Origin of the sequence: Winogradskyella epiphytica, from assembly GCF_003217215.1 — a bacterium.
GTDB classification, from domain to species: domain Bacteria; phylum Bacteroidota; class Bacteroidia; order Flavobacteriales; family Flavobacteriaceae; genus Winogradskyella; species Winogradskyella epiphytica.
This window is the reverse complement of sequence record NZ_QJTD01000001.1, coordinates 1,153,428-1,211,098: the sequence shown is the minus strand read 5'-3', so window position 1 is coordinate 1,211,098 and position 57,671 is coordinate 1,153,428. Positions and strand designations below refer to the sequence as shown.

At 35.2% G+C, this 57,671-nt stretch carries 45 protein-coding genes and 1 tRNA gene (2 of these 46 cut by a window edge); 9 read left to right on the top strand and 37 right to left on the bottom strand.

Going from position 1 to position 57,671, the window contains the following annotated elements; all coding sequences use genetic code 11:
* The 30 genes from DFQ11_RS05270 to DFQ11_RS05125 form a co-directional block, all read right to left on the bottom strand.
* On the bottom strand, window positions 1–7 hold the 5' portion of the coding sequence (locus tag DFQ11_RS05270) for a TolC family protein (protein ID WP_110474773.1). 1,436 nt of this gene lie to the left of the window's left edge; only the first 7 of its 1,443 coding nucleotides appear in the window; its start codon is at window positions 5–7; the stop codon falls past the left edge of the window.
* 141 nt (window positions 8–148) lie between these two features.
* Window positions 149–391 carry a hypothetical protein gene (locus tag DFQ11_RS05265; protein WP_110474772.1) on the bottom strand — a complete coding sequence of 81 codons (243 nt, stop codon included), beginning with the start codon at window positions 389–391 and terminating at the stop codon, window positions 149–151.
* A gap of 2 nt (window positions 392–393) precedes the next feature.
* Complete coding sequence (locus tag DFQ11_RS05260; RefSeq protein ID WP_110474771.1) at window positions 394–939, bottom strand: DUF420 domain-containing protein; 546 nt, start codon at window positions 937–939, stop codon at window positions 394–396.
* 17 nt (window positions 940–956) lie between these two features.
* Complete coding sequence (locus DFQ11_RS05255; protein ID WP_110474770.1) at window positions 957–1,715, bottom strand: SCO family protein; 759 nt, start codon at window positions 1,713–1,715, stop codon at window positions 957–959.
* Complete coding sequence (locus DFQ11_RS05250; protein ID WP_110474769.1) at window positions 1,708–2,427, bottom strand: hypothetical protein; 720 nt, start codon at window positions 2,425–2,427, stop codon at window positions 1,708–1,710. The genes DFQ11_RS05255 and DFQ11_RS05250 overlap by 8 nt, the downstream gene beginning before the upstream one ends.
* A 134-nt stretch (window positions 2,428–2,561) precedes the next feature.
* Window positions 2,562–3,011 carry a cytochrome C oxidase subunit IV family protein gene (locus tag DFQ11_RS05245; RefSeq protein ID WP_110474768.1) on the bottom strand — a complete coding sequence of 150 codons (450 nt, stop codon included), beginning with the start codon at window positions 3,009–3,011 and terminating at the stop codon, window positions 2,562–2,564.
* 20 nt (window positions 3,012–3,031) lie between these two features.
* On the bottom strand, window positions 3,032–4,033 hold the full coding sequence (locus DFQ11_RS05240) for a cytochrome c oxidase subunit 3 (protein ID WP_110474767.1): 1,002 nt from the start codon (window positions 4,031–4,033) through the stop codon (window positions 3,032–3,034).
* A 36-nt stretch (window positions 4,034–4,069) separates the two neighbouring features.
* On the bottom strand, window positions 4,070–4,669 hold the full coding sequence (locus DFQ11_RS05235) for a cytochrome c oxidase subunit 3 (protein WP_110474766.1): 600 nt from the start codon (window positions 4,667–4,669) through the stop codon (window positions 4,070–4,072).
* A 1-nt stretch (window position 4,670) separates the two neighbouring features.
* On the bottom strand, window positions 4,671–5,558 hold the full coding sequence (gene cyoE / locus DFQ11_RS05230; RefSeq protein WP_110474837.1) for a heme o synthase: 888 nt from the start codon (window positions 5,556–5,558) through the stop codon (window positions 4,671–4,673).
* 236 nt (window positions 5,559–5,794) lie between these two features.
* Window positions 5,795–7,903, bottom strand: a complete 2,109-nt coding sequence (locus tag DFQ11_RS05225; RefSeq protein ID WP_110474765.1) for a gliding motility protein RemB — start codon at window positions 7,901–7,903, stop codon at window positions 5,795–5,797.
* A gap of 121 nt (window positions 7,904–8,024) precedes the next feature.
* The gene (locus DFQ11_RS05220; RefSeq protein WP_110474764.1) at window positions 8,025–8,819 is read right to left on the bottom strand and encodes an energy transducer TonB; all 795 of its coding nucleotides are present in this window, start codon (window positions 8,817–8,819) and stop codon (window positions 8,025–8,027) included.
* 135 nt (window positions 8,820–8,954) lie between these two features.
* Window positions 8,955–9,683, bottom strand: a complete 729-nt coding sequence (locus tag DFQ11_RS05215) for an energy transducer TonB (protein WP_110474763.1) — start codon at window positions 9,681–9,683, stop codon at window positions 8,955–8,957.
* Window positions 9,684–9,748: 65 nt separating this feature from the next.
* Window positions 9,749–10,069, bottom strand: a complete 321-nt coding sequence (locus DFQ11_RS05210; RefSeq protein ID WP_233487594.1) for a VanZ family protein — start codon at window positions 10,067–10,069, stop codon at window positions 9,749–9,751.
* A gap of 34 nt (window positions 10,070–10,103) precedes the next feature.
* Window positions 10,104–10,484 carry a glycine cleavage system protein GcvH gene (gene gcvH, locus DFQ11_RS05205; RefSeq protein ID WP_110474761.1) on the bottom strand — a complete coding sequence of 127 codons (381 nt, stop codon included), beginning with the start codon at window positions 10,482–10,484 and terminating at the stop codon, window positions 10,104–10,106.
* A 61-nt stretch (window positions 10,485–10,545) separates the two neighbouring features.
* Window positions 10,546–17,790: a T9SS outer membrane translocon Sov/SprA gene (sov, locus tag DFQ11_RS05200; RefSeq protein ID WP_110474836.1), complete on the bottom strand. Its 7,245-nt coding sequence runs from the start codon at window positions 17,788–17,790 to the stop codon at window positions 10,546–10,548.
* Window positions 17,790–18,371, bottom strand: coding sequence for a Holliday junction branch migration protein RuvA (ruvA, locus tag DFQ11_RS05195; RefSeq protein ID WP_110474760.1), 582 nt, complete (start codon window positions 18,369–18,371; stop codon window positions 17,790–17,792). The genes sov and ruvA overlap by 1 nt, the downstream gene beginning before the upstream one ends.
* Before the next feature lie 254 nt (window positions 18,372–18,625).
* Entirely contained in the window at window positions 18,626–20,932 is a 2,307-nt protein-coding gene (locus tag DFQ11_RS05190) for an NADP-dependent malic enzyme (RefSeq protein WP_110474759.1), read from the bottom strand.
* 153 nt (window positions 20,933–21,085) lie between these two features.
* Window positions 21,086–21,532 (bottom strand): hypothetical protein, encoded by a 447-nt coding sequence (locus DFQ11_RS05185; protein WP_110474758.1) that lies wholly within the window; start codon window positions 21,530–21,532, stop codon window positions 21,086–21,088.
* Complete coding sequence (locus DFQ11_RS05180; RefSeq protein ID WP_110474757.1) at window positions 21,495–21,788, bottom strand: hypothetical protein; 294 nt, start codon at window positions 21,786–21,788, stop codon at window positions 21,495–21,497. Before DFQ11_RS05180 ends, DFQ11_RS05185 begins: the two co-directional genes overlap by 38 nt.
* Window positions 21,789–21,792: 4 nt before the next feature.
* Window positions 21,793–22,713, bottom strand: a complete 921-nt coding sequence (queG, locus tag DFQ11_RS05175; protein WP_110474756.1) for a tRNA epoxyqueuosine(34) reductase QueG — start codon at window positions 22,711–22,713, stop codon at window positions 21,793–21,795.
* Window positions 22,714–22,811: 98 nt separating this feature from the next.
* The gene (locus tag DFQ11_RS05170; RefSeq protein ID WP_110474755.1) at window positions 22,812–24,146 is read right to left on the bottom strand and encodes a cytochrome P450; all 1,335 of its coding nucleotides are present in this window, start codon (window positions 24,144–24,146) and stop codon (window positions 22,812–22,814) included.
* Between the two features lie 99 nt (window positions 24,147–24,245).
* Complete coding sequence (gene ruvB / locus DFQ11_RS05165) at window positions 24,246–25,268, bottom strand: Holliday junction branch migration DNA helicase RuvB (RefSeq protein ID WP_110474835.1); 1,023 nt, start codon at window positions 25,266–25,268, stop codon at window positions 24,246–24,248.
* Window positions 25,269–25,406: 138 nt separating this feature from the next.
* Complete coding sequence (locus tag DFQ11_RS05160) at window positions 25,407–27,200, bottom strand: cytochrome c oxidase subunit I (protein ID WP_110474754.1); 1,794 nt, start codon at window positions 27,198–27,200, stop codon at window positions 25,407–25,409.
* A gap of 31 nt (window positions 27,201–27,231) precedes the next feature.
* Window positions 27,232–28,290 (bottom strand): cytochrome c oxidase subunit II, encoded by a 1,059-nt coding sequence (locus DFQ11_RS05155; protein ID WP_110474753.1) that lies wholly within the window; start codon window positions 28,288–28,290, stop codon window positions 27,232–27,234.
* Window positions 28,291–28,314: 24 nt separating this feature from the next.
* Window positions 28,315–29,652, bottom strand: coding sequence for a quinol:cytochrome C oxidoreductase (locus DFQ11_RS05150; RefSeq protein ID WP_110474752.1), 1,338 nt, complete (start codon window positions 29,650–29,652; stop codon window positions 28,315–28,317).
* A gap of 22 nt (window positions 29,653–29,674) precedes the next feature.
* Window positions 29,675–30,235: a c-type cytochrome gene (locus DFQ11_RS05145; protein WP_189342979.1), complete on the bottom strand. Its 561-nt coding sequence runs from the start codon at window positions 30,233–30,235 to the stop codon at window positions 29,675–29,677.
* Window position 30,236: 1 nt separating this feature from the next.
* Window positions 30,237–30,776, bottom strand: a complete 540-nt coding sequence (locus DFQ11_RS05140; RefSeq protein ID WP_110474751.1) for a DUF3341 domain-containing protein — start codon at window positions 30,774–30,776, stop codon at window positions 30,237–30,239.
* Window positions 30,777–30,780: 4 nt separating this feature from the next.
* Window positions 30,781–32,241 (bottom strand): NrfD/PsrC family molybdoenzyme membrane anchor subunit, encoded by a 1,461-nt coding sequence (gene nrfD / locus DFQ11_RS05135; RefSeq protein ID WP_110474750.1) that lies wholly within the window; start codon window positions 32,239–32,241, stop codon window positions 30,781–30,783.
* A 28-nt stretch (window positions 32,242–32,269) separates the two neighbouring features.
* On the bottom strand, window positions 32,270–35,383 hold the full coding sequence (locus DFQ11_RS05130) for a TAT-variant-translocated molybdopterin oxidoreductase (RefSeq protein WP_110474749.1): 3,114 nt from the start codon (window positions 35,381–35,383) through the stop codon (window positions 32,270–32,272).
* A gap of 138 nt (window positions 35,384–35,521) precedes the next feature.
* Window positions 35,522–36,814 carry a c-type cytochrome gene (locus DFQ11_RS05125; protein WP_110474833.1) on the bottom strand — a complete coding sequence of 431 codons (1,293 nt, stop codon included), beginning with the start codon at window positions 36,812–36,814 and terminating at the stop codon, window positions 35,522–35,524.
* Window positions 36,815–37,106: 292 nt separating this feature from the next.
* On the opposite strand from DFQ11_RS05125, the gene DFQ11_RS05120 reads away from it, so the two are divergent.
* Window positions 37,107–37,490, top strand: a complete 384-nt coding sequence (locus DFQ11_RS05120) for an SPOR domain-containing protein (protein WP_110474748.1) — start codon at window positions 37,107–37,109, stop codon at window positions 37,488–37,490.
* A gap of 204 nt (window positions 37,491–37,694) precedes the next feature.
* Here the strand turns inward: DFQ11_RS05120 and infB are convergent, their stop codons facing one another.
* The 3 genes from infB to rimP form a co-directional block, all read right to left on the bottom strand.
* On the bottom strand, window positions 37,695–40,511 hold the full coding sequence (infB, locus tag DFQ11_RS05115; protein ID WP_110474747.1) for a translation initiation factor IF-2: 2,817 nt from the start codon (window positions 40,509–40,511) through the stop codon (window positions 37,695–37,697).
* Between the two features lie 86 nt (window positions 40,512–40,597).
* Entirely contained in the window at window positions 40,598–41,830 is a 1,233-nt protein-coding gene (gene nusA / locus DFQ11_RS05110; protein WP_110474746.1) for a transcription termination factor NusA, read from the bottom strand.
* Window positions 41,831–41,842: 12 nt separating this feature from the next.
* Window positions 41,843–42,307, bottom strand: a complete 465-nt coding sequence (rimP, locus tag DFQ11_RS05105) for a ribosome assembly cofactor RimP (RefSeq protein ID WP_110474745.1) — start codon at window positions 42,305–42,307, stop codon at window positions 41,843–41,845.
* A 152-nt stretch (window positions 42,308–42,459) separates the two neighbouring features.
* On the opposite strand from rimP, the gene DFQ11_RS05100 reads away from it, so the two are divergent.
* Complete coding sequence (locus tag DFQ11_RS05100; RefSeq protein ID WP_110474744.1) at window positions 42,460–43,284, top strand: universal stress protein; 825 nt, start codon at window positions 42,460–42,462, stop codon at window positions 43,282–43,284.
* A 102-nt stretch (window positions 43,285–43,386) separates the two neighbouring features.
* Here the strand turns inward: DFQ11_RS05100 and DFQ11_RS05095 are convergent.
* Window positions 43,387–43,459: transfer RNA gene (locus DFQ11_RS05095), tRNA-Gln, on the bottom strand.
* A gap of 151 nt (window positions 43,460–43,610) precedes the next feature.
* Here DFQ11_RS05095 and DFQ11_RS05090 point away from each other — a divergent pair.
* Together DFQ11_RS05090 and DFQ11_RS05085 are read left to right on the top strand one after the other, a co-directional pair.
* On the top strand, window positions 43,611–47,003 hold the full coding sequence (locus tag DFQ11_RS05090; protein ID WP_110474743.1) for a glycosyltransferase family 117 protein: 3,393 nt from the start codon (window positions 43,611–43,613) through the stop codon (window positions 47,001–47,003).
* A 6-nt stretch (window positions 47,004–47,009) separates the two neighbouring features.
* A complete protein-coding gene (locus DFQ11_RS05085; protein WP_110474832.1) occupies window positions 47,010–47,648 on the top strand; it encodes a polysaccharide deacetylase family protein in 639 nt (212 codons plus the stop codon).
* A gap of 91 nt (window positions 47,649–47,739) precedes the next feature.
* On the opposite strand, the gene DFQ11_RS05080 is transcribed toward DFQ11_RS05085, so the two are convergent.
* The 3 genes from DFQ11_RS05080 to DFQ11_RS05070 form a co-directional block, all read right to left on the bottom strand.
* Window positions 47,740–48,036, bottom strand: a complete 297-nt coding sequence (locus DFQ11_RS05080) for a thioredoxin family protein (RefSeq protein ID WP_110474742.1) — start codon at window positions 48,034–48,036, stop codon at window positions 47,740–47,742.
* Between the two features lie 109 nt (window positions 48,037–48,145).
* Window positions 48,146–49,375, bottom strand: coding sequence for a metallophosphoesterase (locus tag DFQ11_RS05075; RefSeq protein ID WP_110474741.1), 1,230 nt, complete (start codon window positions 49,373–49,375; stop codon window positions 48,146–48,148).
* Window positions 49,376–49,469: 94 nt separating this feature from the next.
* The gene (locus tag DFQ11_RS05070; protein WP_110474740.1) at window positions 49,470–50,882 is read right to left on the bottom strand and encodes an aldehyde dehydrogenase family protein; all 1,413 of its coding nucleotides are present in this window, start codon (window positions 50,880–50,882) and stop codon (window positions 49,470–49,472) included.
* Window positions 50,883–51,157: 275 nt separating this feature from the next.
* On the opposite strand from DFQ11_RS05070, the gene DFQ11_RS05065 reads away from it, so the two are divergent.
* The 5 genes from DFQ11_RS05065 to DFQ11_RS05045 form a co-directional block, all read left to right on the top strand.
* A complete protein-coding gene (locus DFQ11_RS05065) occupies window positions 51,158–51,418 on the top strand; it encodes a hypothetical protein (protein WP_110474739.1) in 261 nt (86 codons plus the stop codon).
* 464 nt (window positions 51,419–51,882) lie between these two features.
* Window positions 51,883–54,747, top strand: a complete 2,865-nt coding sequence (polA, locus tag DFQ11_RS05060) for a DNA polymerase I (RefSeq protein ID WP_110474738.1) — start codon at window positions 51,883–51,885, stop codon at window positions 54,745–54,747.
* A 397-nt stretch (window positions 54,748–55,144) separates the two neighbouring features.
* Window positions 55,145–55,372, top strand: coding sequence for a helix-turn-helix domain-containing protein (locus tag DFQ11_RS05055; RefSeq protein ID WP_110474737.1), 228 nt, complete (start codon window positions 55,145–55,147; stop codon window positions 55,370–55,372).
* Window positions 55,362–56,465: a DNA cytosine methyltransferase gene (locus tag DFQ11_RS05050; RefSeq protein ID WP_110474736.1), complete on the top strand. Its 1,104-nt coding sequence runs from the start codon at window positions 55,362–55,364 to the stop codon at window positions 56,463–56,465. The genes DFQ11_RS05055 and DFQ11_RS05050 overlap by 11 nt, the downstream gene beginning before the upstream one ends.
* A protein-coding gene (locus DFQ11_RS05045) for an McrB family protein (RefSeq protein WP_110474735.1) crosses the window boundary here: on the top strand, window positions 56,455–57,671 show its 5' portion. Its footprint extends 907 nt past the window's final position; only the first 1,217 of its 2,124 coding nucleotides appear in the window; its start codon is at window positions 56,455–56,457; its stop codon lies beyond the right edge, outside the window. Before DFQ11_RS05050 ends, DFQ11_RS05045 begins: the two co-directional genes overlap by 11 nt.

The following is a 57,671-nucleotide window of genomic DNA, read 5'->3' as shown; positions in this document are numbered from 1 at the left end:
TTTTCATGATGCTTATTTGTCTATAAAAAACTGAAAGTGTTACACTAAATATAAGAAATCTTACAGGCTCAGTTATAATAGCGATGTAAAGATTAAAACTTAGTCAGAATTCATGTCCTTAAAATAAGACTATTATATGAAAGGAATGTTACAGCGTTTCTTCTGTATTTGTTGGCTTTTGTGATTTACTATACGTTTTGTAGATCACAAAGCCTATAATAGCTACTAATAAGTACGGTACAGCCATTAAAAAAACAATACCATCATTGATGCCTTCTGCTGCAGATTGATCTTCTCCACTTTCTAAAACGGCTCTACACATTGCGCATTGCGCATTAGTGCTAATAAAGAAGAACACGCTAAATAGAAAAAGTAAAATCTTACGAGTCATAATTAAGTATAATAAGGTGAAATCATAATATATACTATTACTCCAGTAATAGCCACATATAACCAAAGCGGAAAGGTGATTCTCGCAATCTTCTTATGACGCTCTATATTGTTAGTTATTGCTCTAACATAGGTAATTAGAACAAAAGGGATTATGATGATTGAAAGTACAATATGTGTGAATAAAATAAAGAAATAGATATATTTCACAATACCATCACCACCAAATTTAGTGGAGTCGCTTGTCATATGATAGGCAACGTACATTATTAGAAATACGGCTGAGCACCCAATGGCCGTCGTCATTAGATTTTCATGCAGAACTCTATTTTTCTTTTTAATGGCGACAAATGCTATAATTAAAAGTAAAGCCGTAAACGCATTTATCGTGGCGTAAATTGGTGGTAGAAATGTTAAGGGCTCTACATCGAAACCAAGGTCGCGTAGATTAACTCCAAATAATCCTCCAACAACTAATGGAATTATAATAGATAGGGCTATAATCCACTTATTGTATTTTTTTTCTTTTTCTAAATCAACAGAATTCATGTGAGAAGTATTTGAGCTTATTCTTTCAATAATTTGGCGATATCCTCTTTAAGAATGGTGATTTCTTGTGGCATACCTTCTTCATCTACACCGTCTGCTTCAGGGATTAATCCATTATAAAAAATTAATGGGTTTCCGAAACCATCTTTTCTAGATCTAATATAGCCTTCTTTGTCTATCAAAGCGAAATTTCCAGAATGTTCAAAACCACCTTCCACATTTTCATTTTTAGCGGTATACAAATTAAAACCTTCGTTGGCTAATTTATAAATTGCCGCTTCATCACCTGTTAATAGGTTCCAATTAGGATGAGATATACCATAGTTATCAGCATAAGCTTTTAGCACTTCAGGTGTATCGGTTTCAGGTGAAATTGTAAATGCTGCCACACCAAAATCTTCAAATTCACTAAATTTATTTTGGACTTCAACTAAATTCCTGTTCATTATAGGACAAATGGTAGGACATGTGGTGAAAAAGAATTCCACCACATAAACTTTACCCGCGTAATCTTCATTTGTGATGGTTTCTCCATGTTGATTCGTAAAGCTAAAGGCTGGCACCGTTTTGCGTTCATTATTAATTTCTAAATAAACAAGATCACTTTTCTTCTTATTATCATTAATTGTTGAAGTAGAAACTCCTTTACTTCTACTATCGTCTCTAACAATATCACCATCGCTTACACGATCTATGATTTTTGGAACGAAAATGATTCCAAAAACCAAAATGATAAATGCTATACCTACATACGAATAATTAGTTTTGTTACTCATTGCTTTGTTTTAATTCTTTACTTCTTCTAGTATTTGAGTCATCGAATTTGCCTTTTCGTTTTTGACGATATTCGGTAAAAAGAATCCTAATATCATCACTCATCATATTTTTAATTTCAGCAACTTCTATTGTATTATATGAAAACACACTAAAAGATGGTTTATTATCTTCCACCTCTTTTTCCGACCGACCATCTAGCCGCCCTCTTTGATTTAATTCTTTATCAATAATATAAATACTGTTAGTTGATAGATTATCAGAAAGCTCTTCATGAGATTTTAAGGTATTAAACAGCATCTTAATTTCACCCTCAGTTCCGTAAGCATAATGCCAATAACTTAAATCTTCATAGGTATTAACTTCTTGTTTTAAAAGATCTACCGAAGCTTCAGTTCCTTCAAGTACGACAATAACAATTTGAAAGTTTTTAAACCCTTTAAACTTATCGTACACCAATTCCTTAAGGTTGGAAGCAGCTATCATTTTATCTTCTGGTGTTTTCCCAAAAAAACCCAATACGGTAATATGATCTTTTAATTGAATGTTCTCCGAATTATCAGAGGTGAAGTTCGTTATATCCGAAACACCTTCATTAACAATATTAAGAGCATCGTAGTTGTGCTTGGCTGGATATAGCATTAATAAAAAGGCAACTGGTAAAAAGAATAATACCCCTAAAATAACATTACGTTTTATACTGTTTGCTTTCATCTTGAAGAACTATAAATCTTATTTTTTTAATGGGTTATTCAACCTTTCTTTACCAAAAATCATTAAAGTACAAAAATAGAAAAGGTGGTTTATATAAACCACCTTTTAACGTCCTTTAACTTAATTTATCACGTTTAAAAATCGTGAGTAATTATAGAATCATCACCATGATATGCTTCAAAAACGTAACCTCCTTCTTGAAGGATGATAAATACTAAGTAACAGATTAGAAAAACTCCTGTCCAAACAATCATTTTTCTTAAGCTTCCTACTTCATCTCTTACGTGCATGAAATCCCATGTGATATAATATGCTTTTACAATTGTCAATAAAATGAATATGAAGTTTAATGGCTTCATATATACAATTGGAGATAATATAATATTTGCTACCGTTGCGAAGAACCCACTTCCTTGAACAGGATCCATCCACGTATGCATTAATATATCTGGTTTGTAAATACCTAATATTACTTCTATTGCTGTAACAAAAGATAACAAGGCTAAAACACCCCAAATTTTATGTGTGTTAGATTTAAATTTCCAACGTCCTCTAAATATTGCTAATTTATGCTCTTGTGCCATAATAAAATCTTAATTTCCTTTTATACTAAATAGAAGAATGTAAATACGAATACCCATACTAAATCCACAAAGTGCCAGTATAGACCAACTTTTTCTACCATCTCATAACTACCTCTTCTTTCGTAAGTCCCTAGAACCACATTAAAGAATATAATAATGTTTAATAGTACACCTATAGATACGTGAAAACCGTGGAATCCTGTGATAAAGAAGAATAAGTCTGCAAATAATGTTGGACCATATTCATTCACTTTAAGGTTAGCACCCTTTACCACTAACTTACCATTATTCTTCAAGTGTTTAAGTGATTCTTCTCGAGATAAAACGGTTTTATGACCATCTTCATCTAAGAATTGTGTTCTTACTCTTAAATTTTCATTGGCTACTAAACCTGAATACATTTCATCTACAGTATAAGGAGGTAATGTTGCCTCTTCTGTAAACCACAATCCATTCTTACGTTCGTGCGCCACACGATCACTTTCTTGAACTGCAGCAAAATCGTCTATAGAGATTCGTTTAAACTTCTCAACACCATCTTCGGTTACATATTCACCAAACTGAATAATATTTCCAGCATTTGTTTGTACAGCACCATAATCACCTTGTATAAATGTTTTCCATTCCCAAGCTTGAGAACCAAGGAAGATAAGACCACCAATTACCGTTAAGAACATGTATAAGGTTACTTTGGCCTTATTCATATGATGACCAGCATCTACGGCTAACACCATAGTTACAGACGACATAATAAGGATAAAAGTCATAAATGCCACATAAATCATTGGCAACTCTTGACCATGTAAAAACGGAACGTGTGTAAACACTTCATCGGCGATTGGCCATTCGTTTACAAACTTAAATCTCGCAAAACCGTAAGCGGCTAAGAAACCTGAGAATGTTAATGAGTCAGATACAAGGAAGAACCACATCATCAACTTTCCGTAACTTGCTTTTAGCGGTCTATTGCCGCCTCCCCAAGTTTTTCCTTCTGTACCAGTACTAGCTACTGTAGAATCCATAGAATTTATTTAAATTTTAAGATTGGACAAAAATAATCAAATTATATATCTAAAAAAATATAAAAACAAAAAGAGCACAAGCCAAAGCATATCTATGAAATGCCAAAAATTTGCAGCTAGTTCAAAACCCAACATATTGTTGGAGTTATACTTTTGTTTAAAATGATTATAAATTACAACAATGAGACATATTAGACCAGCAATGACGTGCGCTATGTGCAATATTGCTATCACATATATGTAAGACATTGTAATATTACTTGTGGGACCTGTAAAATTATAACCCGTAGCTATAATTTCCCCAAATCCAGCAAACTGACTAATAACAAAGCCAATACCTAAAGCTAAGGTAGCCCATAAATAAATGGTTACCATCTTCATATTATTTTGTTTAAGCGCACGTTTACCTAATATAAAGGTTAGACTACTCAACAAAATCAGTATTAAACTTACAAAAAACGCATCCGGTAATTGAAAATCGACCAACCAATCTTCATTACGTCGTTGCTTACTGCTCACTATAAACGCACTAATTAGGCCAGCGAAAGACATAATTAAAGAGCCAATCCCAAACCAAAGCATCATTTTTCTTGATCTTGATCTTTTTTCTTGATGTGATCCTTGTGTTAAATCCATTTTATCTTAAAAATTTATCTGCAACATATATAATTTGCAGTAAGGTGATATAGAATACGCTTGACAGCATGAGTTGTTTAGCCGCTTTTATGGAACGTTCTTTAAATAACCTCCCTGCATAAAACACCATAACTAAACCAATTAGAAATACGAAAACAGCACCTACAATTGATAATTTCAAATCTCCGGTAAACCCAAAAACTGGGATTATAGATACTAAAACTGTCCAAATACTATACATTACAATTTGCACCGCAGTGCCTTTATCTGGTTTTCCAGTTGGAAGCATATGAAAGCCTCCTTTTTTATAATCTTCATGTAAAAACCATCCTATGGCCCAAAAATGAGGAAATTGCCAAAAGAACTGTACGGCGAACAGGGTTCCTGGCTCAATACCAAAACTATTACGAGCTGCAACCCATCCGAGCATAAAAGGTATGGCACCCGGAAACGCACCTACAAAAACGGCTAATGATGTCTTTGTTTTTAAAGGCGTATAAACACAAGTGTATAGAAATATAGAAATAGCGCCATACATGGCGGTTTTTGGATTAATAATATATAAGGTAACTAAACCTAGAATTGTAAATAAAGTCGCAATGACAAAGGCTGTATTAACAGACATTCGACCAGCAGGAATTGGTCGGTTTTTAGTTCTATCCATTAAGGCATCTAAATCGCGCTCAATAATTTGATTATAAGCATTAGAAGCGCCTACCATAAAGTAGCCTCCAAATGCTAATAAAACTAAAGTAGTGATGCTAATCGTTTCTGCTCCAAGAAAGTAACCAGCAACCGAAGAAAAAACCACACTTAGGGATAATCCCATCTTGGTGATTTCTTTAAAATCTGTTACCACAGAGGCTGATGATATTGAAGATTTTGAAATACTCAAACTAAACGATTTATGTTCTTTTAAAAGCGCGTGCAAAGATAGATTGAAAATTGATTCTGACCAACGTTATATGTTAGTTTTATCTTGAACTTACTTTACAAGTCACGCTTACCAAAACACAAAATCAAAGCTAGAATCAAAGTACTGTCAGAATTTTCTTTATTTTTAATGAAGTTAAACATATCATATTATATCCAATTATCAATAATTTAAGCGAAACCCCCTTCAAATTATAGATCGTTGTACCAATTAAATAAATCAGATCTGACGCCCACACTAAACCAAAGTGTATTCGAATCCATTGTTGAAGCCGTTATAGCTTCGGGGTTAAAATCCCTGTAAACAATATTGGTAAACAACTTTAAGTTGGTCGCAGGGTTAAGGACATAACCCGCTTGAATTTCCGTCATAAAACTATTGGTTTTATTCCCTTGTCCAATGGTAACCCCTGTATCCCTATCACGATCGTTATAGTCTCTATAAATATCACCGCCATAAGAAAAATTATCCTCATCAGTATTGTAGTCGAATCCTCGTTTACCAAAAATAAATTTAGCATCTCCAAACCATCTCTTATAATTATATCGACCTATTAAAACCAATTCACTAAAATTAGCACCCCAAAGATGGGCCATAGGCTGATTAAAATGACCATAATTTAAGATTTGCGTATTATGCGAATACACAAAAGGTCTTACTCGGTTATACTCCGCCTGTAGCAATAAATTATCCACTTCAAAAGCATTGAAATATTTAGCGCCTAGTTGATAGCCAAATTTATTCTTCCAACTTTTTTCACCTCCCGTAACATGACTTAATGAGAATTCATCTAAAATAAATTGTCCATATAAATTCACTTTATTATTCAATTTATATTTTGAAGTCAAACCTAAAATAGCGTTTCCTGCACCTTGTCCTGTTTGAAACTCAATAGCTCTAAAAAAGATAATTGGATTTAAATAATTAATATCAAAACCTCGTCCATTGGCATCAGCCCACATTACAGACTCAAACAATCCTATATTTAATCGTTTTGAAACATTCCAACTCAAATAATGATTTGCCATATATTTAGTTAAGAAGGCTTTGTCTTCAACAACTTCCGGTCTAACATCCTTTAACCACATCCATGTGCTTGTGTATTTTATTTTCCAAAAGGTTGCATTCAACTTTAAAAATGGATAAGGACTAGAAACATCACTTTGTAACAGCGATCTATACCCATCTCCTATAAAGTTTTTACCATGTCCGAATTGAACATTAATAAAATCTGCAGGTGTATAAGACAAGTAAGCTTCAGCTACAGGATAATCATATGAATTCTCTTTAAATCGTTTGGCGATACCACGACCAGGAATAATAGCTGGATCTGGACCAAATGCCTTCAAACTCTCAGCATACTGATTAAAGTAATTGGCAAATCGGCCTTGACTCTCATAAACCGATGCCGATAAATTGAATCGTTTTCCTAAGCCTGCTTGAATATAAATCCCTCTTGTATTGTTCCAGGTTGAATTAAATTCGGCTTCTGTATCTTTTCCTAATTGTAAGTCTAATATAGGATCTACCGTAAACCAATAATCCTTGCCCTGAACTTCTACCAAGTGTTCATTAAACACTTTTCTTTCTAACCATGAATCTGCATCCTTTGCTAAACGTTCCTTTTCAGCTTGTACATCATAATATCGTGCCACATCACTATACAAAAATGGTTTTGCAGCCGTATGGCTGTTGGTTCCAATAGCATTCATTTCAGAGTCGAAACGCGCATAATACGAATGTGTAAAAGGAATATTTAATTGGCTTGTATACTCAAGATCTTCGTAAGGTTTTAATTCTTTGTTTAATCTATCTAACTCATCAGATAAGGTAGCATTTAGACTATCTTTTTTAGTAAGCTTGTTCTCCTGTTCAATTTGATCCAACTCTCTAACAGGCTTAGTTAATGGAATATTAATAGTAAGACTATATTGGGTAAACGTTGGGTTACCGTTATAAGTTGCAGGTTTTACTTTTGGAAGTGAATCAAAAACACGTTTAGTTTCTTCTTTTAATTCGTCATAAATCGCATCAACGTAAACCACCTTAAATTCACCATCACTATCTACCTCAAATAATATCTGAATATTTCCTTTGTATGACTCATCCGTAACTACTTGCGGAATTTCAAAATTCTCATAAATAAAACTATTTAAAGTAAAATTGAAGCAAGATTTGATTTGATCTACGGACTCAGAATCGCACTCACTGAAAACAGGAGGCTTTTCGTAAGTAATTATTGTTTGAGCATACCCAAAAGTGGCGGATAGCAGAATAGCAAATAAGACAATTCGCTTCATAAAGACATGATTTTATTGTGCGAAAGATACTTATTTTTTTTAGTAACCTCGAAATCAACTTATATATAAAAAAACCGTTATTTATTAAAATAACGGCTCTTAACGTATATAGGATAATTTATTAATTCCTAACCTCATATATTATTGGCAAATTATAAATTACACCAACTGGAGAATCACCTTGAATACCCGGTTCCATAGTTGGGATTTGGTTAAGAACACGTTTAGCTTCTTTTTCAACAGCAGGGTGCGGCCCTCTAATTTTAACGTTAGTTACGTTCCCGTATTTATCTATCGTAAACTGAGTGAATATTCTCTGCTTTCCTTTGATACCATAGGTGTTTCCAATATTTACGTTAAATTTTCTACCTACTAAACTTCTCACCTTATCATTTAAACATTTTTTACGCTCATTGTTAGTATTGTACTTCTCACAACCCGGAAATACTGGTACTTTTTGAACATTAATAAAATCGATTATTAACGGGTCATCAGGTTCTTCAATGGTTTTAATATCTCCAACTTTTGTTGGTGCATCAACTTTTGGTGTTGTATTTATTGGAACATCAAGTATAGATTCTTTAAGTGGAATATCATTCTCTATTGGGTCAATTAAATCCTTTAAGTCCTCACTTCTTTTTTGCTCTGGTTTTTTAACCTTTACCTTTTCAACTTCAAAAGGAGGAACATAATCGACAGTGATTTTTTCAACCAAGTCCGTCTCTTTAGTTACTGTGATTTTTTCCTTTTGAAACTGCATTTCAAAAAGTGCATAAGTTCCAAGTAAACAAAGTATCAAACCAATCTGAAAATAGAGGCTTGAGTTTTTTTGTAAATTTGCATCGTGCTTGTGTGATTTCTTGACTTCGGAGATGCTCTGGCCAGCATTACCGAAGTGGTTTTTAGAAGTTTTCATAATATGTTTGATTTTATGCCCTCCAAAGAGGGCAAGTTAATATTATGTTAAAATCACAACAAGTATACCAAAACGAAAATCCCGTCCAATTAATTTTGAACGGGATTTTTATTTTAAAAAAAGTTATTATACTTCTTAATCTTGTACTTGGAATACAATTGGAATTGAGAATGGCATTACTACTGCCTTACCTCTTTGTTTTCCCGGTTGCATTTTTGGAAGTTGACTAATAACACGCTTTGCTTCTTTCTCAAGACCTGGGTGAGGTCCACGAGCTACGATATTTGTAATGTTACCAGTTTTATCAACTTTAAATTGAACGAAAATACGTTTCTTTCCAGGAGGTAAACCTAAATCTCCAGCTAAATCTGTATTGAACTTTCTACCGATGAACTTATTCACCTTCTCGTTCATACAAGCCTTCTTAGCATTATTTCCTTTTTCCTTTTCACATCCAGGGAAAACTGCAACATTTTCAATAACTGAGAATGGTACTTCAATATCTTCCTCTACTTCTTCCACTACTACCTCTTCAACTTCAACAATTTCTGTTTCCATCTCAGTTTCTGTAGATTCAATTACAGTTTCCTCAACCTCTTCCTCATCTTCCACGACTTCGATAATTTCCGGAGCTGGTGGCGGTGGTGGCGGTGGTGGCGGTGGAGTTATAATTTGTTCAGTAATTGGCACTTCTTCCTCTAACTCATCATCTAAATTAAGAGAATCGATGGCTATCGCACTCTTATCATAAGTCTTGTAATTAATTGCTAGGTAAGTAACACCCAACATTAATGCAAGGCCTACCGCAAAGTACAAAGAGCTGTTGCGACTGACATCTGATTTCGGATTCTTTTTAGGTTCCATATTTTTATGTTTATTAAAACAGTGCTAATTTAACTAAATAATAGCAAAAAAAACAAGGCTTTGGTTTATTTTAATTTAAAGACATTTAATTGAATTGCAATAAACGTACCAAAAATAGCTCCTATTGTATTAGCTATGAAATCATAAGTATCATAGGTTCTATTTGGGTTGACATAGTACTGTAATAATTCTAAGATAAAACCTAGCAGAACTACAACAAAGAAAACAATATAAGGAATCTGTTTCGTTTTAAATGGTTTAAAATAATAAACCCATAAAAATGATAACCCTATATACGCTACAACATGAAATATCTTATCATCGAATGAGGAGCCTAAACTTGGAACTCCATTCAATGTTATTAAACTCGCAATAACTAATGCCAAAGTATATACCACAGACACTAGTAAAAGCAATTTTTTAACCACTTATAAGTGCTTTATAGTCTTCAGCAGATAATAAATTATCGATTTGAGAAGCATCAGAGAATTTCAACTTAATCATCCAACCGTCTCCATAAGGATCTGTGTTTACTTTTTCTGGCTCATCTTCTAAAGACTCATTAAATTCAACGATCTCTCCAGATAATGGTAAAAATAAATCAGAAACGGTTTTTACCGCTTCAACAGTTCCAAAGACTTCTTCGATATCTAAAGTTTCGTCTAAAGTATCTACTTCAACATAAACAATATCCCCTAACTCGCTTTGAGCAAAGTCTGTAATACCAATGGTTGCTATATCGCCTTCGATCTTAACCCATTCGTGATCTTTAGTGTACTTTAATTCTGATGGTGTATTCATCTTAAATGTGAGATTATATTAATAACAACAAATGTAAATTTTTAATAGCTTCAATTCAAACTTAATTCCCGAAATTATAACGTAACGTTATTCCTGACCTCACTGATGTTTGAGGGAAGGATGTTGATATCGCGAAATCTGAGAACGTATAATCGAAATAGAAAATGGCCGTTAAGTTTTTACTAAAGGCATAATCCGCCGAGTATTTTAGTCCCCAAATTGTTTGACCTGCTGTAATCTGATTATTTTCTAGATCTAAATATCTGATAATAGTTTTATTATCTCTTACAGAAACATCGGCTCTCATGTTTAAATCACTTTTAATGATTTGCTTTGGCCCTGCCAATTGTGAACGAATTCTTAAGTCCTTAATACGGTAACCTAGACCTAAGGTGTATTCTTTTCCTTGGATTTCGGTCATTAAATTATTATCAAAACTCAGTGAGAGAAGTCGATCAGTTTTTATCTCAGCTAAGACCTTAATAGAATTCTTCATTTCAAAATCTAAACGAATTAATGGACTAAACTGTTCTTCCAAGTTGATATTACTAAAAAGCGTTCTGCTCTTAAAGTTACCTGCTTGATCTAAGGCATCTTCATTTGCAGGTGAGTTATAACCTAAGTCTTTATCAAACTCATTAAAATCTAAGTTGGTTCTAAACTGGTTTATTGTATATCGAGATCTGTAGCCATGTTGAACAGAGAAACGTCTGAAGGTGTTTTTAAACCAAGGTAGTTTCATTAACCCTGTGTACTTCAACGTCCAGTTTGGAATTGGGACATCTCTAAAAGCACCCGTGCTTATTTTCTCCGGATCAGATCCTTGATAAGCCGCTAAGAATGCTGGTAACAAAACACGCTGACTGTTTTTACCGAATCCTTCAGGGTAGCCTTCCGCATCAAGGTTGTATGGTGTTGAGCCGTAAAACTCTCTTGCTAAACGATTCGCTATAACTAATCGGTTCGCTCTAAAATCATTAAAGGCATCTGAGTGATTTTCGTCACTCTTACTAAAAGCTGTTCTAATTAATGCGGTTGAAATATTAAAGTTACCGAAAGAATTGGTGATTAAATCTTCATATTCATTACTTAATCCATCGCCATTAGTATCAATTGCCCTAAAACTTTCAGATACATTTTCTGCATAAGTTCTATTACCCGTTAAATCGATTTTAAGATCTCTCATCGGTTCTAAATTCACCGAATAATCAAGACTTGTATTTTGAACTTCTGTATATTGTTGATTAAAATCTGGGAAAGTCGTTAACCATCCATTACTAGCAACTATACTTCTAATATCTTGTTGACTCCCGAAAGTATAACCGAAGGTTGGTCTTAAAGTTCCAATAAATCCAGGGGTTGGCAAATAACCTGGAAGGAATGTCCCATTATTTTCTGTATACCCAAATTGGATTCTTTTAACCATTGTTACTACGTCAATCAACGTATTAACCGCTTTCTCTCCTGCACTTGATTTATTCTCTTCGTTTTGAGCTTCAGGTGTAGCTGAACGCCTTGTTGCTACAGTTCTCGATCTTGCTCTCCCTTTTTGATTGCCTTTTTTAACCAAGCCTAAGGTCTTATAAAGGGTTTCCATATTAAGGGTTGAGTTAATATTATGTGTATTAGAATTCTGAATTGAGTGTCCTAAGTTATAGGTGTTACCATCTAAAACAAGGCCTTCATTCAAATCTGATCCTTTTTGCCATTGAAAAGCACCATTATATGCATAAGTTGTTCTTAAAAAACTTAATGCTGGTATCTTATATAACGGTAATTCATAATTTAACTGGAGTTGTTGAGTTTGAAAATTAGGATCTCCAAAATCAAAGAAACCATCCCAAACATTAAGCTCTGGATCCTGCAGTCCGTTGATGCGATCGTCAATAAAATAATTACGTACAATATTTGTATTAGCGGCCGTGAAATTTAAATTTAATGCGTCGGTAAGGTTGTAATTTATAGTATACTGAAAATCGAAAGTATAATTTCTTCGGTATAATTCTTCAATACCAATATTAGATCCTCCTAATTCTACCTCTCTAAATTTCTGCTTGCTAAACTGTCTATTAATATCTGTATTTACAGAGAAACTTGAAGGCAATAAGTTGAGATTAAAATCTTTTAAAATTTTCCAATATTTACCTGTAAACAGTGAATCATTCTTTTTGAATGGTTCCAATTTCAACGGTTCAAAAGCATAATTATAGTTAACACCCGCCCTTACATTTTGATCTAATGCATTTTCTATTTCAAAATCGCGATGCTCTACTTTATTGTAAGAGTAGTTAAATGTTAGATTTTCTACATCATAAAAACGCTCTTTTTCGTCTCCAGTTCTCTGTTTTCTAACTCCTATAAAATTGATGCTCTTCCGTTTTGTATAATCTTCAGACTGTACTCTTATTCGCTCTTCTTCTTCACTTGAGCTAGCAGCATCTAATCTTGAATCTAACGTAAGGTCGTTATAAAATCTATCGAATTTAGGTGTAACTAATTCCTCACTTTGCGCATAATTAAAAGGTACTTGAAGTCCCCATTTTTTTGGTAGTAATTGCCCTAACTGCAAGTTTGTTACAACATCATATTGTTGTACGTCTTCTAGATTACGTTCGTTTGGTCCTTGTTCAATACCTCCAAAGCCTATAGTGCTTCGTCTTCCTGTAGCACTTACATCAGCAAAATCTGCAATATTAGAATCCATACTCACTACAGCTGCCCAACCACCTTCATTATCTAATTCAGACATACGTAATTCGTTAAACCATACTTCACCACAGGAATTTAATCCTGTAATACCAGAGTTTTTCACGCCAACCATAAGCACTCTAATATCTCCAAAATTAGGATTTCCTTTAATAGCCACACGTTGCTGACCTGTTGGTAATGGTGCAAACTCCGCGACAGGCACTTCACTTAACTGACCATCAACAACATCATAAAAAGTAGGGTCTAAATTAGACAATGACTGATCAAAAATACCCTTAGCTTTAATCTGTTGTAGCACTTCTAATGGCAAGTTAATCTCATTCACTGCCGGCCAAACGCGCTCTTCAATAGAACCTCCACTAACTAAATCTGTCGGCAATAATGGCACTTCTACTTGATAGTAATTTTGAGTAAAATCACTACCCAGTCTAATAAAGGCAACCATTTCTCCTTCTTGAAGTGTTTGTCCTTCCTGTGCTTGAGCATGTAAGAACATACGCAGCTTTTTATATCGACGCATGTCTAAATTAATATTTTTAAACACGCCTTTTGAATCTGTTGGCTCTAATTCACAAGCTTGCAAAACAAGTGATTGTTCATTTTGCCTAATAATATTATTGTTATTGTTTAATTCTTCACGCTCAACTCCAGGCGGAATCACATAATTTCCATCATTTTCTTGAACTCCAACAATACCAACATTGAATTCAACATTCGAACTATTATTCGTTGGGTCGTTATCTAAATCTTGTGTATATCGTCTCCAATCGCTTCGAACTAAATCTAATGTAGCAAAACGCAACACGGTTTTTTCTACGAAATCTGAAACATATAATCGCGCAAAACGTACTGAACGGATATCAGTTATTCCACCAACACGTTGTGTTTCCTCATTGATTGGAATTCTAAATTGATACCATTTAACATCTCTTTGATTACCGTTTGGAAGAGTTACCGTTCGTTCTTTAATGTCATTAATTTGAGGGTTTGCCATATTAAGAGCAGAAGGCTTAATATCTATTTCGTACTCAAAATAACTATCAATAGTATTCATGGTATTATCTCTATTGATATCCTCAACATCTGGTTGTGTCGTTGAACCTCTATTAGTATCGGTGAAGGTATCAGGAGTATTCCCCTCTACACCATTGTACTTTTTATAACGATCAAAAATATTTCCATCTGTATTTAAATAATACGTATAGTTATCATTAGATGGATCATCACCAAATTGAGCTCCAAACTCTAATATTTCTTCTTCATCATTAAAGCCATCAAAACCTACATCCTGATTTGCTCTTTCTGCGCCTGTGGTACCAAAGGTATATATCAATGATTGGTTTTGTGGCACTACACCACCAAAATCTGTCCTTGCTAAACTAGATACGTCTCCATCTGGAGGCAATCCATTTTCAAACTGCTTTTTACCATCCTTTAATATATCTTCAGAGATATTACCTAAGTTAACAAATAGTTTACCACCTGTGCTTGATGGGTTATCTAAGAATGGATCTTGAACCCAAAACTCGATATACTCCACGTTGGCTTGTTCAAAATCTGTAGTTGTAATAGCTCGCGTAATACCAGCCCAACTTGTATTTGGATTTAATGGCGCTCCATTTGCTGCATTCGGGTCGAAATTATATGGACCGCGTTCTGTAGGATAATAGGCTAAGTCTAAAGTATTGATTACTGAAGATTGTCCTTGAACTATATCTACTTGAGGGAATATTTCTTCTATAAATACGCGTCTTGTGTATAAGTCTGAAACGTCATCATCGGTTATACCACCTGGACGTTGACTACTGTAAAATATAGGGTCTATTGTATACCAATTCAACATAGCTCTTCCATAGCCATTTTGAATTCCAATATCGTTGATTGGGTCATTTTCACTTACACCATTAACAGTTAACGGTCTACTTGAAAGTGTCCAAGATAACGGACTCATTAAATCTATAGCTCCTTGCGTTCCTTCAAAGTCATCAATATACGCTGTAGCTTCACCATTAAAGTCTGCACCTTTTGATGCTCCAGGCATTAAATAAGCAAACTCACCTCTCACGGAAAGGTTAGATGGCACATCTGTATCAATGTTCGGCAACTTATTTACCATTCGTGTTAAGAATGGAACTTCTGTTGAATAGTTTCCATTGAAGCCAAAAATTGTATTGTTTATAGGTTCAGAATTGAAATTTGCTTTCTGCGTTATTGGGCGCTCGTTAAGATTTAATAACGTTGCTCCAAGCACAAAATTCTCATTGAATTGATGCTCTACGTTAACTCCTGTAAAACGTTTAGTTTGCTGACCAAATACCGCATTGTTTTCAACAGAAACATTAATTGGTGTATTTGATGCTTTCAAAGCTTCGTCTAAAATCTCTACGCGACCTAATTGATAGTTTACCGTATAATCAATACCTTCTACAAGTTGACGACCACCAGCTGTAACTCTTACTGAACCTCTAGGTACATTAAAAGCTCCAATAGGAATACCGGCATCTCCACCACTACTTTTAAAACGTCCTTTGATTTGGAATTTGTTTTTTTCTGCTTGGTCTAAAGCTTGGGTTTTTGTGGTTTTATAAAGTAAATCGTAAACGTATTTCTCTTGGTTAGGGTTGGTGTATGTATCTTGTTGGTAATCTGAATCGTTATTATTTGGATTTCCATCATCATCTAAAACATCGAATAAATATCGTCCAAAAGGTTCTGTTTTAGTAAATATAATTTTTCCGTTTTGCGATAATACAGTAACCCCTTCAACATAATCAAAGAAACCATCACCTCGTTCTTGAGGGTCGTTATTAAAATTGAGTCGGTCTAAATGAAAAAGTCTAATTAATGGTGTCTCACTAATTTCCGTGTCATCACTGTTATTTGGTGTGTTATTATCAAATGGTGGGAAAGTAGTCCCTTCAACAGGTTTTATATAGTTTAGAGGGGACGATTCTGTATAGAATATATTAAGTTTGAAATCCTCAGGACTTAACTGATAGGCTCCCGTGTCGTAGATATTCTTCATCATTAAATCCCAAATAGGCTGATCTACAGAAGTAACTGCACTCTTCAGCATTTTGGTTACTAAACTCTGATTATTTACCACCTCGTTTCCTGATGAATTATCAACATTTGTCGCATCTACACCATCATTAGCAAACTCTCCTACTTGAAACACTTCCCCTCCAATAGTATATTGGAAGGCAACCGCTAAAACTTCGTCATTAAGTAGACGTTGGTTTAAAGAGATATAACCTAATTTTGAGTTTAAAACATATTCTTGCCCTTCACGTAATTTTCTTGCAGATTCTAATTTACCATAATCAAAACCTTCATTTACTGGCACGTTGATTCCGGCTTGAACTGAAGTTATATTTCTAACTTGATTGGTTAATAAAGAACCAGGACCACCAATATTAGTTGGATCAAAATCATTGTTTTTGTTACTTGGTCTGGCACCTGGATTATTTACAAAACCGCCTGGCAATGGACTAAGTCCAATATTTTCTGGTTTAGATTCCCCTAAATCTTGAAACGCAACGATGTTTCTAACATTTTCTGTTTGGTTGTTTCTATTGGTTACCCAAACTTCTACTCGTGTAATTTGAAGACCTTGGTTATCAATAAAAGGATATTGCATTAAGGCCTTATCATAGGTTTCTCTAAAGTACTGTGCTAAGAAAAAGTGCCTATTTTCGTCATAATCTCTCGCATAGAATTCGAATTCTTCAACAGTTCCTCCTCCTTCTGCAACGACAGACTTTGACTGTGATTGTTGTTCAGAAAATACAGCTGTGACTCTAGTTTTACCAAATTGTAATTCGGTTTTAACCCCAAAAAGACTTTGTGCCCCAGTTATAAGTGAACTGTTAAGTGGCATATTCACATTACCAACTTCAATTTTTCGGATGATATCATCTTCCGTTGGCGTGTATTCTAATTTTACAACTTGTTGAAAATCGAAGGTTGCTTCAGTATCATAATTCGCTGTAACCTGAAGTCTCGTTCCTACTTTACCTAAAAGGCTTAAACTAATTCTTTGATCAAAATCGAAAGTGAAATTTGTTCTATTTCTTGGTGAAAACGAAGGGTTGTCTTGTTTAGAAAAAAGCACCCCTAAATCGACTTCTACCGAACCTTGAGGAACCACATTAATCGTGTTGCCACCAAAGATGCTTTCAAATAATCCCGAATCAACGTAAAACTCAGGTAATAAATTCTTCTGATCTTCTTCTGAACCTTCTTTTTGTCCAGCAGCGGCATCTGCCATTCGCTTATAATAGTCCTTAAGTTTTTCTTGTAAAACAAGTTCCTGAAACTCTTCTGGCGTTAAAATTAAAGGGTGTTTGATATTAAAACCACCTATTTTCTCCGTGTAGAGATAACGATCTAAAATAGGGTCGTATGTGTATTTTGAAACAATACTACTTGGGTTAGGCATATTGAGCTTACCAAGAGCATAAGTTGTTTTTGTTGAGTCCTGTTCTGTTTCGGGTTCTTGAGCAAATGCAGCATTGCCCATTAGCATAACAAAAGCTAATATGAAGAAATATCTAAACGAAAAGCGTGGCTTTTGGAGAGTTTTATTCAATTGCATCATAAGTTTTTAAGAGCTTCTTTAATAATTTGCTCTACACTAGCATCTGGTTGGGTTTGTAGTATTTTTTCAACAACTTTTTCGGATTGTTTTTTATTAAATCCTAAAACGTCTAAAGCAGATAACGCTTCATCTTTGCCTGTATTGTTTGTTGTTATAGAAAGTTCATCTAATCCGTATACTTTTAACACTTTATCCTTTAGGTCAATGATAACACGTTGGGCTGTTTTTATACCTATTCCTTTCACGCTTTGAATCAATGCGACATCACCTCCGGCAATACCTTCCTTAATTTGATCTGGACTTAAAGATGACAACATGGTACGTGCAGTATTCGTTCCAATACCACTAACAGAAATTAATAATTTAAATATTTCACGTTCTGATTTAGATGAGAATCCATATAGACTTTGAGCATCCTCTCTTACGTGGAGATAGGTATATAACTTCAAGTTTTCTTGATCAGGAATTTGAGCAAAAGTATGAAGCGATATATTAATAAAATAGCCAACACCATTGCAATCTATCACAACGTCTGTCGGATTTTTTTCAACAAGTTTGCCCTCTATATGTGTAATCATGTATAACGAAAAGTTAAAAAACCAAATGTAATAAAATTATTTTCATTACATAGACTGTAAGTCAGGTTATAAACGGCAATTCCCTTTTTAGCATATTGAAGAATTAATAATGCTCTTGAGGAAGGTCTTAGTCATTATCATTCGTTTTAAGGAAAAGCTCTAAAAAGAAATCAGGTTATACTATTATTATGAATGTACAACCTGATTTTTTAATTTGTTTTTTATAAATAACCTTATTTCTTAATTAGTCACAACTATTCGGTCTGACTGCGAATTTTAAATCGTTTTCTAGCTTGCTCTCTTTGCTGAGCATCAATAACCGCAATAGCCGTCATGTTTACGATCTCATCAACACTAGCCCCTAACTGTAAAATATGCACAGGTTTATTCATGCCCATCATAATTGGCCCTATAGAATCCGCTTGATTTAACTCTTTCAGCAACTTATAAGTGATATTTGCAGAATCTAGATTAGGAAAAATAAGGGTATTCACTTTACGTCCTGCTAACTTAGAAAAAGGGAATATATCTTGAAGCATTTTGGAATTTAAGGCAAAGTCACTTTGAATTTCACCATCCACAATCATTTCTGGATAGGCTTTATGCAAATACTCTACAGCCTCTCTTACTTTTGCTGAATTAGGATGATCTGATGAGCCAAAGTTAGAGTAAGAAATCATTGCTGTCACAGGTTCTATACCGAACATCCTTGTAATTCTAGAAGTCATACGAGCAATTTTCGCCAAATCCTTAGCAGTTGGATCGATATTAATGGCCGTATCACTTAAAAACATAGGTCCACGTTGGGTAATCATCACATTTGTGGTAGCTACTCTATTAACGCCATCGGCCATACCAATGAGCTCGAGCATAGGTTTTACTACAGACGGATAATTACGAGAATATCCTGTTACTAAAGCATCAGCATCTCCTTCATTTACCATCATTGCCGCAAAGTAATTACGCTCTCGCATTTTCTTTTCTGCTGAATACATCGTTACACCTTGTCGTTTACACTTTTCCCAATAAGCCGTAGCGTAACGATTTTTACGATCAGATTCTTCGTCCGATTTTGGATCTATAATTTGTACGTCATCATCGAATTCAATTTCTTCCATCAATTCGAGAATGGTTTCTTTTCGTCCTAATAAAATAGGAATAGCCATCTCTTCATCATGGGCAATTTGTGCTGCTTTTAGAACGTCTAATTGATCAGCTTCAGCAAAAACCACTCGTTTTGGGTTGGTTTTAGCTCTGCTTAACAACATTCGAACCAGTTTATTGTCCGAACCTAATCGTTCTAATAATGAATTTTTATAACGATCCCAATCTTCAATAGGTTCTTTAGCAACACCACTTTCCATAGCCGCTTTCGCCACAGCTGGTGGTACTTCAGAAATTAAACGTGGATCAAACGGTTTTGGAATAATATAATCTCTACCAAAGGTGAGACGTGTTTCAGAATAGGCGATATTCACCTGCTCCGGTACGGTTTCTTTAGCTAAATTAGATAAGGCTTTAACCGCTGCCATCTTCATAGCTTCGTTAATTTTTGTGGCTCTAACATCTAGAGCTCCTCTAAAGATAAACGGAAATCCAAGTACATTATTTACTTGGTTTGGATGATCGCTACGACCCGTTGCCATAATAATATCTTCTCGTGTATCAACGGCAAGCTGATATCCAATTTCAGGATTTGGGTTAGCCATAGCAAACACGATTGGGTTAGCTGCCATTGACTTTAACATCTCTGGAGTTACTATATCTGGTTGTGATAAGCCAATAAAAACATCGGCATTATCCATAGCTTCAGCTAAAGTGTCTATTTTACGATGCGTCGCAAACTCGGCTTTCTGAGAGCTTAAATCATCTCTATCATCTCTAATCACACCTTTACTATCTAACATGACAATATTCTCACGCTTAGCTCCAAATGCTTGATAGAGTCGCGTACATGAGATTGCCGCAGCGCCAGCACCACTTACAACGATTTGTGCCTCTTCAATCTTTTTTTCAGCTAGCTCTAAAGCATTCAATAACGCTGCCGCAGAAATAATCGCTGTACCGTGCTGATCGTCGTGCATTACAGGAATATCTAATTCGTCTTTTAATCGTCTTTCAATTTCAAAAGCTTCAGGAGCTTTGATATCTTCAAGATTTATACCTCCAAAGGTTGGAGCGATATGCTTAACTGTAGCAATAAATTCTTCAACATCTTCTGTGTCTATTTCTATATCAAACACATCGATATCAGCAAATATTTTAAAGAGTAAACCTTTACCTTCCATGACAGGCTTAGAAGCTTCAGGTCCAATATTTCCCAATCCTAAAACGGCTGTTCCATTGGAAATGACGGCTACTAAATTTCCTTTTGCTGTATATTTATAGACATTATTAATGTCTTTTTCAATTTCTAAACATGGCTCTGCTACACCCGGAGAATAGGCCAAAGATAAGTCGCGCTGAGATGCATATTTTTTTGTAGGTACGACTTTAATTTTACCAGGAGTTGGTTTGGCGTGATATAATAAGGCTTCTAAACGTTTGCTTTGTTTGCTCATAATTTACATATGTATTTTAGGTATGAAATAAACTTAACACTAGTTCATGTTTATTTTACACAAGCTGCAAAGATAAGCAATGCAAATTTGTATAAAAGGTGATAGGTTTTAAAATTATTAGCAAAACTCAGTAGATTCCTTCAGGAAAGTGTTTTATTCTTTAAGCATCTCAAGAGTAATCGTAGTATCTTCGATGGTAGAGAATTTCATCTTTACGAAACCCAAGTCATTATTATATAGAAATTCGGCAGTGGTTGTACCTATGCTACTCTTGGTAATTGCTTCTACCAAAACACATTTCAGCTGACCAAAATTTGAATCATATAGCTGCTCATGGTGTTTCTTATAGTAATGCGTTAGCAGCGTAGACTCATAACTTCCATATGCAGCCTGAAGCTCCCATTTCCATTTTTTAACAGCATTTAATTTTATATATGGAAATGCTGAAAGCTGTAAAACATCCAAATCTATATTTCGTGGTGGATGCAACCATATATTGATTTTATTTTCAACCAAACCTGTTCTTTCCCTAGCTATTTCTTTTTTGTTGCTATCTAAATATTCAAAACTTAATAACAGTTTGGCTATAATCAGGATCAAAATTAGAGAATGGTTTTGTTGTTCCTTGAACTATCATTCTTACATATCGCAAATCGGTATCTAGAATACGATTATTATGTTCTATTTTACATTGATATAAAACTTCCCTATTCACGGGATAAACTGTATTATCTAAATCAAATCTATTTTCGTTATCTATATATTGCTCAGGAATAGTTTCAAAGTAAATAGAATTCTTTTTAGAAGAACAACCAAAACTTACAATCAGAAAAACTAAAATATAGTAATATTTCATACGGTTATTTTAAAAACTCAATATTTCGTGTCAGTCCAGCGTACTTCGTGCGTTTTACAGCCGATTTCTTAAATACTTTTCTAAAGGTATCTTCAGTAATTTCCTCCCAATCCTTTTTAGTCATTTCTAATAAGTCGGGATGCGGATTAAATAAAGGTTCGTTGTGGGATTTTGAAAATCGATTCCATGGACATACATCTTGGCAAATATCACAACCAAACATCCAGTCGTCAAACTTACCTTTAAATTCGGTTGGAAGGTTTTCTTTGAGTTCTATGGTGAAATATGAAATACATTTACTGCCATCCACTACGTAAGGTTCCGTAATAGCTTCCGTTGGGCAAGCGTCTATACACTTTGTGCAAGTTCCGCAATGATCGGTAGTGGCATGGTCGTACTCTAATTCTAGATCAATGATTAATTCCGCAATAAAATAGAATGACCCTACATTTTTAGTTAAGAGTAAGGTGTGTTTTCCTACCCATCCTAAACCTGACTTTGCCGCCCAAGCTTTATCCAAAACTGGAGCAGAATCTACGAAAGCACGTCCTTCTACTTCCCCTATTTCTTCTTGAATAAATTGTAATAGGGATTTTAATTTATCCTTTATAACGAAATGGTAATCGGTACCATAGGCGTATTTCGATAATTTATACGAATCTTCATTCTGAAATTCTGAAGGATAATAATTCAACAATAAAGACACTACACTTTTTGAACCTTCCACGAGTAAAGTTGGATCTAAGCGCTTATCGAAATGGTTTTCCATATAACGCATTTCGCCATTCATGTTATTATTCAAATAAGCTTCAAGACGTGGCGCTTCTTCTTCTAAGAATTCTGCTTTACTAATACCGCAAGACAAAAACCCGAGGCGTTTGGCTTCAGCTTTAATGATTTGCGTGTATTTATTTCTATTATCCAATTTATATTAACTGTAATTTAATCGGAGGTCATGTGATACAATAGCATCTACTCAATATTATCTTGAACGTCGTAGAAAAGTTCAACTAGACCTCATAATTAATTTCTTTTTTCAAACTCCAAATAGGCATTTTTAGGTTTCAATGTTATAAGCGGTGTGATATCAATAGTTTCAGAATTAGATCGAATTTTATAGGTTGACACTAGTTCTGAAATTGCAATAATCATTTCGAACATGGCGAAATTATTTCCAATACATTTCCGTGGTCCTGCCCCAAAAGGAAAATATTGCGATGAATACTTTCGACTTCCTTCACTAAAACGCTCTGGCAAAAATTCATCTGGCCGTTCCCATAAATTAGGATGTCGGTGGATTTCATAAATTGAAAATAGTAGATTAGCCCCTGCTTCGAAAGTTAAACCATTAAAACTATTGGGTTCTATATTTACACGATCAATAAAGTACACAGGCGGATATAAGCGCATGCCTTCCTCGATGACTTGCTGACAATACTTAGATTTAGTGACCAAATCCATAAGGTCGTCACTTTTTTCTAGAAGTTCAATACGTTCTCTATATATTCTATCCTGCCATTCAGGATGTTTTGCCAATAGTTGAGTAATAAAGGTGAGAGCATTGGAAGTTGTTTCATGTCCTGCTGTAAACAGAATCAAGATTTCGTCAATGAGTTGCTCCTCTTCCATAGAACTTCCATCCTCATATTTCGCATCAAGCAACATATCTAACAAATCGTGCTCCTTTACTCCTGATGTTCTACGCTCATTTACTATTCGTTTTAAAATTTCACGAGCTTCTCGAGTAAGGTCTAAATGTTTTTCGATTTCACCACTGATGCTGAACCACCACCCTAAATAAGGTTGACGCAATTCCTTAACCAACATTCGTTGTGCTTGTTCAGTAATAAATTGAAGACGATTAATATCTTCTTGACTAGCGGCAGAACTAAACAAAGATTTGACCACCGTTTGAAAAGCTAAATCGTTTAAAATTGGAAATATATCTATCTCGGTATCTGTAGTAATCCTTTTTAATTCAGAACAAATTGCAGATTTTATACTATCTAACAGCGTCTTTAATTGCTTTTTATGAAACGCTGGTTGAATGAGTTTACGCTGTCTTTTCCAATGTTCACCTTCAGCAGTTAACAGTCCATTACCAATATACTTGACTAAGTCTACAGTTTGGATTTTAGATTTGGTATAATTTTTTTGGTTTTTTTGAAGCACATATTCAGCAAAAGCGGCATCTCTAACAAACACTACAGAATTTCTCAACCCTATTTTCAATCGAAACACATCACCTTGTTCTTCAAAGTTACGATGATGAAACGGCAGTGGATTCTTTAGTATTTCTAAGGAGTGTTTTAAAAATCGACTTATAGGTACTGTTGGTATATTGCTTTCTAATTTCAATTTTTAGTTTTCTAATATTGATTGATAGGTATAATAAACAATGCCTTTAATGATGACTCTAATGAGATTGACGTTTTTCGCCAATAAGATTTTGAAAATCTAGAACAATCCGCCTTGCGTTGGGCCTTTTATTTTTCCCAAATGCCTATAGGCTTGCTCAGTCACTTCACGACCACGAGGTGTACGCATAATGAATCCTTGTTGGATTAAAAATGGTTCATATACTTCTTCAATAGTTTCTGTACTCTCACTAACCGCAGTTGCAATGGTACTAATACCAACGGGGCCACCTTTAAACTTATCTATGATGGTGGTTAAAATTTTATTGTCCATTTCATCCAAACCGTAGGCATCTACATTCAGCGCCTTAAGCGCAAATCTGGCTATTTCAATATCTATTTTACCATTACCTTTTATTTGGGCAAAATCTCTAACACGTCTTAATAAGGCATTAGCTATACGTGGTGTCCCTCTACTTCTACCAGCTATTTCTATAGCAGCTTCCATGGTTATAGGCATGTTTAAAATCGATGCACTTCGCTGCACTATAGTCGTAAGCAAATCGGTTTTATAGTATTGCAAACGACTTTGAATTCCGAACCTTGCTCGCATTGGAGCTGTAAGTAATCCCGAACGTGTGGTAGCACCAACAAGTGTAAACGGATTTAAGTTGATTTGAACTGTTCTGGCATTTGGCCCAGACTCAATCATAATATCGATTTTATAGTCTTCCATCGCCGAGTATAAATACTCTTCAACAATAGGACTTAAACGATGAATTTCGTCTATAAATAGAACATCGCGTTCTTCTAGATTAGTTAGCAAGCCTGCAAGGTCTCCTGGCTTATCTAAAACAGGCCCTGATGTGACTTTTATACCAACATCTAATTCGTTGGCTAAGATGTGAGCTAATGTTGTTTTACCAAGTCCTGGAGGTCCATGAAAGAGTGTGTGATCTAAAGCCTCTTCCCTTAGATTCGCCGCTTGAACAAAAACTAAGAGGTTTTCTAACACTTGATCTTGACCGGTAAAGTCATCAAAGGTTAATGGCCTTAACTTTTTTTCGACATCTAATTCCTCAGGTGTAAAATTATCGTTGTATGGATTTAGGTTTTCGTTCATAGCTCTTCCCAAAAAAACGGGAGTCTCTTTAAGTTTTATTCAATAAACAAATATAACGAAAAAGCCTTTCAGTATAAGTGAAAGGCTTTTTAATGATTTATTTTTCTCTTTTGAGAGATCTCTTATTTCAGAGTAATTTTAGTGTTGTAATTCCTCTTCACCTTCTTTTAATGGTACGTTTTGAGGAACGAAGTCATCATCATGACCTGGTTTACTATAATCATAAGACCAACGGTAAACATGAGGAATAGCTCCTGGCCAGTTTCCATGAATGTGCTCTACAGGAGTTGTCCACTCTAAAGTTGTAGATTTCCATGGGTTCTGTTCAGCTTTCTTACCATAGAACATACTTACGAAGAAGTTGTATAAGTAAACAATTTGAACTAAACCACCAATGATAGCAAAGATTGTAATGATTACGTTAGCATTAGCTAAATCATCAAATAATGGAAATGCTGAGTTTGTATAATATCTTCTAGGTAAACCTGCCATTCCAATAAAGTGCATTGGGAAGAATACTCCATAAGCACAAATAGCAGTAATCCAGAAGTGAATATAACCTAAGTTTTTATTCATCATACGACCGTACATTTTAGGGAACCAGTGGTAAATACCGGCAAACATTCCGTAAATCGCTGAAATACCCATTACTAAGTGGAAGTGAGCAATAACGAAATATGTATCGTGTACGTTAATATCTAATGCACTATCTCCAAGAATGATTCCTGTTAAACCACCAGTAATAAAGGTAGAAACAAAACCAATAGAGAATAGCATTGCAGGGTTCATCTGAAGATTACCTTTCCAAATGGTTGTAATCCAGTTGAAGGCTTTAACTGCCGATGGAATCGCAATTAATAATGTTGTAAATGTAAATACAGAACCTAAGAAAGGGTTCATACCTGATACGAACATATGGTGACCCCATACAATCGTCGATAAGAATGCAATCGCTAAAATAGAAGCAATCATCGCACGGTAACCGAAAATAGGTTTACGTGAGTTTGTTGCCATAATTTCAGAAACTAATCCCATCGCAGGAAGAATTACAATATATACTTCAGGGTGACCTAAGAACCAGAATAAGTGTTCAAATAATACTGGAGATCCACCTTGGTAATGTAAAACTTCACCTTGTATAAATATATCAGATAAGAAGAATGATGTTCCAAAACTTCTATCCATTATTAACAATAATGCTGCAGATAATAATACAGGGAAAGATACTAAACCAATAATTGCAGTAACAAATAATGCCCAAACTGTAAGAGGTAATCTCGTCATAGACATACCTTTTGTACGTAAATTGATTACCGTTACAATATAGTTTAAGGAACCTAATAATGACTGAGCAATGAAAATAGCCATAGATATTAACCATAAGGTCATACCCATACCTGATCCTCCTTGTGCCATTGGTAGTGCAGAAAGCGGCGGATAAATAGTCCAACCAGCTGCTGCAGGTCCAGCTTCAACAAATAATGAACAAAGCATTATAAAACTAGAGATAAAGAACAACCAATAAGATACCATGTTAAGGAATCCTGAAGCCATATCTCGTGCACCAATTTGTAGTGGAATTAATAGGTTACTAAACGTACCACTTAAACCTGCTGTAAGTACGAAGAATACCATGATCGTACCGTGGATAGTAACTAATGCTAAATAAACATCAGCGTCCATTACGCCATCTGGAGCCCATTTACCTAGTAATGCTTCAAATAAGATATTCGGCTTTTCTGGCCATGCTATTTGAATACGGAACATTATAGACATTAAAACACCTATAACACCCATTATAGTTCCAGTAATTAAGTATTGCTTAGCGATCATCTTATGATCTTGGCTAAAGATATACTTTGTTACAAATGTTTCTTTATGATGATGTACGTCGTGATCGTCGTGACCGTGTGTATCTAATGTTGCTGACATAATCTCTTTATCTTTTTCTTAAAACCTTTAATTAATTTAATGAATTTGGAAACGTTGTTTGCTCTTTTGCCCAAGCATCGAATTCCTCCTGTGTCTCTACAATGATATTCATCTGCATATTGTAGTGAGACTTACCACAAATCTTGTTACATAATAAAATGTAATCAAATTCATATAATAGTTCTTGTCCAGCCTCTTCAATCTCAGCTTGACGTTCTCTTCTTAATTCATTAATGTTTTTTACTTTCTCAACGATTTCTGGTCTCTGACGCATTTCAGCAGTGGTTACTGTTGGTGTGAAGGCGAACTGAGTCACCATTCCAGGAACACAGTTCATCTGAGCTCTAAAGTGAGGCATATACGCCGAGTGTAATACATCTTGAGAACGCATTTTAAATAACACTTTTCTACCAACTGGTAAATGTATTTCAGAGGTAATAAAGTCATCTTGAGCATTAGGATCATTTTCATCTACACCCAATACATTCGCGCGATCAATATCAATTAATCTTACGTTTGCCTTTCCTAAAACGTTATCTCCACCACTGTAACGTGCTTTCCAGCTAAACTGTTGTGCGTACAATTCAATTACCAGTGGATCTTCATCTTCGTCGATATTCATAATATCATTCCAAGTAAATAATCCGTAGATAATTAAACCTGCTAATACAATTACAGGGATAATTGTCCATATAAATTCTAAAGTGTTATTATCAGCATAGAACAATGCTTTTCTTCCTTTTTCACCTTTGTACTTATAAGCGAAATAGTGTAATAGAAATTGAGTTATTGTTTGCACAAGGAAGATTACAATCATTGATATCCACATTAGGTTATCAATCTCTTCTCCATGTTCTGATGCCGAGTTAGACATCAACGGAAGGTCACCTAAATAATAAAGACTTAGAAAAGTGATTACATATATAAACACCATGAAGGCGATCATTAAGTATCCATTAATCTTGTTGTCTTCGTCTGTCGCAATTTGCGAATTAGACTTCCCAACTTGAGCCAAATCAAAAATCTTCACCATTTGCCAAATGGCAATAGCTACAAATAGTACAAATATTATCGTTAATAAAGCAGTCATTATCGTTTCTGTTCTTATTTATAATTAATAATGGAAATGTTCACTTTCCTTAATAAAAGGGTTTCCTTTTGCTAATAATGGATTTTTGCCTAAAGCTGTAAATACGATAAGCATGAATAAGCCACCAAAGAATAATATTGATCCGATTTCTGGAGCACCAATAAACCATCTTTCACCAGCCGTTGCAGGCATAATCATAGTGTAAACGTCTAAGTAGTGACCAAATAAAATTACAATACCTGTTAATACCACAAACCATGGAACACGTTTAAAATCACTGTTCATTAATAGTAAAAGTGGGAATAAGAAGTTTAGCGCTACCATACCAAAGAATGGTAAATTGTAATCTTCAATACGCGTTACGAAATACACGACCTCTTCAGGAATATTAGCATACCAAATTAACATGAATTGAGAGAACCATAAGTACGTCCAGAAGATACTAATACCGAACATAAATTTAGCTAAATCATGTAGGTGACTATCATTTACAAATGGTAACAATCCTTTAGATTTTAAGAAAATTGTTATTAAAGCAATCACAGTAATACCACTTACAAACATACTTGCAAATACGTACCATCCGAATAATGTACTAAACCAGTGAGGGTCTACACTCATTATCCAATCCCATGACATCATAGATTCTGTATAGATATAGAATACTAAGAAACCTGCTGCAATTCTGAAGCTTTTCTTAAAGTTTCTATTATCGTTTATATCCGCTAAATCTTGTGCTACTGAGAACTTAACTGCAAAGTGACGATAAAGCGCCCAACCAGCTAAGTATATTATACCTCTAATAAAGAATCCTGTTTTATTTAACCAGCTTGTTTTATTTTGAATAATTGTATCAGTAGCTACAACACTCTCGTCCATCCATATGAATATATGACTATCGGCTACAAAAGCAATTAATAATACTAATAATCCACCTGGTAATACATAAGCCGTAATAGCTTCCATAACTCTAAACAATACTGGCGACCATCCGGCTTGTGATGCAAATTGAATAGCGTAGAATGCTAAAGCTCCAAGAGCAATAAAAAAGAAAAATAAAGCGCCTACATATAATGCTGAATATGGTCGGTTATGTATTTGGTGTAATACATGTTCCTCATGACTTACGCCATGCTCTTCAACTGATTCACCTCCGGCATGTGCTTCAGAGTCACCATGTGATCCTGCTACTTCTGCATCATGGCTTACACCATGATGAGATTCACTAGCTAAAAGCTCTTTTACATCATCAACATTTTGATATTGATGTGAATCCATAAAGCCATAGCCTATACCCAATGCTCCTAAGACCATTAAAATGATGGCTCCTATTCTTAATCGATTTGAAATTTTATATTCCATTTATATAATCTTTATCTAAATCTTACTTTTCTAAATCTGCCTTTAGTTTCTGAACATAAGCAACAACTTGCCAACGCTCTTCCTCATTCAATTGGTTAGCATAAGAACCCATTGTATTTTTCCCGTAATATATTACGTGATATATACTACCTTCAGTAATAGATCTACCTATATCATCATAACTTGGTACACCTAAAATCTTTTCACGATCTACTAATTTTCCTTTTCCATCACCTTTATTACCATGGCAAATACCACAATAAATAGCGTATAATGGTCCACCTCTGTCATAATCCACTTGAGTAGAGTCTAAAGGACTTTTAAGGTTTGCTTTTGCGAATTCAAAACCTTCATTAGTATCTTCAATTTCATAAGGCATAAAGTCACCTCTTGGAATTGTTCCTTCTGCTGGTAATTGTGCTTGAACACCGTTGGCGAAAGCATCTGACTCTTGATAAGTTTCATAACCTACAGACTCATACATATCTGGCATGAACTGATAGTTAGGTTTAGAATTATTCTGGCAAGACACAAAGCCTACCAACATTACCAATACTACGATATATTTCAAGGATGTCTTCATATTAATGTGCATCTTCATTTTTATCAACAATATTTATCTCTACAGCTCCTGTACTTTTCAATAAAGTAGCTAAAGCTTCTTCGTTATTTCGTACAGTGATTTCCATTAAGAAATGATCATCTGTTGTTCTTGGGTCTGGATTCTCAGCACTCTTAAAAGGCCATAATCTACTTCTCATATAAAAAGTGATTACCATTAAGTGGGCAGAAAAGAATACCGTTAGCTCAAACATAATAGGAACAAAGGCAGGTAAGTTCTCTAAGAAACTAAAGCTTGGTTTACCACCAATATCTTGTGGCCAATCTTTAATCATAATAAAGTCCATCATCCAAATAGCTACGGCTAAACCTAAACACCCGTATAAGAATGCTGTAATCGCTAGTCTTGTTGGAGCTAATCCCATTGCCTTATCTAATCCGTGAACTGGAAAAGGCGTATATATTTCTTCAATATGGTGTTTTTCTGATCTTACCGTTTTAACGGCGTTCATTAAAACATCATCATCTGTATAAATAGCATGAATTACTTTTGACGTTTCCATATTACTATTCGTCGTTTTTAGTTTTGTTATCTTGAGCTACGTACGAAGTTCTTGCATCAACTCCAGTTCCTACTAAGCTATCTCCTCTTTCTCTAATGGCTTTGTACTTATCTCCAGAAGACTTTAAAATTGTCTTAACCTCTGCTTGTGCAATTACAGGGAATGTACGTGAGTACAATAAGAATAATACAAAGAAGAAACCAATTGTTCCAATAAATATTCCGATATCTACAAAAGTAGGTGAGAACATTGTCCATGCCGATGGCATATAATCTCTGTGTAACGAAGTTACGATAATTACGAAACGTTCGAACCACATCCCAATGTTTACTACTATAGAGATAAAGAAAGAGAACATAATACTTGTTCTTAGTTTCTTGAACCACATGAACTGTGGAGAGAATACGTTACAAGTCATCATTGCCCAGTAAGCCCACCAGTAAGGACCAGTTGCTCTGTTTAAGAACGCAAATTGCTCATACTCTACACCAGAATACCATGCGATAAATAACTCAGTAATATAAGCTACACCAACAATAGAACCTGTAAGCATAATTACAATGTTCATTAATTCTATATGTTGGATAGTGATATAATCTTCAAGATTACACACTTTTCTCATAATAATAAGAAGTGTGTTTACCATGGCAAAACCAGAGAAGATTGCACCCGCAACGAAGTAAGGAGGGAAAATTGTTGTATGCCATCCTGGAACTATCGATGTTGCGAAGTCAAACGATACAATGGTATGTACCGAAAGTACTAATGGTGTTGCTAAACCTGCAAGTACCAATGATACTTCTTCAAAACGTTGCCAATCTTTTGCTCTACCAGACCAACCGAAACTTACTAAAGCGTAAATTTTCTTTTGGAAAGGGCGAACTGCTCTATCTCTTAACATTGCGAAATCTGGTAATAAACCAGTCCACCAGAATACAAGTGATACTGATAAATAAGTTGAAATCGCGAATACGTCCCAAAGTAGTGGTGAGTTAAAGTTAACCCATAACGAACCGAATTGGTTTGGAATAGGTAATACCCAGTATGCTAACCATGGACGACCCATGTGTATTAGTGGGAATAAACCGGCTTGGAATACCGCGAAGATGGTCATCGCTTCTGCCGAACGGTTAATCGCCATTCTCCATTTTTGACGGAATAATAGTAATACTGCAGAAATCAATGTTCCTGCGTGACCGATACCTACCCACCAAACGAAGTTAGTAATATCCCAAGCCCAGTTAACTGTCTTGTTCAATCCCCAAACTCCAATACCTGTAGATATGGTATAAATAATACAACCTATTCCCCAAAGAAATGCTACTAAAGCTATACTGAAAACAATCCACCATGCTTTGTTGGCTTTGCCCTCGACTGGTCTTGCTACATCTACTGTAACATCGTGATACGATTTATTTCCAGTAACTAAAGGTCTTCTAATAGGTGCTTCGTAATGAGACGCCATAATTATATACTTGTTTCTTTAATTTATATTAAGCTTTCGATGTGTTTCTCACTTTTGTCTGATAGAATACGTTTGGTTTAGTACCTATATATTCTAATAAGTGATACATACGATCGTCTTCTTTCAACTCAGTGACTTTACTCTCTTTGTCATTAATATCTCCAAATACCATTGCGCCATTTCCACATGCTGCAGAACAAGCTGTTTGGAACTCACCATCCTTAATTTCACGTCCTTCACGTTTTGCATCAAGAATTGTTTTTTGAGTTTTTTGGATACACATAGAACATTTTTCCATTACTCCACGCGAACGAACTGTGACGTCTGGGTTTAATACCATACGACCTAAATCGTCATTCATGAAGTAGTCAAACTCATCGTTTTGGCTATATTGGAACCAGTTAAAACGACGTACTTTGTATGGACAGTTATTTGCACAGTAACGAGTACCTACACAACGGTTATACGTCATGTGGTTTTGACCTTGACGACCGTGAGCTGTTGCAGCAACAGGACAAACAGTTTCACAAGGTGCGTGGTTACAGTGCTGACACATCACAGGTTGGAATACAACTTGTGGGCTATCTGCTGGATCTTCTAATTCAGCGAACTCACTTAATGAGCTTCCTAAACCAGAAATTCCTTCTTTCTTAGCAATATCCTCAGTAAATGAATCTTCAGACGAGTAGTATCTATCAATACGCAACCAGTGCATATCTCTACTTCTTCTTACTTCAGACTTACCAACAACAGGAACGTTGTTTTCAGCGTGACATGCAATAACACATGCGCCACAACCTGTACAAGCGTTTAGGTCGATTGATAAGTTAAAATGATGACCTACTGAACGGTCAAATTCATCCCATAAATCAACATCCGGAGATGTTACAGGAGTTTCTATATGATTAAGAGAAACTTGTGGAACAGAATTCCAATGCTTCTTATCTTTTGTATTAAATACCTCTAAAGTCGTTTCTTTAATGATATCTCCACGACCCATTAAGGTATTGTGTAACTGAATACAAGCAAATTCATGCTCTCCAGCTACCTTCTTAATGCTCACATTTTGTACAGCATTAAAGTTTTGGTATAATGGGTAGGCATTAACACCAGTTTGCATTTCTTCTTTAAGTCCTGCTTTTCTTCCATAACCAAAAGCCATACCTACTGACCCTTTAGCTTGTCCTGGTTGAATAATTACTGGTACATTAGGAACTGTAACTCCATTTACAGTAACGTCTACATAGCTTCCGTTAAGTCCACCATTCGCAACGTTTTTGTTAATTAAACCTAAATCTTTAGCATCAGCCTTAGAAACGGTAAGGTAGTTATCCCAAGATGTTCTTGTGATTGGATCAGGGAACTCTTGTAACCAAGGGTTATTTGCTTGTTGACCATCACCTAAACCAGTCTTAGTGTAAAGTGACAATTCTAAACCACCAGCCTTTACTGAAGATGCTAGGGCTCTCGCCGCAGTACCACCTGTTAATACTGTTGCAGCTTCTTCATTAGCTTCTTCTACAGTAGCATCGGCCGCATTCTCAACGACGTTATCACTTTTAGCTCCAACAAAGAAACCATCTTGAACTGCTTTATTAAATGACGAACCATTTAATATACCGTTAGTCCAAACTGATTTAATATAATCTCTATAAGACCCAGACGTTTCCGTCCATGCCATTAAGACTTCTTGAAATTGTTTTGTATCGAATAAAGGACGAATTGTAGGCTGCATCATTGAGTAATGACCCGACTTAAATTCGTAATCTCCCCAAGACTCTAAACTATGAGGTGCAGCTGCGATATATTGACATTCTGTCGATGTTTCGTCTTCTTTCATAGAAAACGCAATAGATAGGTCAGTTTTAGATAAACCTTCTTTAAAGTCGGCTGCATTAGGTAACGTATATAATGGATTAACACCATTCATAATCACAGCACCCACTTTACCAGCTTTCATATCAGCTACTAATTGTGTTACTGCTTTATCACTACCTTGTCTTGTTTTTATAGTTGTCTTAGGATCAAAAGCCTTACTTCTTAAGTGCTCATTAATTTCTAAAACAGTCGTTTGTGCATTTACGTCTTGGATACCAGAAACAACTACACCATTACTACCTGCTGCACTTAATTCTTTTGCAGCTGCATTAACAGCTTTATCTAGAGCTTCAGGTAATGTACCTGGAATTGCTACACCAGTTACGTAACTATATAATTTAGCTAAAGCTAATTTTTGCTCACTTGGTGTAATAGGCCAACGTTTATCTGCGTTAGCACCAGTTAATGACATATTAGATTCAAACTGAATATGTCTTGACATTTTTCCATTAGCAGGAACACGATTCTTAGTATAAGCTGAATCGAAACCTCCACCTTGCCAATCTCCTAAGAAATCTGCACCAACAGAAACAATAGTCATCGCTTTAGAAAAGTCGTAATTAGCTAATCCTCTTGAGCCATATTTCGCTTGGTAAGCGTCTAAAGCTGCAGATTCTGAAATCGCATCATAAGTAACGTGATTCACATTACCATATTTTGTTTTGAATTCTGCAATTAATTTATTTGTAGATGGACTTGGCATTGATTGCGTTAAAAACACAATTGGTTTACCATTCAGTCCTTTTAATTTTGTAGTTGTTTCAGACATGAAAGTATCCCAAGAAATTGAAGATCCACCTTTCATAGGCGACTTCACTCTCAGGTTATCATACAACCCTAAAACCGAGGCATTAACTCTGGCATTAGCCACACCATTGGTAGCTGCGTCAGTGTTGTTTTCAATTTTAATAGGTCGTCCCTCTCTTGTCTTCACTAAAATACTAGCAAAATCATATCCGTCTGCAATTGTAGTTGCGTAATAGTTAGCCACACCAGGAACGATCTCTGTAGGCTGCACTATATACGGAATTGATTTAATAACTGGTCCTTCACATGCCGCTAAAGAAGCTGCCGCAGTACTAAAACCAACGTATTTTAAGAAATCACGACGCGTAGTAGACGAAGACTCTAATGATTCTTTATCTCCTAAAAATTCATCTGTAGGAATCTCTTCCACAAACTCATTCTGTTGTAGCGCCTCAACAATCGAGCTATTTTCGTTTAGCTCTTCAACACTTTTCCAGTATTTCTTGTTTGATGACATAGTATTTATTTACGATTTTAGAGTTTTAGACTTCCGCTTTTATGATTAGAGCGTCATCTGTTTTCCAAAATATTTAACTCTTTTCTATTATATATATTTTCTCAATTTTATTGAGACTACACTTTAAATGTTACAGGATTAATAGTGACATTTACCACATTCCAATCCACCCATTTGTGCTACCGTAAGTTTTTCAACTCCATATTTTTTAGATAGCTCCTCGTGAATCTTAGTGTAATATGCATTATCCTTAACTTTCACTTCTGTTTCTCTATGACAGTTAATACACCAGCCCATTGTTAATGTTTCGTGCTGCTTCATAACTTCCATTTCCTCAACAGGACCGTGACAAGTCTGACACTCAATCCCACCTACTTCTACGTGTTGAGAGTGGTTAAAATAAGCAAAATCTGGTAAGTTATGGATTCTCACCCATTTCACAGGTTTAGCTTCCCCCGTATAACCGGTACCATCCCAACCTACAGCATCGTATAGTTTTTGAATTTCAGCGTTATAATCTACACCGTATTCTTGTCCTTCAGCTAAAGTTTCTGGAGCTACTTCTGAAATTGACATATGACAATTCATACATACATTTAAAGAAGGAATTCCTGAAGTTTTACTAACCCTTGCAGAAGAGTGGCAGTACTTACAATCAATACCGTTATCACCAGCGTGAATTCTATGTGAATAATGAATTGGCTGTACTGGTTCGTAACCTTGATCTACACCAACCTGCATAAAGTATCCATATACAAAATAACCACTTGCCAACAAGAAGATGATCGTTGTTACAATGATTAAAAATTGATTTTGAGCGAAAGCTTTCCACAATGGTAATTTTTTATCCTCCTCTGGAATTTCAATACCTTTTGCTTCAGCAAAACGATCTAATGTTTTTCTAACAACGATTAGTGCCATTGCCAATAATCCGAACATTAAAACTAATGCCCCGAGTATAAGGTCATTTGAGATACCACCTTGATCTTGTCCAGCACTTTCTTGAGCACCACCACCTGCAGCAGCAACTGGTTCCGGCTTAGGTTCTGCTGTATAAGCAAGAATATCTGAAATATCTTGATCACTTAACTGTGGAAACGGAGTCATAGGAACTCCATTATGATCGTTAAATGTTTTTACTGCATAAGCATCACCAGCCTTAACTAAAGCAGAACTATTTCTAATCCACGCATTAAGCCATTCTCTATCTAATCCTTGCTCATCAGCTAGTCTTGCTTCTATATTACGCAAAGCTGGACCAGTCATTGGTTTATCTAACCTATGACATGCAGCACAATTGGAATTATAGAGAGACTTCCCCTTTACTGGATCACCTTCCTGAGCCATTAATGAGGTTGAAAACGTAAGCAATAGAACAAAACAAAGACGAGAGATCTTTGTGGTTAAACTACGGTAAATCACCTGTTTCATATTATAAGTTGAATTATCTTCTAAACTTTGGTACGGTTTTTTCATTAAAACTTGAAAAAAGATGTTATAAAAACTCAGGCAAAAGTAACATTTAAAGTGGATTTTAGAAATCTTAGAGAAGTGTTAATATCTAATTTATAACAATTCTAAATAATTATTTTAAAAAGCCATTGTATGATTTTAGTCTGCTTAGATATCGACTGCTTGAAGTGCAATTGATTACATTAAAAAAGTGCATAATAAAACTTATGACTGTTTCGTTGAATAACATACCTTTGTGTAAAATTTGATAATGATGAATTTAAAATTAAAAACCTTATGCCTCGTTATAGTAGGCTCAATAGTCACATTTTCCTTACAAGCCCAGCAAGGAACAGTTAATGTTAGCCAAGATAGCGATATTAAAAAACTATTAGAATATAAGAGAGATATTACTACATCGACCGTTTACAGAATTCAGGTCTATCAAAATGTAGATCCTGATAAAGCTCAACTCGAAAAAAGTAAATTCTTAGAACAATTTAACGAATGGCCAGTAGATATCGTTTGGAACACTCCAAATTACAAAGTTTGGGTAGGTAACTTCTCTACACGATTAGAAGCCGATAGAGCTTGGGCTAAGATAAAAACCAAGTATATGTACGCTATTATCTTTCAGCCTAAAACTGATAAATAAAGCCAGTCGATAGCGTGGATTACACCAACTGTTTAAGGCTTTTTTAAAGCACCATAATATATATCTAGAAGGAAATCCGAATACGATGTACACCCCCTTAAAAAAGGGGCTTAAACTTTAAAATCTTAGATTATTTACCGAGAATTAAATCATAAAAAAAACCGACAATCACTTGTCGGTTTTTTATTTATAATAATGAAGTTTTTATTTCAACTTTTTCTTTACTTCTACTTCTTGGAATGCTTCTACAACATCACCTTCTTCGATGTCGTTAAAGTTTTTAAACTGCATACCACAATCATAGCCTTTAGATACTTCTCTAACATCATCTTTAAATCGTTTTAGAGATGTTAATTCACCTGTGTGAACTACAACACCATCTCTAATGATTCTAATACCAGAGTTTCTAAAGATTTTACCATTCATAACCATACAACCTGCAATGTTTCCAACTTTAGAAACTTTAAAGATTTCTCTGATTTCCGCAGTTCCAGTAACTTCTTCTTTGACCTTTGGAGATAACATACCTTCCATAGCGTCCTTAAGATCGTTAATTGCTGCATAGATAATAGAGTAAGTTCTGATATCAATTTCTTCTTTATCAGCAATCATTCTCGCATTACCTACCGGTCTTACATTAAATCCTACAATAATCGCATCTGAAGCTGTTGCTAAAAGCACATCACTTTCGGTAATAGCACCAACGCCTTTATGAATAATATTCACTTGAATTTCTTCAGTAGATAATTTTTGGAATGAATCTGTTAATGCTTCAACAGAACCATCCACATCACCTTTAAGAATGATATTAAGCTCTTGGAAGTCTCCAAGTGCAATACGTCTTCCAATTTCATCAAGTGTAATATGTCGTTGCGTTCTTACAGATTGCTCACGTTGTAACTGCGTACGTTTAGTCGCAATTAATTTCGCTTCACGCTCGTCTTCAAAGACGTTAAACTTATCACCAGCTTGTGGTGCTCCATCTAAACCAAGAATAGAAACAGGAGTTGATGGACCTGCCGACTCCACATCGTGGCCACGCTCATCTTGCATAGCTTTTACTTTACCACTATTCTTTCCTGCTAGGACATAATCACCAACTTTTAACGTACCTGCTTGTACTAAGATGGTTGACACATACCCTCTACCTTTATCTAAGTATGCTTCTACAACAGTACCGCTAGCATCTTTATTTGGATTCGCTTTTAATTCTAATAATTCAGCTTCAAGTAATACTTTTTCAAGTAATTCTTTAACACCAGTACCTACTTTTGCAGAAATATCATGAGATTGTATTTTACCACCCCAATCTTCTACCAATAGGTTCATTTGTGCCAACTGTTCTTTTACCTTTTCAGGATTTGCTGTAGGCTTATCAATTTTGTTAATCGCAAACACTATTGGAACTCCTGCTGCTTGAGCGTGAGCAATAGCTTCTTTTGTCTGTGGCATTATGGCGTCGTCTGCCGCTACCACAATAATAGCAATATCGGTGACTTGAGCACCACGTGCACGCATCGCTGTAAAGGCCTCGTGACCTGGAGTATCTAAGAAGGCCATTTTTTGACCATTATCTAGTTGAACCCCGTAAGCTCCGATATGCTGTGTAATTCCACCAGACTCACCAGCGATTACATTTTCTTTACGTATATAATCTAATAACGACGTTTTACCGTGATCGACATGCCCCATTACTGTTACGATAGGCGCTCTAGGCACTAAGTCCTTTGGATCGTCTTCTACAACTTTAATGGATTCTTCAATATCGGCTTTTATAAACTCTACATCGAAACCAAATTCATCAGCAACAATAGTTAATGTCTCTGCATCCAATCTTTGGTTCATGGTTACCATCATACCTAAAGACATACATGCCGAAATCACTTGAGTTACCCCAACTTCCATCATTGTAGCCATTTCACTTACGGTAACAAACTCAGTTACCTTCAGCGTTTTACTTTCTGCTGCTGCTATTTCTTGATCAATTTCCGTTTGTTGACGGTGCTGATCTCTTTTATCTCTACGGTACTTAGCTCCTTTGCCTTTGTTGGACTTTCCTTGAAGCTTTTCTAAAGTTTCACGGATTTGCTTTTGTACATCCTCTTCACTAGGCTCTTCTTTAACCACTTTAGGTCGCGCTGCGCCACCTCTAGGTTTCTGTCCACCTCTTCTATTATCGAAATTTGGTTTAGATCCAGTATTTCCACCTTTACTAATTCTACGTCTCTTACGTTTGTTAGCATCGGTACTACTAGATTTATCTTCCTTCTTTTTCTTTGGTTTATTAAACTGAGATAAATCAATTTTTTGACCTGTTGCTTTAGGACCAGACAGTTTTTGATATTTTGTCTTTAAAGTCTCTTCTACAGGTTCATTTGAAGTTGTTTCTGCCTCTTCTTTTTTAGGTTCCTCTTTCTTAGTATCTGCCTTTTTAGGCTCTTCCTTCTTAGGTTCCTCTTTTTTCTTAGGTTCTTCTTTAGCTTTTACAGTTTCAGACTTCTCAGACTTCTCAGTTTTTTCAACCTTTTCAGTGGTTTTAACTGGTTCCGTCTTTTTAACTTTCTTAGGTTCTTCTTTAACCTTTTCAGTTTTTTCCTCGGTCTTTTCAACCTTAGGAGTTTCTTTAACTTCAGGCGCTTTAGGAGCTTCTTTCTTCTCCTCTTTTCCTTTATTATCTAAGTCAATTTTACCAACTTGCTTAGGCCCACTAAGTTCTACCTTAGCTTTAACCACAGCTTCTCTTTCCGCTCTTAGTCTTTCTTTTTCCTCTTGCTCGCGTTCTCTTTGCAAGCGAAGCTCTTCTTTCTCCCTAAGTTTAGCCTCACTGACTTCTTGAGCTTTTTCACGCTTAGATGCATCTGTTTGGAACTCATCTGAAAGCGTTTTATAAACCTCTTGGGAAATTTTAGTATTAGGACTTTTCTCAATTTCGAAACCTTTGGATTCTAAAAAATCCACAGCACGGTCTATTGAGATATTTAATTCTCTTAATACTTTATTTAATCTTGTTGTTTGAGCCATAAATTGCCTGTAAAATACTTAAATATATGTTATACCTATTTAACTTCAAAATGATTTATAAAAAACCATTCTCAATTAAAAAGATATTATTCTTCAAATTCTTCTTTTAAAATCCTAATCACATCTAGGATAGTTTCTTCTTCTAAATCTGTACGCTTCACTAAATCAACAACATCCTGCTCTAAGATACTTTTAGCAGTATCTAAACCAGCTTTACTGAATTCAGCTATAATCCAACCTTCAATCTCATCTGAGAATTCTTTTAACTCTACATCTTCCTCTGCACCTTCTCTGAATACATCGATTTCATAACCAGTTAATTGACCAGCCAAACGAATGTTATGACCACCTCTACCAATTGCTTTTGAAACTTCCTCAGGTTTTAATAAAACCTCTGCACGCATATTCTCTTCATCTAATTTTAAAGATGTAACACGCGCTGGACTTAAAGCTCTTGTTACAAAAAGTTGAATATTGTTAGTATAGTTGATTACGTCAATATTCTCATTTCCTAACTCACGTACAATACCGTGGATTCTAGATCCTTTCATCCCCACACAAGCTCCAACAGGATCAATTCTATCATCATAAGAATCTACTGCTACTTTTGCTTTTTCGCCAGGGATACGTACTACTTTTTTAACCGTAATTAAACCATCGAATACTTCTGGTATTTCTTGTTCGAATAATTTCTCTAAGAATACCGGTGAAGTTCTAGACATAATAATAGCCGGCTTACTTCCTTTTAATTCGACACTTTCAATAATTCCTCTTACGTTTTCTCCTTTTCTGAAGAAATCTGAAGGAATTTGTTTGTCTTTAGGTAGGATAATTTCATTTCCATCATCGTCTAGCAAAATGATTGCTCTGTGACGAATATGATGAACTTCTGCTGTATAAATCTCACCTTCAAGCTCTTTAAAGTGCTTATAAATGTTTGTATTATCGTGTTCGTGAATTTTAGAAATTAAGTTCTGTCTTAATGCTAAGATTGAACGTCTTCCTAAATCGATTAACTTCACTTCTTCTGCTACATCCTCTCCAACTTCAAAATCAGGCTCTATTTTTTGAGCTTCTGATAAGGCAATTTCTTGATTTGGTTCTTCAACCTCACCATCTGCAACAACTATACGATTTCTCCAAATCTCTAAATCCCCTTTATCAGGGTTTATAATAATATCAAAATTATCATCATCACCATACTTCTTCTTCAATGCATTACGTAACACATCCTCAAGAATTGCCATTAGCGTAACTCTATCTATTAATTTGTCGTCTTTAAATTCTGAAAATGATTCAATTAACGCTACATTTTCCATATTTGATATGTATTAAAATTTTATTTTAACTTTTGCTTCTTTAATATTGTCAAACCTAACAGTTTCTGTTTTTGTCACTGTTACTTTGCCTTTTCCAACAGGCTTAGGTTCTCTTGCCTTCCAGCTGATTACCACATCCTCTTCGTTCACTTCTTTTAGCTCACCTTCAAAATCATGACCATCTAAGGTTGAAATTTCTAAGTTTCTGCCAACATGCTTATGATATTGTCTAGGTAAGGTTAAGGGGGTTGCTGCTCCAGATGATAACACTTCTAAAGAAAAATCATGCTCATCTCTATCTATATTATGCTCAATAGCTCTACTAATAAACATACAGTCTTCTACTAAGACCCCTTCATCCCCATCAATTACAATTTTTATTGCGTTATCTCCTGAGAGTGAAAAATCTATAAGAAACAGGTCTTTTCTCTCTTCTAATGCGGCTTGTAATAAGTCTTCAACTATTTTCTTAAACATGTAATGATATAAAAAGAGAGGACTTTTCGTCCTCTCGCTTATTTATTTTTAGTAAACAACGGTGCAAATATACGATTTTAAATTAATTTTCCCAAGCATCCTATTATGGATTTAATTTCTTAAATTTATAGGACTAACACAAATCAACCAAAATGAAGAGAATTTTAGTACCCACAGATTTTTCCGAACAAGCCGAAAACGCCTTAAAAGTTGCTGCCATATTAGCTAGAAAGCACAATTCTGAGATTTACCTTTTGCATATGATGGAAATTCCCATGCAACATACAGATCCGGCAAATTCACATAGCGATATTCCTGAAGCCTTATTTTTTATGAAATTGGCAAGGAAAAAATTTGAAGACTTAATGTCTCAAGATTATTTAAAAGGCATTCCTGTTCATGAATCTTTGAAAGCCGACATTACATTTAACGAAATAAAAGATTCGTGTAAAGAATTTAATATTGATTTAATTGTCATGGGGTCTCACGGCGCCACTGGACTTAAAGAAATGTTTGTAGGCTCTAATGCCGAAAAAGTGGTAAGAACGTCTGATGTTCCTGTATTAGTTATTAAAAACGCCCATGATAATTTTGAAGTCTCTGATTTTGTTTTTGCCTCCGATTTTAAAAACGACAGTAAAGAAACTTATAAACAAGCTGTAGCGTTTGCACAAGCCTTTGACGCGAAAATTCATTTAGTCCTAGTGATTACTTCTAGTAATTTTATGACCACACATGAAGCAGAAACTAGAATTAACGATTTTATCTCTGGACAAAAATTTGATTATTATACCATTACCATTCACAACGATTATACCGTTGAACAAGGAATTTTAAATGTTTCAAAAGATTTAAACGCCGATTTAATTGGAATTAGCACACATGGAAGACAAGGCATTGCTCACTTTTTAAATGGCAGTATCAGTGAAGATTTAGTCAACCACGCTAATCGTCCGGTGATCACTTTTAAGATTTAAGTGTCTTTAACAATTCACGCGCACTACGCTAAATCGCTCATCAACAAATAGTTATATAAAATAAAAAATCCTAATCAAGTATTTATGATTAGGATTTTTTTGTTGGCCTACTAGGGCTCGAACCTAGACTCTTCTGGACCAAAACCAGACGTGTTGCCAGTTACACCATAGGCCAATCTCTCAAATTGAGGGTGCAAATTTAATACAAAGTTTCATTTGAACAAAAAATAAACACAAAATTTTTGAAAAATATTAACCTTAACTTAAAAAGGTAGGGGTTTGTGTAAAAAATAGTAAATTCGCCTGCATTATTAAGCAAGGTTTTTATGACAGATTTTAACTTTAAAAAGTGGAACAACATTCTAGGATGGCTTGTTTTTACAGTGGCATTTGTAGTTTACGCTCTTACTATTGAACCTACTGTTAGTTTTTGGGATGCAGGCGAGTATATTCTAACCTCATCAAAATTACAGGTAGGGCATCCACCAGGAGCTCCTTTGTTTCAGATGTTGGGCGCATTTTTCTCCATGTTTGCCTTAGAACCTTCACAAATTGGTATGATTATGAACATGATGAGTGGTGTGGCTAGTGCCTTCACTATACTTTTTATGTTTTGGACCATCACCTTGCTTCTTACAAAACTTACCAAATATGACGAGAGCAACTCTTCAGGGAAAGCTTATGCTATTTTAGGTAGTGCTTTAGTTGGTAGTTTAGCTTTTATATTTACAGATACTTTTTGGTTTAACGCTGTTGAAACGGAAGTTTATGCCATGGCGACTATGATTATGGCTATCATGTTCTACTTAGCCTTGCGTTGGGAACGAGACATGGATAATGCTAGAGGAAATCGTTGGTTGATTTTAATTGCCTTTGTCATTGGACTGTCTTTTGGTGTTCACTTTATGGGATTATTAACCATTCCAGCAATAGGTTTGATTTATTATTTTAAGAATTATAAAACGATCACCGTTCAAAATTTCATCATAGCGAATATTGCGTCAGCTGCAATTCTTCTCTTTATATTTAAATTATTATTACCAACCACATTAAAACTCTTCGGAAACTTTGAAGTGTTTTTTGTGAACTCAATGGGTATGCCTTTTAATTCAGGAACCATTATCGCCGGACTATTAGTTATTGCCTTGTTCTATTTTGGATTGAATTACACACGTAAAAAAGGCCTTATTCATGCCAACACTTTGGTGCTTAGCTTAATGTTTATTTTTATCGGGTTCTCTTCTTGGACGATGTTACCTATTCGTGCGAATGCTAATGTAGTTATCAACGAAAACAATCCATCGGATGCTAGAGAGCTTCTTGCATATTACAATTTAGAGCAGTACCCTGAAACGCATTTATTTTACGGACCTTTATTTACAGAGGTTTATTCTGGCGCAGACAAAGATGAACCTTTTATAGATGATAAAAAGAATTACGAGCGCGACGAAGAACTAGGCAAATACGTTATTATTAACGATTGGGAAAAGAGTAAACAAAATTACAATCACGAGCACGCTTCTATACTTCCAAGAATGTGGAGTGCCGAACATGCTCAAAACTACATGATGTTTACCGGGTTAATTGACTTTAAAGTTAATCCTGCGATTCAAACACGCGTTTATAACGATGCCTTAAGTGCTGGCTTAACAGAAGAACAAGCTGGACAATATGCGCTGCAAGAAAAACAACAATTAGATCAGATTGTAAATGATTTTAGAATGCGTGTGATGCGTGGTGAGGTTGATTACGACGATTATAATCAATTCCTAAAACGTTACGGACAGCAGTATTTAATTATAGAGAAGCCTTCTTTTATAGATAACATTATGTATATGTTCCAATATCAATTTGGCTATATGTACTGGCGTTATTTTATGTGGAATTTCACAGGGAGACAAGATGATATTCAAGGACGATACAATCATAAAAATGGCAACTGGATATCTGGAATTAACTTTATTGACGCTATGCATTTAGGAGTCTCACAAGATAATTTACCAACAGATGTTTTAGAAAATAAAGCCAGAAATACGTATTACTTCCTACCATTAATTTTAGGACTCCTTGGGTTCTTCTTTTTAATGTTTTCTGATCTCAAACGCTTTTGGGTACTGTTAGTATTCTTTTTACTTACTGGTATTGCAATTCAATTTTATACTAATGTAAGACCATTTGAGCCAAGAGAACGTGATTATTCCGTAGTAGGGTCTTTTTATGTATTTGCGATTTGGATAGGCTTTGGTGTCTATGCGATTTATGATTTCTTAAAGACACGAGTAAAAACAAAACTTTTAGCACCACTTATCACTTTAGCCTGTATTATTATTGTACCAGGTATTTTAGCGGCTAATAACTGGGATGATCACGATCGTTCAGGAAAGTACACCACCAATTCAATGGCTCGAAAATATTTAGAGTCCTGTGCACCAAATGCGATTTTATTTACCATTGGAGATAATGATACTTTCCCATTATGGTATTTACAAGAAATTGAAGGTGTACGTACCGATGTACGCGTGGTGAATACGAGTTTGTTCCAAACCGATTGGTATATCGATCAGATGAAGCGGAAAGCTTATGAAAGTGATCCTATTCCGTCTCAATTAACCCATAAACAATACCGTGGCGGAACAAGAGATGTTATAATTAGACGAGAAATCACAGACGACACTTTATCTATTGATTACTTTGTTGATTTCATATCAAGTGATAAACCTAATACGAAATTTAAATATGTGGCTGAAAGACAAGGTGAAGACCCAAATGGATACCCTAGACATATTTTGAATTCTAATTATTTCCCATCAAGAAACATTAGTATTCCTGTAAATAAAGAAATGGTTCTAAAAACCGGCTTAGTAAAACCTAAGGATGCCGATAAAATTGAAGATCATTTATTTATGGAGATTGAAGGTTCTTATATCTACAAGAATCGTCTGTTAATGTTAGATATCCTTGCTAATAATAATTGGGAACGACCAATTTATTTTACAGGAGGTGCATTTGGAGCTGATGACTATATTTGGTTAAAAGACTATTTACAGTTGGATGGTATGTGCTACAAACTAGTACCAATTAAAACACCTGTAGATAGAGCCAATCCGTATGATATGGGTCGTGTTGATTCTGAGCTTATGTATGACATGGTGAAGAATTGGGAATGGGGCGGAAGTAAAGAAGACATCTACCACGATATTGAAACCCGAAGAAATGGTATTACTTATAGAGGAAACTTAGCACGTTTAATAGAGCAGTTACTCAATGAGGACCAATTAGACAAGGCGGAAGAAATTGCAGATATTGCTATGGAGAATATGCCTGTAGATAAGTTTGGATTCTATTCTCTACTCGAGCCATATGTGAGTGCTTACTACGAAGTAGGTAATATTGATAAAGGACGTGCTTTGTATAAAGAAGTTGCTAAAAAATATCAAGAAAACTTAACTTATTATGGTGGTTTAGATATAGAGCAGCAAAAGAATTTAGTATTCGAGGACATCTATATGGATATTCAGCGTTACCGATCTCTGATAGATATTTTAGTGATCCATAACGACAGAGACTTTGCCCTTGAAGAAACTAAGCGATTTAACAATTATCTGACTTTATTTGATGCGCTGATGGAACAACCAATGGAAGAAGAGGAAATGCCATTAGATGCTGATATCTACGAAGCTCTAAAAGACACGATTGAAAAAATTGCTCCTGAGAATTAAATGGCTATGAAGATTATTCCAGCTAAGACGCCAGGCTTTGTTAAGACAATGTTCCCTAATTTTATCTGGAGTATTCCTACCCATAAAAAGGAACTATATCTCACTTTTGATGATGGCCCCACTCCGGAAATTACGGATTGGGTGCTGTCTACTTTAAAGACGTATAATGCCAAGGCGACTTTTTTCTGTATTGGCAATAATATAGAAAAGCATCCAGACATTTTTCAACGCCTATTAGACGATGGGCATACCGTAGGCAATCATACCTATAATCATTTATTAGGTTGGAAACATACCACTAAGGCCTATGTTGAAAGTGTTGAAAACACGCAGCAGCTCATCAACTCAAAAACCAACCCTACTTATCAGAAACTTTTTAGACCACCTTATGGGAGGTTTAGAAACAAGCAAATTCGAAGAATTCGCAATTTAGGCTATAAGATCATCATGTGGGATGTATTATCCTTTGATTGGGATAAGAATGTATCTGAAGCGTCTTGTCTAGAAAAGGTCACTTCAACAGCAAAAGAAGGTAGTATTATTGTATTTCACGATAGTGTAAAAGCCTCTCGCAATTTAAAATATGCACTTCCAAAGGTATTGGACTATTATAGTGTAAAGGGTTACGAGTTTAAGAAACTGTAGATCTGAATGAATTACCCTGTTCTTAATGACGTTTTGTAATTGCTAAAAAGTGTATTTCTTAGAGCTTTATACTTGCGAAAGTAGTCCTCATTTAGACATATTCTAAAATGATATTGATTAAGGTATTAGCATCTTGTCCACCACTATGCCTCCATTTCATCTCACCATTTTTGTAGATTATTAAAGTAGGCAGCCCTTTTATGCGTAGAGCTTCAGCCAGATCTTTATTTTTATCGACATCGATTTTAATCACTCTGGCTTTATCGCCTAATGCAGCCGCCACATCCCGTAATACGGTATGCATCGCCACAGACTGATCGTTCTCTTCCGTGTAGAAGTCCAAAAGCACTGGAATTTCAACATCTATTAATTCCCCAAATTTTGACATACGTTATAATTTTAGTCAAATAAAAAATGCCCATTAACCATCTCACATTCGTGACTATAATGGTTAGTAGTTCAATTCTTATATCATAAAAATAAACAATTCTTTACAATTACGCACTTTTAGTCCCTTTTTTGAGCTCAATCACCGTAATTTCAGGCCATATACCCACACGTCCTGGGTAACCTAAATAGCCAAAACCTCTATTAACGTTAATGTATTGTCCCATTTCTTTATAGATACCCGCCCAGTGTTTGTAGCGCCATTTTGCAGGACTCCATTTCACCCAACCTGGAATTTCTATGCCGAATTGCATCCCATGGGTATGTCCACTTAAAGTCAAGTGAAAATGTTTAGGATCTTTTAAAACTTCAGCTTCCCAATGGCTTGGATCGTGGGTTAGTAGTATTTTAAAATCATCCGGTTGAATTTGTGATGTGGCTTTTTCTAAATCACCTGCTTTTTTAAAACCACCTTTTCCCCAATTCTCAACGCCAACTAATGCTAATCGTTGCCCCTCTTTTTCTAGATAGCGACTTTCATTGAGCAGTAGGTCGAAACCAATTTCTTTTTGAATTCCTATTAACTCTTCTAAGTTTTTTTGTTTTGCTTCGGCTGACTCCCAATCGACATAATCACCATAGTCGTGATTACCTAAGACAGAGAATTTACCATCTTTAGCTTTCAATCGGCCAAAAGTTTCCTTCCAAGGCCTCATTTCTGAAGCTTTATTGTTTACCATATCTCCTGTAAACATTAAGACATCAGACTTCTGCTCATTAATTAAATTGATTGCGTATTCTATCTTTTCTTTATCGTCAAAACTTCCGGAATGGACATCACTGATTTGAGTGATTTTATAACCATCAAAGGCTTCTGGTAAGTCTTCAAAATGAAGGACGTACCTCAACACTCTAAAATTGTACTTCCCTTGGTACATCCCATATAATAAAGACGAAAATGGAATAGCCGCTAAGCCTAAAGCAACTTGACTCACAAACTTTCTACGCGAGGGCATATAGAAGGACTTATCCTTTTTTAAGCCTTTCTTATATAAGCCAAAGCTTCCTCTAATAATGTCTTCACCAACTAAGAACGGCAGTAGTACTAAGTTAAAAGCCATAAAAGCTAATACAAACCCAAAAGCATAACTTTTACCCGGTGTTAAAACCCGTCCTGCATCACCTGAAGCAAATTGAAATACAAGATTTCCAGCTATCAATATGGCCATCCCAAAAAACACATAGTATATCCATGTTTTCTTAGTTACTCGTTTTATAGCTTGAAAACCGTAAACCGTAAGTAGTATATAAAGTATAGCAAATATTGCCCAACGCATCATATCATAAATTTATAGTTGCAAATTTACGGATATGCCAGGGCGACTTATCTTATGAAAGTGTTAAACATTTGATAGTAAAGGGGTCAGGAATGACCTAAAACCATTTAATGGTTATGCGCGCTAAGGTTTCTTTTAGACCAGAGTAAGGCGGAAATAACAATTCTGTCACTCCAAATGTATGTTGTTTCATTACAGCGCGTTCATTACTAAACGATTTGAAGCCAAAGAATCCATGACTCTTCCCTATTCCGCTATTGTTGACTCCTCCGAAAGGCAATTCGTGATTAGCGTAATGCAAGATGCTATTATTAATACAGGTACCTCCTGCTCTGGTATTATCGATTATTCTATTGGTATTGGATTTACTCTTACTATATATATAAAGCGCTAATGGTCGTGGTTTAGAGTTGATATAAGCAATGGCCATATCCAAACTCTTATAAGTGACTATAGGTAGAATAGGTCCGAATATTTCTTCTTCCAATAATGAAGACTCAGGGTCTAAGTCGGAAATAATAGTTGGTTCGATATACCTTGATTCCGAATCGGTTTGACCACCTACTTCAAACTTAGCCTTTTCACTTTTTGCATTTTCGAGATGTGTGTTTAATCTTTCAAAATGTTTATCCGTTACAATACGTGCATAAGATTCGGATGTTTTAGAATTATCATTATAAAAATTGCTCAACCATTTTTTACAGGCTGCAATAAATTTGTCTTTAATAGCCTCATCTACCAAGACATAATCTGGCGCCACGCATATCTGTCCGCAGTTTAAAAATTTAGCCCACAGTATTTTCTTTGCTGCTTTATCGAGGTCAGCGGTTTTATCAACTACTGTTGGCGACTTTCCACCTAACTCTAAGGTCACTGAAGCCAAATGCTTAGAGGCCGCTTTCATTACAATTTTACCCACATTAGGTGATCCTGTGAAAAAGATATGATTAAAAGGGAGTTTTAGTAATTCGGTAGAGGCTTCGACCTCACCTTGCACGACGGCAACCTCATCTTCGGAAAATATATCAGCTACTATTTTTGCCATTAATTCCGAACAGTTTGGCGTCATTTCAGAAGGCTTAATAATAGCCGTATTTCCTGCAGCAATTGCTGACACCAACGGCCCGAATGTTAGATTAAAAGGAAAGTTCCACGGTGAAATAATTAGGCAGACCCCTTTAGGTTCATATTTAATGTACGAACTAGACCCTATTAAAGACAATGGTGTTCCTACGCGTTGCTTTCGCATCCATCGGTACAAGTTCTTCTTCGCAAATTTTATATCTCCTATAATGGCATAGACTTCTGTAAGTTCCGATTCTACCGTAGGTTTCCCTAAATCCTTTTTCAGAGCCTCATGAATTTGTGTTCTATAGGTAACTTCAATGGCGCGCTGCAGTTTATCTAAAGTTTTAAAACGTTCTTTAAATGTTCTATTTCCTACTGCAAATTGATTTTCGTTCTGTTTCGAAAACAACTCGAAGTATGGATTATCTCTATAATCATTCATAATTTATCACTATTTATAAGCCTTATTGGCTCATCTTATGTATTTCGTCGACACCTTCTGCTAAACTCTAGTTTTCAAGCTTTTGAATTGATCATTCATCAAATCTATCTATGTATTTAAAGGGCCATCAAGCCATTTTGTGCATTTCATCGATATTTTTTACGAGGTAGTTCCCCTTAACCGTTTATCGAATGGTTTCATCTAAATTATTCTTGTATCTATTCTATCTATTGTTTCTTTGAGTCGAAGTTAAAACAAAATACCAATTTCTGATTATGAAAAAAAGTTTAATTATCATATTATTTTTAACGCTTTCACTAGGAGCCTACGCTCAGGAGGAAGTTGTAAACGCCAATGATACTGAACTTAATGAAACAACGACATCAGAAAAATTAGAGCTTGAACCAGTTCGTATTTCTGCTGAAGTTAAGGCGAAAATTTTAAGGATGAATCGTAAAAAGAGTAATGAGATTATCAGTATTAAAGCTTATAGAAAAAGCCTTCAGATTAAAGTAAAAACTACGAAGCTTTGTTAATAAGCGATACACCCTATATTTTAGACAAAAAAGCCGGAACTTGAGTTTCGGCTTTTTTATTTAAAGGCCATTTCACTCTTCATTAATTATGAAAGTATTCATTTGCAATTCTTCCGAAGATATGGGTTAAAATACAGCGGCCGTTTCTCCTATTTTTTCAACACATTCCATTTTTTCCTTATTCGGAGTCACTTCGGAGTCACTTCGGAGTCACCTCAGAGTCACCATGAAGTATCCATGAAGTATCCATGGAGTATCCATGGAGTATCTATGGAGTATCTATGGAGTATCTATGGAAGATTAGGCCTTCTCAATTAAAGCATCACAATATTGGCAAAAACACCTTCAAAAATCAGCTTATGTTTTTCATATAAAGGAATTAAATAAATCGCAGTGAAGCCTTCAAAAATTCTAAAGGTCTAATAAGTTTTTCGTAGCTTTGAAATCCTTTCAAAACTTATACAATGTCAGACCAAAAACGTCTTTTTTTAGTAGATGCTTACGCTCTTATTTTCCGTGGTTACTACGCTTTTATAAAAAATCCAAGAATTAACTCTAAAGGAGAAGATACCTCAGCCATTATGGGCTTTATGAATTCGCTTTTAGATGTGATAAAACGCGAACGCCCAGATCATTTGGCAGTTTGTTTTGACAAAGGCGGAAGTGCCGATAGGGTGGAGATGTTTGAAGCCTATAAAGCGAACCGAGATGAAACTCCTGAAGGTATAAAAACGGCTGTTCCGTATATTATGGAGATTTTGAAAGCCATGCATATTCCTATCATGGTGAAGGAAGGTTATGAAGCCGATGATGTGATTGGAACTTTATCGCGACAAGCCGAAAAAGAAGGTTTTAAAACCTATATGGTGACTCCGGATAAGGACTTTGCCCAATTGGTCACAGAGAACACGTTTATGTACCGCCCTGTTTTTGGAGGAGGTTATGAAACTTGGGGTATTCCTGAAGTTCAAAAGAAGTTTGAAGTAGAAGATCCTTTACAGGTGATTGATTTCTTGGGGATGATGGGTGATTCTTCCGATAATATTCCAGGACTCCCTGGTGTGGGTGAAAAAACCGCAAAGAAGTTTCTCAAGCAGTTTGGCAGTATGGAGAACCTTTTAGCGAGTACCGATCAGCTCAAAGGAAAAATGAAGGAAAAGATTGAAGCCAATAAAGAGCTGGGCTTACTTTCTAAGCAATTAGCCACTATTATGCTAGATGTTCCTGTGGAGTTTTGCGCTAAAGACTTTGAATTATCTGAACCAGACATTCCGAAGGTGACTGAGATTTTTCAAGAATTAGAATTCCGACGATTAATTGATAATTTCAATAAGACTTTTGCTGTAGATAGAGACGAAGCCTCTTCGGCATCGGCTACAACCACAAGTTCAAGTTCGACTTCAACCTCAGCTTCAACCTCAAGTTCAAGTTCTAAAGCCGGAGAAGGTCAGTTTTCGCTTTTCGGAAGTCCGGATGCTAGTGCACCAGGTGCTGACACGGTTTCAGAATTCACCCGTAAAACCGCCGAAACCACATCTCATTTTTATCAAAGTGTCGCTTCAGGCATGGCAACGACCTTATTTGTTAAGAATTTAATGAATCAAACTTCGGTATGTTTTGATACGGAAACCACAGGACTTAATCCGCTTACGGCCGAATTGGTGGGTATTGCTTTTTCATGGGAAGTGGGCAAAGGTTTTTATGTGCCTTTCCCTGAAGACCGCGATGAAGCCCAAGAATTAATTGAAGTTTTACGACCATTTTTCGAAAGTGAAGCCATTGAGAAAGTCGGCCAAAATTTAAAATACGATATTAAAGTTCTCGCCAAGTATAATATTAAAGTGAAGGGAAAACTCTTCGACACGATGTTAGCGCATTATTTGATTAATCCAGATATGCGACACAATATGGATGTATTGGCAGAAACCTATTTAAACTATACACCAATTCCTATTACGGACTTACTCGGCAAAAAAGGCAAGAATCAATTGTCTATGCGAGAGGTGCCTTTAGAGCAACAAACCGAATATGCGGTAGAAGATGCCGATATCACACTTCAGCTCAAAGAACATTTTGAAAAGGAGTTAGGCGAAGCCAATACGCAGAAGTTATTTGATGAGATTGAAATTCCGCTGTTACGTGTGTTAGCCGCTATGGAGTTGGAAGGGATTAATTTAGACACCTACTTTTTAAATTCGTTATCAGAGGCACTTAATAACGATATTGCCCATCTTGAAAAGAGCATTTACGAAGCTGCAGGCGAAGAGTTCAATATTGCTTCACCAAAGCAGTTGGGTATTGTGTTGTTTGAGAAGATGAAATTGGTAGATAAGCCTAAAAAGACCAAAACCGGTCAGTATGCCACAGGAGAAGATATTTTATCTTACCTGGCCAAAGACCACGAGATTATTCGACATATTTTAGAATACCGAGGACTGGCTAAATTGAAGAGTACTTATGTTGATGCTTTACCACTTCAGGTTGAAGCTTTGACAGGACGCGTTCATACCGATTATATGCAAACGGTTGCAGCGACGGGACGTTTAAGTAGTAACAATCCTAATTTACAAAACATTCCGATTCGTACGGAACGTGGCAGACAAGTTAGAAAGGCCTTTATCCCAAGAAGTGAAGAATACACCTTGCTCGCTGCCGATTATTCGCAGATAGAATTACGTATAATAGCCGCTTTAAGCGAAGAGGAAACCATGATTGAAGCCTTTAAGAATGGTGAAGATATTCACGCCTCTACCGCTTCTAAGGTGTTTAATGTGCCTTTGGCCGAAGTTACCAGAGAGCAACGTAGTAATGCCAAAACGGTAAACTTCGGAATTATCTATGGGGTTTCTGCTTTCGGACTAAGCAACCAAACCGATTTATCGCGTAGCGAAGCCAAAGATTTGATTGACACTTATTACGAGACCTATCCGAAACTAAAAGCTTATATCAGTAAGCAAGTGGATTTTGCTAGAGATCATGGCTATGTAAAAACGGTTTTAGACAGAAGGCGTTATTTAAAAGATATTAACTCTAGAAATGCTGTAGTTCGTGGTGCTGCCGAGCGTAATGCGGTAAACGCACCCATACAAGGAAGTGCCGCAGATATTATTAAGGTTGCCATGATTCATATTTATAATAAGCTAGAAGCTGGCAATTATAAAACCAAAATGCTTTTACAAGTACATGATGAATTGGTTTTTGATGTGTATAAACCAGAACTGGAAACCATGAAAACGCTGATTAAAACCGAAATGGAAAATGCCTTTACCCTAGATGTTCCTTTAGATGTAGAAATGGATGTAGGAGTGAATTGGTTGGAGGCGCATTAAATCTAATATTTTGGACGGTACCCTAGAAAGGTCAGGCTATCCGTTGCAAGACCTCGTTCTTACCTCACTGTCTGCTTTCCACTACTTTCCCTAACGCAAATAAATATGGTGAATAATTTTGAAACTATAGTTACCTCACTTTTTAATTTGAAAAAAAATTAATGTTTTCATGCGTTTAACACTTAAAATTTGAAAAACTTACTACTTATACTTCTTTTAATATACTACATCATGCTCTTTTGCTGATTAAATGAAATAGAAAATCACAAAGACAAGGCCTGACACTGCATTTTGCCACAAAATTAACAAAACTAAACTTTATTAAAAGGTGACTCATAGTCCGTTGTAATAAACACAACATCAGACTAAATTTGATTTTATATTTTTTTCAAATTATATGAGTATTAACAAAAAAATTGGCAAGCGCATACTTGCACTTAGAAAAATCCAAAACCTATCGCAAGAAGCTTTGGCGCACAGGGCTAATGTTGATAGAACCTATATTACTGGCGTAGAAACGGGAAAACGAAATGTAACCGTTAGGGTCTTAGAGAGAATAATTCACGCTCTAGAATCAAACTTTGGAACTTTTTTTAATGATAAAGTGTTCCTAGATGAAAAATAAATTTAAGTTTATTGACCTTTTTGCTGGAATTGGTGGTTTTCACATAGCTATGCATGAAAATGGAGGAGAATGTGTTTTTGCTTCAGAATTGGACAAGTTTGCGAGAATTACTTATGAGGAAAATTTTAAAGAAATATCTCCTGAAATTTTTAAGAATGGAAATTTCAATATTGATATAACAGACCCAGAATTGAACTACAATGAAATTCCTGAATTCGATATTTTATGTGCAGGATTTCCATGTCAACCTTTCTCTAACGCAGGATTAAAAAAAGGATTCGAAGATACTCGTGGCACATTGTTTTTTAATATTCAAGAGATTATACACTCCAAAATTAAAGCTAATAAAAAAGATAAAACTGTAAAAGTCCCTAAGGTAATTTTATTAGAAAACGTAAAAGGTTTTAAAAACCATGACAAAGGCAAAACCTTTGAAACTATTGAAAGAATTCTAAATAGAATGGACTACCATGTTAGCTCTGAGATACTTAATAGCAAATATTTTGGAGTTCCTCAAAACAGAGAAAGAATTTTTATTGTGGCTTGGCATAAAAAGCAAATAAAAGCAAAAGAATTTAATTTTCCATTTGGTTTAGATGAAGAGAACAAAGTAATATTTGATAAAAGTAAACGCGAAGAACTAGCAAAAAAAACAAAACTTGGGGATATTCTTCTTACAAACACTCAACTAAAAAAGCTAGAACTGAAAGCTAATAAAACTTATACAATTTCAGATAAGTTATGGACAGGTCACAAAAGAAGGAAAAGAGAACATGCAATTAAAGGTAATGGTTTTGGATACTCTTTATTTAACAAAACCTCAAAATACACAAGTACTATTTCAGCTAGATATTATAAAGATGGAAGTGAAATACTTATTGAGCAGAAAAACATAAAAGATAGAGATGATAGACCTAGAAAACTTCACCCTATAGAAGCAGCAAGGTTGCAAGGATATCCTATAAATGATTGGTATAAAATACCTGTTTCAGACAATCAAGCATATAAGCAATTTGGAAATAGTGTTTCCGTTCCAGTTGTAAAAACACTTACGAATGAAATTTTAAAACAATTATTAAATAATGACAAATAATTTATTAGATTTTTCACAATTTGAAAATACCGATTCGAAATTTACAGCTGAACTTGAAAAAAGAGGTGGTAATATTACATTTAGTAATTCGGGAAAAGGAGGAAATAAAAAATACTTCAATTTGAGTTTAGACTCATTTTTGAATTGTTTAAAAGACATAAAAAATAATATTTCAGAATTTGTAGGACATGAAGGTTATGTTGAGCGAGATTGGAGAGATTTAGGTAGTCAATTTTTTAATGATGGTCCAGCAAATGCACAAATAACTGTCCAAACAAAACCAATGTTTACTACTTTGAGTAAGATAATTATGTGGGCAAATTCCCCACTTTTAAAGGATATTGACCCTGAACAATATATTAATCTTGAAATTTCTAAAATAGAACTTGCTATTACTAAACTTGACGAACTAACTGATAAATTTAAACCTGTCACTTCCAATGAAAGTGAAGAAGCACAAATTTCCTCAAATTCAATAAGAGATTTTTCATTAATGGTTTTTAAACATTTTTATAAAGATAATTGGGAAGCTGTATTGAGTGAATCACAAACGAAGAATTCAACTATAAAAGGAAAAGAGTATATAATTTATGACCATGATTGGTTCAAAAATCTTATAGGTAAATTTGACAAACCTCAAAATAAGGAATCACTATCATCTGCAAATACTATTCGATTTTTTGAAGAACCAATTTATATTAAAGATGATAAGTATTACTATTTTACAACGCAGTGGAATGCAAATGGCGAATACAATCTATCCTTCAAAAATTTAAAAAATTTCATCGAAAATAGATTTCCTAGTTACATACTTCTACAAGATGGCAAGACCTTTATCCTAACTTTAAAAGGAAATTGCAAACCTAAAATAACACAAATAAAATTTGATTCTGAATCCTTTCAAGAAGCGTGCAAAAACTCAGGCTTAATCTACAAACCTGAACTAATAACAAGATACATCGCCTCATTAACAACAAAACCATTTGTATTATTAAGTGGTTTGTCTGGTTCTGGTAAAACTAAACTGGCAGAAGCTTTTGCAAAATGGATATGTGAGAGTGATGAACAATACACGTTAATACCTGTTGGTGCAGATTGGACTAATAGAGAGCCACTTTTAGGTTATGTAAATGCTTTAGATAATAAAGAATATATTTTACCAGAAAATGGTGCTTTAAAATTACTAATTGAAGCAAATAATGAAGT

Bases quoted from the DNA above. Each gene is read 5' to 3' on its own strand.
- DFQ11_RS05265 (WP_110474772.1), bottom strand. From the start codon at position 391: ATGACTCGTAAGATTTTACTTTTTCTATTTAGCGTGTTCTTCTTTATT.
- DFQ11_RS05260 (WP_110474771.1), bottom strand. From the start codon at position 939: ATGAATTCTGTTGATTTAGAAAAAGAAAAAAAATACAATAAGTGGATT.
- DFQ11_RS05255 (WP_110474770.1), bottom strand. From the start codon at position 1,715: ATGAGTAACAAAACTAATTATTCGTATGTAGGTATAGCATTTATCATT.
- DFQ11_RS05250 (WP_110474769.1), bottom strand. From the start codon at position 2,427: ATGAAAGCAAACAGTATAAAACGTAATGTTATTTTAGGGGTATTATTC.
- DFQ11_RS05245 (WP_110474768.1), bottom strand. From the start codon at position 3,011: ATGGCACAAGAGCATAAATTAGCAATATTTAGAGGACGTTGGAAATTT.
- DFQ11_RS05240 (WP_110474767.1), bottom strand. From the start codon at position 4,033: ATGGATTCTACAGTAGCTAGTACTGGTACAGAAGGAAAAACTTGGGGA.
- DFQ11_RS05235 (WP_110474766.1), bottom strand. From the start codon at position 4,669: ATGGATTTAACACAAGGATCACATCAAGAAAAAAGATCAAGATCAAGA.
- DFQ11_RS05225 (WP_110474765.1), bottom strand. From the start codon at position 7,903: ATGAAGCGAATTGTCTTATTTGCTATTCTGCTATCCGCCACTTTTGGG.
- DFQ11_RS05220 (WP_110474764.1), bottom strand. From the start codon at position 8,819: ATGAAAACTTCTAAAAACCACTTCGGTAATGCTGGCCAGAGCATCTCC.
- DFQ11_RS05215 (WP_110474763.1), bottom strand. From the start codon at position 9,683: ATGGAACCTAAAAAGAATCCGAAATCAGATGTCAGTCGCAACAGCTCT.
- gcvH (WP_110474761.1), bottom strand. From the start codon at position 10,484: ATGAATACACCATCAGAATTAAAGTACACTAAAGATCACGAATGGGTT.
- sov (WP_110474836.1), bottom strand. From the start codon at position 17,790: ATGCAATTGAATAAAACTCTCCAAAAGCCACGCTTTTCGTTTAGATAT.
- ruvA (WP_110474760.1), bottom strand. From the start codon at position 18,371: ATGATTACACATATAGAGGGCAAACTTGTTGAAAAAAATCCGACAGAC.
- DFQ11_RS05190 (WP_110474759.1), bottom strand. From the start codon at position 20,932: ATGAGCAAACAAAGCAAACGTTTAGAAGCCTTATTATATCACGCCAAA.
- DFQ11_RS05180 (WP_110474757.1), bottom strand. From the start codon at position 21,788: ATGAAATATTACTATATTTTAGTTTTTCTGATTGTAAGTTTTGGTTGT.
- ruvB (WP_110474835.1), bottom strand. From the start codon at position 25,268: ATGAACGAAAACCTAAATCCATACAACGATAATTTTACACCTGAGGAA.
- DFQ11_RS05160 (WP_110474754.1), bottom strand. From the start codon at position 27,200: ATGTCAGCAACATTAGATACACACGGTCACGACGATCACGACGTACAT.
- DFQ11_RS05155 (WP_110474753.1), bottom strand. From the start codon at position 28,290: ATGACTGCTTTATTAACGATAATATTTGTACTATTTGTAGCTATTGCC.
- DFQ11_RS05150 (WP_110474752.1), bottom strand. From the start codon at position 29,652: ATGGAATATAAAATTTCAAATCGATTAAGAATAGGAGCCATCATTTTA.
- DFQ11_RS05145 (WP_189342979.1), bottom strand. From the start codon at position 30,235: ATGAAGACATCCTTGAAATATATCGTAGTATTGGTAATGTTGGTAGGC.
- DFQ11_RS05140 (WP_110474751.1), bottom strand. From the start codon at position 30,776: ATGGAAACGTCAAAAGTAATTCATGCTATTTATACAGATGATGATGTT.
- nrfD (WP_110474750.1), bottom strand. From the start codon at position 32,241: ATGGCGTCTCATTACGAAGCACCTATTAGAAGACCTTTAGTTACTGGA.
- DFQ11_RS05130 (WP_110474749.1), bottom strand. From the start codon at position 35,383: ATGTCATCAAACAAGAAATACTGGAAAAGTGTTGAAGAGCTAAACGAA.
- DFQ11_RS05125 (WP_110474833.1), bottom strand. From the start codon at position 36,814: ATGAAACAGGTGATTTACCGTAGTTTAACCACAAAGATCTCTCGTCTT.
- DFQ11_RS05120 (WP_110474748.1), top strand. From the start codon at position 37,107: ATGATGAATTTAAAATTAAAAACCTTATGCCTCGTTATAGTAGGCTCA.
- infB (WP_110474747.1), bottom strand. From the start codon at position 40,511: ATGGCTCAAACAACAAGATTAAATAAAGTATTAAGAGAATTAAATATC.
- nusA (WP_110474746.1), bottom strand. From the start codon at position 41,830: ATGGAAAATGTAGCGTTAATTGAATCATTTTCAGAATTTAAAGACGAC.
- rimP (WP_110474745.1), bottom strand. From the start codon at position 42,307: ATGTTTAAGAAAATAGTTGAAGACTTATTACAAGCCGCATTAGAAGAG.
- DFQ11_RS05100 (WP_110474744.1), top strand. From the start codon at position 42,460: ATGAAGAGAATTTTAGTACCCACAGATTTTTCCGAACAAGCCGAAAAC.
- DFQ11_RS05090 (WP_110474743.1), top strand. From the start codon at position 43,611: ATGACAGATTTTAACTTTAAAAAGTGGAACAACATTCTAGGATGGCTT.
- DFQ11_RS05085 (WP_110474832.1), top strand. From the start codon at position 47,010: ATGAAGATTATTCCAGCTAAGACGCCAGGCTTTGTTAAGACAATGTTC.
- DFQ11_RS05080 (WP_110474742.1), bottom strand. From the start codon at position 48,036: ATGTCAAAATTTGGGGAATTAATAGATGTTGAAATTCCAGTGCTTTTG.
- DFQ11_RS05075 (WP_110474741.1), bottom strand. From the start codon at position 49,375: ATGATGCGTTGGGCAATATTTGCTATACTTTATATACTACTTACGGTT.
- DFQ11_RS05070 (WP_110474740.1), bottom strand. From the start codon at position 50,882: ATGAATGATTATAGAGATAATCCATACTTCGAGTTGTTTTCGAAACAG.
- DFQ11_RS05065 (WP_110474739.1), top strand. From the start codon at position 51,158: ATGAAAAAAAGTTTAATTATCATATTATTTTTAACGCTTTCACTAGGA.
- polA (WP_110474738.1), top strand. From the start codon at position 51,883: ATGTCAGACCAAAAACGTCTTTTTTTAGTAGATGCTTACGCTCTTATT.
- DFQ11_RS05055 (WP_110474737.1), top strand. From the start codon at position 55,145: ATGAGTATTAACAAAAAAATTGGCAAGCGCATACTTGCACTTAGAAAA.
- DFQ11_RS05050 (WP_110474736.1), top strand. From the start codon at position 55,362: ATGAAAAATAAATTTAAGTTTATTGACCTTTTTGCTGGAATTGGTGGT.